Annotated in this window: 55 protein-coding genes (2 of these 55 running past the window's edge); 17 read left to right on the top strand and 38 right to left on the bottom strand. The window is 73.2% G+C overall.

The window, feature by feature from the left end; genetic code table 11:
• From IE258_RS18500 to narI, 5 genes are all read left to right on the top strand, one after another.
• Positions 1–137, top strand: the 3' portion of a protein-coding gene (locus IE258_RS18500) for an SAM-dependent methyltransferase (RefSeq protein ID WP_189744818.1). 673 nt of this gene lie to the left of the window's left edge; the window shows 137 of its 810 coding nt (coding positions 674–810); its start codon lies off the left edge, out of view; the stop codon is at positions 135–137.
• A 150-nt stretch (positions 138–287) separates the two neighbouring features.
• The gene (locus IE258_RS18495; RefSeq protein WP_189744816.1) at positions 288–3,983 is read left to right on the top strand and encodes a nitrate reductase subunit alpha; all 3,696 of its coding nucleotides are present in this window, start codon (positions 288–290) and stop codon (positions 3,981–3,983) included.
• Entirely contained in the window at positions 3,983–5,578 is a 1,596-nt protein-coding gene (gene narH, locus IE258_RS18490) for a nitrate reductase subunit beta (protein WP_189744813.1), read from the top strand. The genes IE258_RS18495 and narH overlap by 1 nt, the downstream gene beginning before the upstream one ends.
• Before the next feature lie 4 nt (positions 5,579–5,582).
• Positions 5,583–6,077, top strand: a complete 495-nt coding sequence (gene narJ, locus IE258_RS18485; protein WP_127894393.1) for a nitrate reductase molybdenum cofactor assembly chaperone — start codon at positions 5,583–5,585, stop codon at positions 6,075–6,077.
• Positions 6,074–6,796 carry a respiratory nitrate reductase subunit gamma gene (narI, locus tag IE258_RS18480; protein WP_189744811.1) on the top strand — a complete coding sequence of 241 codons (723 nt, stop codon included), beginning with the start codon at positions 6,074–6,076 and terminating at the stop codon, positions 6,794–6,796. Before narJ ends, narI begins: the two co-directional genes overlap by 4 nt.
• A gap of 9 nt (positions 6,797–6,805) precedes the next feature.
• Here the strand turns inward: narI and IE258_RS18475 are convergent, their stop codons facing one another.
• Both IE258_RS18475 and IE258_RS18470 read right to left on the bottom strand, forming a co-directional pair.
• On the bottom strand, positions 6,806–7,618 hold the full coding sequence (locus IE258_RS18475; RefSeq protein ID WP_189744809.1) for a hypothetical protein: 813 nt from the start codon (positions 7,616–7,618) through the stop codon (positions 6,806–6,808).
• Positions 7,615–8,100 carry a SigE family RNA polymerase sigma factor gene (locus IE258_RS18470; RefSeq protein WP_159325676.1) on the bottom strand — a complete coding sequence of 162 codons (486 nt, stop codon included), beginning with the start codon at positions 8,098–8,100 and terminating at the stop codon, positions 7,615–7,617. Before IE258_RS18470 ends, IE258_RS18475 begins: the two co-directional genes overlap by 4 nt.
• Positions 8,101–8,294: 194 nt before the next feature.
• On the opposite strand from IE258_RS18470, the gene IE258_RS18465 reads away from it, so the two are divergent.
• Entirely contained in the window at positions 8,295–9,473 is a 1,179-nt protein-coding gene (locus tag IE258_RS18465) for a hypothetical protein (protein WP_189744805.1), read from the top strand.
• A 74-nt stretch (positions 9,474–9,547) separates the two neighbouring features.
• Here IE258_RS18465 and IE258_RS18460 read toward each other — a convergent pair whose 3' ends face one another.
• The 6 genes from IE258_RS18460 to IE258_RS18435 all read right to left on the bottom strand — a co-directional run bounded on the left by IE258_RS18460 (position 9,548) and on the right by IE258_RS18435 (position 17,152).
• Positions 9,548–9,973, bottom strand: a complete 426-nt coding sequence (locus IE258_RS18460; RefSeq protein WP_189744803.1) for an OsmC family protein — start codon at positions 9,971–9,973, stop codon at positions 9,548–9,550.
• 86 nt (positions 9,974–10,059) lie between these two features.
• Entirely contained in the window at positions 10,060–11,868 is a 1,809-nt protein-coding gene (locus IE258_RS18455; protein WP_189744801.1) for a vWA domain-containing protein, read from the bottom strand.
• A complete protein-coding gene (locus IE258_RS18450; protein WP_189744799.1) occupies positions 11,865–12,926 on the bottom strand; it encodes an ATP-binding protein in 1,062 nt (353 codons plus the stop codon). Before IE258_RS18450 ends, IE258_RS18455 begins: the two co-directional genes overlap by 4 nt.
• Positions 12,927–13,007: 81 nt before the next feature.
• Positions 13,008–14,408, bottom strand: coding sequence for an amino acid permease (locus IE258_RS18445; RefSeq protein ID WP_189744797.1), 1,401 nt, complete (start codon positions 14,406–14,408; stop codon positions 13,008–13,010).
• 81 nt (positions 14,409–14,489) lie between these two features.
• Complete coding sequence (locus IE258_RS18440) at positions 14,490–16,643, bottom strand: phage holin family protein (protein WP_189744795.1); 2,154 nt, start codon at positions 16,641–16,643, stop codon at positions 14,490–14,492.
• A gap of 107 nt (positions 16,644–16,750) precedes the next feature.
• Positions 16,751–17,152, bottom strand: a complete 402-nt coding sequence (locus IE258_RS18435) for a hypothetical protein (protein ID WP_159325879.1) — start codon at positions 17,150–17,152, stop codon at positions 16,751–16,753.
• A gap of 94 nt (positions 17,153–17,246) precedes the next feature.
• Here IE258_RS18435 and IE258_RS18430 point away from each other — a divergent pair, with 94 nt between their 5' ends.
• Both IE258_RS18430 and IE258_RS18425 read left to right on the top strand, forming a co-directional pair.
• Positions 17,247–18,020, top strand: a complete 774-nt coding sequence (locus IE258_RS18430; RefSeq protein ID WP_161381381.1) for an MBL fold metallo-hydrolase — start codon at positions 17,247–17,249, stop codon at positions 18,018–18,020.
• The gene (locus IE258_RS18425; protein WP_127896778.1) at positions 18,017–18,643 is read left to right on the top strand and encodes a DedA family protein; all 627 of its coding nucleotides are present in this window, start codon (positions 18,017–18,019) and stop codon (positions 18,641–18,643) included. The genes IE258_RS18430 and IE258_RS18425 overlap by 4 nt, the downstream gene beginning before the upstream one ends.
• Before the next feature lie 36 nt (positions 18,644–18,679).
• Here IE258_RS18425 and IE258_RS18420 read toward each other — a convergent pair whose 3' ends face one another.
• From IE258_RS18420 to IE258_RS18390, 7 genes are all read right to left on the bottom strand, one after another.
• Entirely contained in the window at positions 18,680–19,711 is a 1,032-nt protein-coding gene (locus tag IE258_RS18420) for an MBL fold metallo-hydrolase (RefSeq protein ID WP_189744793.1), read from the bottom strand.
• The gene (locus tag IE258_RS18415; RefSeq protein ID WP_229892235.1) at positions 19,708–21,024 is read right to left on the bottom strand and encodes an aminotransferase class I/II-fold pyridoxal phosphate-dependent enzyme; all 1,317 of its coding nucleotides are present in this window, start codon (positions 21,022–21,024) and stop codon (positions 19,708–19,710) included. The genes IE258_RS18420 and IE258_RS18415 overlap by 4 nt, the downstream gene beginning before the upstream one ends.
• 773 nt (positions 21,025–21,797) lie before the next feature.
• Complete coding sequence (locus IE258_RS18410) at positions 21,798–22,802, bottom strand: hypothetical protein (protein WP_189744791.1); 1,005 nt, start codon at positions 22,800–22,802, stop codon at positions 21,798–21,800.
• Between the two features lie 139 nt (positions 22,803–22,941).
• Entirely contained in the window at positions 22,942–23,742 is an 801-nt protein-coding gene (locus tag IE258_RS18405) for an RNA polymerase sigma factor SigF (RefSeq protein ID WP_189744789.1), read from the bottom strand.
• Positions 23,743–24,034: 292 nt separating this feature from the next.
• Positions 24,035–24,451: a VOC family protein gene (locus IE258_RS18400; protein ID WP_159325665.1), complete on the bottom strand. Its 417-nt coding sequence runs from the start codon at positions 24,449–24,451 to the stop codon at positions 24,035–24,037.
• A gap of 5 nt (positions 24,452–24,456) precedes the next feature.
• Positions 24,457–24,954, bottom strand: a complete 498-nt coding sequence (locus tag IE258_RS18395; RefSeq protein ID WP_229892227.1) for a helix-turn-helix transcriptional regulator — start codon at positions 24,952–24,954, stop codon at positions 24,457–24,459.
• A gap of 124 nt (positions 24,955–25,078) precedes the next feature.
• Positions 25,079–27,469 (bottom strand): ATP-binding cassette domain-containing protein, encoded by a 2,391-nt coding sequence (locus IE258_RS18390; protein WP_189744785.1) that lies wholly within the window; start codon positions 27,467–27,469, stop codon positions 25,079–25,081.
• Positions 27,470–27,698: 229 nt separating this feature from the next.
• Here IE258_RS18390 and IE258_RS18385 point away from each other — a divergent pair, with 229 nt between their 5' ends.
• Together IE258_RS18385 and IE258_RS18380 are read left to right on the top strand one after the other, a co-directional pair.
• The gene (locus IE258_RS18385) at positions 27,699–28,097 is read left to right on the top strand and encodes a DUF2795 domain-containing protein (protein ID WP_189744783.1); all 399 of its coding nucleotides are present in this window, start codon (positions 27,699–27,701) and stop codon (positions 28,095–28,097) included.
• 20 nt (positions 28,098–28,117) lie between these two features.
• Positions 28,118–28,660 (top strand): type 1 glutamine amidotransferase domain-containing protein, encoded by a 543-nt coding sequence (locus IE258_RS18380; RefSeq protein ID WP_189744781.1) that lies wholly within the window; start codon positions 28,118–28,120, stop codon positions 28,658–28,660.
• Between the two features lie 93 nt (positions 28,661–28,753).
• On the opposite strand, the gene IE258_RS18375 is transcribed toward IE258_RS18380, so the two are convergent.
• Entirely contained in the window at positions 28,754–29,032 is a 279-nt protein-coding gene (locus IE258_RS18375; RefSeq protein ID WP_087806056.1) for a DUF6158 family protein, read from the bottom strand.
• A 62-nt stretch (positions 29,033–29,094) separates the two neighbouring features.
• Between IE258_RS18375 and IE258_RS18370 the strand changes: the two genes are divergently transcribed.
• The gene (locus IE258_RS18370) at positions 29,095–30,216 is read left to right on the top strand and encodes a baeRF2 domain-containing protein (protein ID WP_189744780.1); all 1,122 of its coding nucleotides are present in this window, start codon (positions 29,095–29,097) and stop codon (positions 30,214–30,216) included.
• 30 nt (positions 30,217–30,246) lie between these two features.
• Here the strand turns inward: IE258_RS18370 and IE258_RS18365 are convergent, their stop codons facing one another.
• Complete coding sequence (locus IE258_RS18365) at positions 30,247–31,866, bottom strand: ABC-F family ATP-binding cassette domain-containing protein (protein ID WP_159325659.1); 1,620 nt, start codon at positions 31,864–31,866, stop codon at positions 30,247–30,249.
• 134 nt (positions 31,867–32,000) lie between these two features.
• On the opposite strand from IE258_RS18365, the gene IE258_RS18360 reads away from it, so the two are divergent.
• From IE258_RS18360 to IE258_RS18350, 3 genes are all read left to right on the top strand, one after another.
• Positions 32,001–33,506 (top strand): bifunctional phosphatase PAP2/diacylglycerol kinase family protein, encoded by a 1,506-nt coding sequence (locus tag IE258_RS18360; RefSeq protein ID WP_189744777.1) that lies wholly within the window; start codon positions 32,001–32,003, stop codon positions 33,504–33,506.
• Between the two features lie 160 nt (positions 33,507–33,666).
• Entirely contained in the window at positions 33,667–34,488 is an 822-nt protein-coding gene (locus tag IE258_RS18355; protein ID WP_189744775.1) for a class I SAM-dependent methyltransferase, read from the top strand.
• A 54-nt stretch (positions 34,489–34,542) separates the two neighbouring features.
• Positions 34,543–34,713, top strand: a complete 171-nt coding sequence (locus IE258_RS18350) for a hydrophobic protein (RefSeq protein ID WP_127894908.1) — start codon at positions 34,543–34,545, stop codon at positions 34,711–34,713.
• A 53-nt stretch (positions 34,714–34,766) separates the two neighbouring features.
• On the opposite strand, the gene IE258_RS18345 is transcribed toward IE258_RS18350, so the two are convergent.
• From IE258_RS18345 to IE258_RS18285, 13 genes are all read right to left on the bottom strand, one after another.
• Entirely contained in the window at positions 34,767–35,072 is a 306-nt protein-coding gene (locus tag IE258_RS18345; protein WP_189744773.1) for a gas vesicle protein K, read from the bottom strand.
• 4 nt (positions 35,073–35,076) lie between these two features.
• Positions 35,077–35,259, bottom strand: coding sequence for a gas vesicle protein (locus tag IE258_RS18340; protein ID WP_003972471.1), 183 nt, complete (start codon positions 35,257–35,259; stop codon positions 35,077–35,079).
• Positions 35,256–36,050: a GvpL/GvpF family gas vesicle protein gene (locus IE258_RS18335; protein WP_189744771.1), complete on the bottom strand. Its 795-nt coding sequence runs from the start codon at positions 36,048–36,050 to the stop codon at positions 35,256–35,258. The genes IE258_RS18340 and IE258_RS18335 overlap by 4 nt, the downstream gene beginning before the upstream one ends.
• Positions 36,047–36,373 (bottom strand): gas vesicle protein, encoded by a 327-nt coding sequence (locus IE258_RS18330; RefSeq protein WP_073730590.1) that lies wholly within the window; start codon positions 36,371–36,373, stop codon positions 36,047–36,049. The genes IE258_RS18335 and IE258_RS18330 overlap by 4 nt, the downstream gene beginning before the upstream one ends.
• Positions 36,370–37,470 carry an SRPBCC family protein gene (locus tag IE258_RS18325; protein ID WP_189744769.1) on the bottom strand — a complete coding sequence of 367 codons (1,101 nt, stop codon included), beginning with the start codon at positions 37,468–37,470 and terminating at the stop codon, positions 36,370–36,372. The genes IE258_RS18330 and IE258_RS18325 overlap by 4 nt, the downstream gene beginning before the upstream one ends.
• The gene (locus IE258_RS18320) at positions 37,467–38,198 is read right to left on the bottom strand and encodes a DNA primase (protein WP_189744766.1); all 732 of its coding nucleotides are present in this window, start codon (positions 38,196–38,198) and stop codon (positions 37,467–37,469) included. Before IE258_RS18320 ends, IE258_RS18325 begins: the two co-directional genes overlap by 4 nt.
• On the bottom strand, positions 38,195–38,458 hold the full coding sequence (locus tag IE258_RS18315) for a gas vesicle protein GvpG (RefSeq protein WP_189744764.1): 264 nt from the start codon (positions 38,456–38,458) through the stop codon (positions 38,195–38,197). Before IE258_RS18315 ends, IE258_RS18320 begins: the two co-directional genes overlap by 4 nt.
• A gap of 4 nt (positions 38,459–38,462) precedes the next feature.
• Entirely contained in the window at positions 38,463–39,236 is a 774-nt protein-coding gene (locus tag IE258_RS18310; protein ID WP_189744762.1) for a GvpL/GvpF family gas vesicle protein, read from the bottom strand.
• Entirely contained in the window at positions 39,233–39,670 is a 438-nt protein-coding gene (locus IE258_RS18305; protein WP_030178468.1) for a gas vesicle structural protein GvpA, read from the bottom strand. Before IE258_RS18305 ends, IE258_RS18310 begins: the two co-directional genes overlap by 4 nt.
• Positions 39,671–39,708: 38 nt before the next feature.
• The gene (locus IE258_RS18300; RefSeq protein WP_189744760.1) at positions 39,709–40,074 is read right to left on the bottom strand and encodes a gas vesicle protein GvpO; all 366 of its coding nucleotides are present in this window, start codon (positions 40,072–40,074) and stop codon (positions 39,709–39,711) included.
• A 65-nt stretch (positions 40,075–40,139) separates the two neighbouring features.
• A complete protein-coding gene (gene ligD, locus IE258_RS18295) occupies positions 40,140–41,087 on the bottom strand; it encodes a non-homologous end-joining DNA ligase (RefSeq protein WP_229892194.1) in 948 nt (315 codons plus the stop codon).
• Positions 41,084–42,931: a transketolase gene (locus tag IE258_RS18290; RefSeq protein WP_189744758.1), complete on the bottom strand. Its 1,848-nt coding sequence runs from the start codon at positions 42,929–42,931 to the stop codon at positions 41,084–41,086. Before IE258_RS18290 ends, ligD begins: the two co-directional genes overlap by 4 nt.
• A complete protein-coding gene (locus IE258_RS18285) occupies positions 42,928–44,802 on the bottom strand; it encodes an NAD(P)/FAD-dependent oxidoreductase (protein WP_189744756.1) in 1,875 nt (624 codons plus the stop codon). Before IE258_RS18285 ends, IE258_RS18290 begins: the two co-directional genes overlap by 4 nt.
• A gap of 181 nt (positions 44,803–44,983) precedes the next feature.
• Between IE258_RS18285 and IE258_RS18280 the strand changes: the two genes are divergently transcribed.
• A complete protein-coding gene (locus IE258_RS18280) occupies positions 44,984–45,946 on the top strand; it encodes an LLM class F420-dependent oxidoreductase (protein WP_189744754.1) in 963 nt (320 codons plus the stop codon).
• A gap of 99 nt (positions 45,947–46,045) precedes the next feature.
• Here the strand turns inward: IE258_RS18280 and IE258_RS18275 are convergent, their stop codons facing one another.
• A complete protein-coding gene (locus IE258_RS18275; protein WP_189744752.1) occupies positions 46,046–46,576 on the bottom strand; it encodes a phage holin family protein in 531 nt (176 codons plus the stop codon).
• A gap of 96 nt (positions 46,577–46,672) precedes the next feature.
• On the opposite strand from IE258_RS18275, the gene IE258_RS18270 reads away from it, so the two are divergent.
• Entirely contained in the window at positions 46,673–47,020 is a 348-nt protein-coding gene (locus IE258_RS18270) for a VOC family protein (protein ID WP_189744750.1), read from the top strand.
• A gap of 42 nt (positions 47,021–47,062) precedes the next feature.
• Here the strand turns inward: IE258_RS18270 and IE258_RS18265 are convergent, their stop codons facing one another.
• Positions 47,063–49,024: a DUF5107 domain-containing protein gene (locus IE258_RS18265; RefSeq protein WP_189744748.1), complete on the bottom strand. Its 1,962-nt coding sequence runs from the start codon at positions 49,022–49,024 to the stop codon at positions 47,063–47,065.
• Between the two features lie 181 nt (positions 49,025–49,205).
• Between IE258_RS18265 and IE258_RS18260 the strand changes: the two genes are divergently transcribed.
• Positions 49,206–49,553 carry a DUF6204 family protein gene (locus tag IE258_RS18260; protein ID WP_127894673.1) on the top strand — a complete coding sequence of 116 codons (348 nt, stop codon included), beginning with the start codon at positions 49,206–49,208 and terminating at the stop codon, positions 49,551–49,553.
• Here the strand turns inward: IE258_RS18260 and IE258_RS18255 are convergent.
• The 6 genes from IE258_RS18255 to IE258_RS18230 all read right to left on the bottom strand — a co-directional run.
• Positions 49,525–50,115 carry a GNAT family N-acetyltransferase gene (locus IE258_RS18255; protein ID WP_189744746.1) on the bottom strand — a complete coding sequence of 197 codons (591 nt, stop codon included), beginning with the start codon at positions 50,113–50,115 and terminating at the stop codon, positions 49,525–49,527. The two genes, IE258_RS18260 and IE258_RS18255, sit on opposite strands and share 29 nt — an antisense overlap.
• 9 nt (positions 50,116–50,124) lie before the next feature.
• The gene (locus IE258_RS18250) at positions 50,125–51,066 is read right to left on the bottom strand and encodes a S66 peptidase family protein (RefSeq protein WP_189744744.1); all 942 of its coding nucleotides are present in this window, start codon (positions 51,064–51,066) and stop codon (positions 50,125–50,127) included.
• A complete protein-coding gene (locus tag IE258_RS18245) occupies positions 51,063–53,030 on the bottom strand; it encodes a S9 family peptidase (protein WP_189744742.1) in 1,968 nt (655 codons plus the stop codon). The genes IE258_RS18250 and IE258_RS18245 overlap by 4 nt, the downstream gene beginning before the upstream one ends.
• A gap of 42 nt (positions 53,031–53,072) precedes the next feature.
• Complete coding sequence (locus IE258_RS18240) at positions 53,073–54,398, bottom strand: M20/M25/M40 family metallo-hydrolase (protein ID WP_189744740.1); 1,326 nt, start codon at positions 54,396–54,398, stop codon at positions 53,073–53,075.
• Entirely contained in the window at positions 54,391–55,224 is an 834-nt protein-coding gene (locus tag IE258_RS18235; RefSeq protein WP_127894669.1) for a M55 family metallopeptidase, read from the bottom strand. The genes IE258_RS18240 and IE258_RS18235 overlap by 8 nt, the downstream gene beginning before the upstream one ends.
• A gap of 95 nt (positions 55,225–55,319) precedes the next feature.
• A protein-coding gene (locus IE258_RS18230) for an NUDIX domain-containing protein (protein ID WP_308434190.1) crosses the window boundary here: on the bottom strand, positions 55,320–55,411 show its end. It continues 388 nt past the right edge of the window; the window shows 92 of its 480 coding nt (coding positions 389–480); its start codon lies beyond the right edge, outside the window; it ends in the stop codon at positions 55,320–55,322.

Raw genomic sequence — 55,411 nt, 5'->3', positions numbered from 1 at the left:
CGCGCTTCTTCGACGGCCTGGAGCTGCTGGGCCCCGGCATCATCCCGGTCACCGGCTGGCGTCCGGAGCCGGAGGACGTGGCGGCCCAGACGGAGGGCATCGTGCCGGTGTACGCGGGGGTGGCGCGCAAGCCCTGACCCCGGCGTCCGGGCGGCCGACACCCGCCCACCTCCCGTCGCCCCCTGACCCGTACGGGCGCCGCGAACGGGTGCGCTCCCGCGCCCGGCCCTAGGTTCGGGAACCAGGGCCTGGCGACCACCCGGCACCGGGTGAGCAAGGGAGCGCACGTGACCGACACGCGGACACCGCCCACCGAGCCGGGCGCGGCGCTGCTGCGCGCGGGACGGTTCTTCCGGCCGGGCACCGCCGCACCCGACCTGCACAGCGTCGGGCTGGTCGGCGGGCGGGAGTCGGACGCCTTCTACCGGGACCGCTGGAGCCACGACAAGGTCGTGACGTCGACGCACGGCGTGAACTGCACCGGTTCGTGCCGGTGGAACGTGTTCGTCAAGGACGGCATCATCACCTGGGAGACCCAGGCCACGGACTATCCGTCGGTCGGCCCGGACCGCCCCGAGTACGAGCCGCGCGGCTGCCCCCGGGGCGCCGCCTTCTCCTGGTACACCTACTCCCCCACCCGGGTGCGCTACCCGTACGTGCGCGGGGTGCTCCTGGAGATGTACCGGGAGGCGAAGGCGCGGCTGACGGACCCCGTGCTGGCGTGGGCCGACATCCAGGGCAACCCGGAGCGCCGCACGCGCTACCAGCGGGCGCGCGGCAAGGGCGGCCTGGTCCGGGCGAGCTGGGACGAGGCGGTCGAGATGATCGCGGCCGCGCACGTGCACACGATCCGCACCCACGGCCCCGACCGCATCGCGGGCTTCTCACCCATCCCCGCGATGTCGATGGTGTCGCACGCGGCGGGCGCCCGCTTCCACTCGCTGATCGGCGCCCCGATGCTGTCGTTCTACGACTGGTACGCCGACCTGCCCGTGGCGTCCCCGCAGGTCTTCGGCGACCAGACGGACGTGCCGGAGTCGGGCGACTGGTGGGACGCGGCGTACCTGATCATGTGGGGCACGAACGTGCCGGTGACCCGCACGCCGGACGCGCACTGGATGGCGGAGGCCCGCTACCGGGGGCAGAAGGTGGTCGTGGTCTCGCCCGACTACGCCGACAACACCAAGTTCGCCGACCAGTGGCTGCATCCGCACCCCGGGACGGACGCGGCGCTGGCGATGGCGATGGGCCATGTGGTGCTCAAGGAGTTCTTCGTCGACCGGACGACCCCGTTCTTCGACGACTACGTGCGCCGCTTCACCGACCTGCCGTTCCTGGTGACGCTGACCGAACGGGACGGCGCGTACGTCCCGGACAAGTTCCTGCGCGCCGCCGACCTGGGGCAGGGCGGTGACGACGCCCGCTGGAAGACGGTCGTGCTGGACGAGGCGACGGGCCGCGCGGTGGTCCCGAACGGCTCGCTGGGCTTCCGCTGGAACGAGGCCGACCAGGGGAAGTGGAACCTGGACCTGGGCGACGTACACCCCCGGCTCAGCCTGCACGGCCACGAGATGGCCTCGGGCGTGGAAGTACTCCTGGCCCGCTTCGACACCGAGGGCGGCACACACGGGCAGGGACGCGGCGACGTCCTGCGCCGCGGGGTGCCGGCGACGCGCCTCGGCGGGGCGACCGGGCCGCTGGTGACGACGGTGTTCGACCTGATGCTGGCCCAGTACGGCGTGGGCCGGCCGGACCTGCCGGGTGACTGGCCGGCGTCGTACGAGGACGCCGACGCGCCCGCCACCCCGGCCTGGCAGGAGACCCACACCTCGGTCCCGGCGGCGGCCTGCGTCCGCATCGCCCGGGAGTTCGCGCGCACCGCCGAACGCTCCAAGGGCCGCTGCATGATCCTGATGGGCGCGGGCACCAACCACTGGTTCCACTCCGAGACGATCTACCGCGGCTTCCTGGCCCTGCTCCAGCTCACCGGCTGCCAGGGCCGCAACGGCGGCGGCTGGGCGCACTACGTGGGTCAGGAGAAGTGCCGTCCGGTGACCGGCTGGGCGTCGCTGGCCGCCGCGTCGGACTGGTCGCGCCCGCCGCGCCAGGCGATCGGCACCGGGTACTGGTACCTGCACACCGACCAGTGGCGCTACGACCGCTTCCGCGCCGACGTCCTCGCCTCGCCGCTGGGCGAGGGGCGGCTGGCCGGGATGGCCGGCGCGGACTGCCTCGCCCTGTCGGCGCGGACGGGCTGGATGCCCTCGTACCCGACCTTCGACCGCAACCCGCTGGAGCTGGGCGAGACCTTCGGTGACCCGGTGGCGAACGCAGTGGCGGAACTGCAGGCGGGGACGCTCAAGTTCGCGGGCGAGGACCCGGACGCCTCCGAGAACTGGCCGCGGATCGTGACCCTGTGGCGGGCCAACCTGCTCGGCTCGTCCGGCAAGGGCGCCGAGTACTTCACCAAGCACCTGCTGGGCACCCAGTCCTCGCTGCGCGCCGAGGAGGCCGCGCCCGGCGAGCGGCCCCGGGACGTGGTCTGGCACGAGGAGGCGCCCGAGGGGAAGGTCGACCTGCTGCTGTCGCTGGACTTCCGGCACACCTCGTCCACGCTGCTGTCCGACGTGGTGCTGCCCGCCGCGACCTGGTACGAGAAGCACGACCTGTCCAGCACGGACATGCACCCCTACGTGCACGCCTTCTCCCCGGCGGTGAACCCGCCCTGGCAGGCGCGCACCGACTTCGACACCTTCAAGCTCCTCGCGGAGAAGCTGAGCGAGCTGGCCGAGGACCATCTCGGGGTCCGCAAGGACCTGGTGGCGGCCCCGCTCCAGCACGACACCCCCGGCGAGATCGCCCAGCCGGGCGGTGTCGTACGGGACTGGCGGCGCGGGGAGTGCGAACCGGAGCCGGGGAAGACCATGCCGAACCTCGTCGTCGTGGAGCGCGACTACACGGCGATCGGAGCGAAGTTCGCGGCGCTGGGACCGCTGGTGGAGGCCAAGGGGCTGCCCGCCAAGGGCATCACCCTGAAGCCGGACGAGGAGGTGGCGCGGCTGCGGGACCTCAACGGCACGGTGCGCGGCGGCCCGGCCGACGGTCGGCCGGCGCTGGACACGGCGGTGAAGGCGGCCAACACCATCCTGTCCTTGTCCGGCACCACCAACGGCCGCCTGGCCACCCAGGGCTTCCACACCCTGGAGGCGAAGACCGGGCAGGAGATGGCCCACCTGGCCGCCGAGCACGAGGGCAAGCGCGTCACCTACGCCGACACCCAGGCGGCGCCCGTGCCGGTGATCACCTCGCCGGAGTGGTCCGGGAGCGAGGCGGGCGGGCGGCGCTACACGGCGTTCACGCTCAACACCGAGCACCTCAAGCCCTGGCACACCCTCACCGGGCGCCAGCACTTCTTCGTCGACCACGACTGGATGCACGAGCTGGGCGAGGCACTGCCCGTGTACCGGCCACCGCTGGACATGCACCGGCTGTTCGGCGAACCGCGGCTCGGCCCCGACGGGCACCGCGAGGTGACGGTCCGGTACCTCACCCCGCACAACAAGTGGTCCATCCACTCCGAGTACCAGGACAACCTGTTCATGCTGGCACTGTCCCGGGGCGGTCAGACCATCTGGATGTCCGCCGAGGACGCGGCGGCGATCGGGGTCGCCGACGACGACTGGATCGAGGCGGTCAACCGCAACGGCGTGGTCGTGGCCCGCGCGATCGTCTCGCACCGCATGCCGCCCGGCACGGTCTTCATGCACCACGCCCAGGAACGCACGGTCAACGTCCCGCTCACGGAGACGACCGGGAAACGCGGCGGCGTCCACAACTCGCTCACCCGGCTCCTCCTCAAACCGACCCATCTCATCGGCGGCTACGCCCAGTTGTCCTGGGCGTTCAACTATCTGGGCCCGACGGGCAACCAGCGCGACGAGGTGACCGTGATCCGCCGCCGCTCCCAGGAGGTCGAGTACTGATGCGCCCGATGGCCCAGGTCGCGATGGTCATGAACCTCGACAAGTGCATCGGCTGCCACACCTGTTCGGTCACCTGCAAACAGGCGTGGACCAACCGGCGGGGCATGGAGTACGTCTGGTTCAACAACGTCGAGACCCGCCCCGGACAGGGCTACCCGCGCCGCTACGAGGACCAGGAGAAGTGGCAGGGCGGCTGGGAACTGAACCGGCGAGGCGCGCTGAAACTGAAGGCGGGCGGCCGGTTCAGGAAGCTCGCCGGGATCTTCTCCAACCCCCGGCTTCCGGAGATCAAGGACTACTACGAGCCCTGGACGTACGACTACAAGAACCTCACCGACGCCCCGCTCGGCACCGACTATCCCGTCGCCCGGCCGATCTCCCAGCTCGACGGCAAGCCCATGAAGATCGGCTGGTCCTCGAACTGGGACGACAGCCTGGGCGGCGCCCCCGCCTACGGCGACCTGGACCCGATGGTGGAGCGCACCCGCCAACAGGCTTCGGAGAAGGTGCGGTTCGCGTACGAAGAGACGTTCATGTTCTACCTGCCACGCATCTGCGAGCACTGCCTGAACCCGTCGTGCGTGGCGTCGTGCCCGTCGGGGGCGATGTACAAGCGCTCGGAGGACGGCATCGTCCTGGTCGACCAGGACCGCTGCCGGGGCTGGCGGATGTGCGTGACCGGCTGCCCGTACAAGAAGGTGTACTTCAACCACCGCACCGGCAAGGCGGAGAAGTGCACCTTCTGCTACCCGCGCATCGAGGTGGGCCAGCCCACCGTCTGCTCGGAGACCTGCGTGGGGCGGCTCAGGTATCTCGGGGTGGTCCTGTACGACGCCGACAAGGTGACCGCGGCCGCCGAGACGCCGAACGAACGCGATTTGTACGAGGCGCAGTTGGGTGTCCTCCTCGATCCGGAGGACCCCGGGGTGCGGCGGGCCGCCGAGGAGGCGGGGATCCCGTTCGACTGGATCGAGGCGGCCCGGCGCTCCCCCGTGCACGCGCTGGTCAGCAAGTACAGGGTCGCGCTGCCGCTGCATCCGGAGTACCGCACCATGCCGATGGTCTGGTACATCCCGCCGCTGTCGCCGGTCGTGGACGCGCTGACGGAGACCGGGCACGACGGCGAGGACGCGGACAACCTGTTCGGCGCGATCGACACGCTGCGCATCCCGCTGGAGTACCTGGCCGAGCTGTTCACGGCCGGTGACACGGGGCCGGTGCGGGCGTCGCTGGAGAAGCTGGCGGCGATGCGGGCCCACATGCGGTCGGTCAACCTCGGCGAGGACCCGGACCCGGCCGTCTGCGCGGGCGTCGGCATGCGCCCCGAGGAGGTCGAGGAAATGTACCGGCTGCTGGCGATCGCCAAGTACGAGGAGCGGTACGTGATCCCGACGGCGGCCGTGGGGGACGCGCACCGGCTGGAGGCGTCCGCCCTGCCGGACACGTGCAGCCTGGACACCGACGGCGGCCCCGGCATGGGCGGCGACGGGCCGTTCGGCCAGGACTCGGGACGCAAACGGCTGCCGCTGGTGCCGGTGGAGAACTTCCACATCCTGCGCAGGCGGCAGACCGCGGACGACGAGAGGGAGGTCTGATCCGATGCCCGGCTTCGAGGTGCTCTACCAGGCGGCGGCGCTCTGTCTGACGTATCCCGACGACGACTTCCGCGCCAGACTGCCCCTGCTGCGCGAGGCGGCGCCGCAGCTGCGCGGTTTCACCGACCACGCGGCGGCGACCGGGCAGGGCGAACTCCAGGCGCACTACGTGGAGGTCTTCGACTTCAGGAACCGGCACAGCCTGTACCTGAGCTGGTGGACCGACGGCGACACCCGCAACCGCGGGATGTCCCTGGTCCGCTTCAAGGAGCTGTACCGCGCGCACGGCCTGGAGTTCACCGGCGAGGAGCTGCCGGACTTCCTGCCGGCGGTCCTCGAGTTCGTGTCCCGCACCGGGGACATGACCATGCTCACCGAGCACCGCGACGCCCTCGACCAGCTGCGCTCCCGGCTCACCGCCTTCGGCACGCCCTACGCCTGCGTCCTGGACGCCGTGTGCGCCACCCTGCCGCCCGCACCCACCGGAGCCCGCCGATGAACGTCTTCCTGTGGGGCGTGCTGCCCTACGCCGCCTTCGCGCTGCTGATCGCGGGCCTGGTCTGGCGGCACCGCTACGACCGCTTCGGCTGGACGACCCGCTCCTCGCAGGTATACGAGTCGAAGCTGCTGAACATCGCGTCGCCGGTCTTCCACTACGGCATCCTGTTCGTGCTGGCCGGTCATCTGATCGGCCTGTTCATCCCGGCGTCCTGGACGCAGTCGATCGGCATCAGCGAGCACGCGTACCACCTGTTCTCGCTCTACGGCGGCACGGTGTCCGGGGTCCTCGCGGTCGCCGGGATCGGCATCCTGATCTACCGGCGCCGCACCAACGCGCCGGTCTTCCGGGCCACCACGGCCAACGACAAGCTCATGTACGTCTTCCTGCTCGGCGCCCTGCTCCTGGGCATGATCGCCAAACTCTCCGACACCTCCGGCAACGGCTACGACTACCGGAGCACCATCGCCCCGTGGGCGCGCAGCCTGTTCACCCTGAATCCGAAGACGGAGCTGATGGAGGGCGTCCCGGTGCTGTACCACGTGCACGCGGTGGTCGGGATGGTGCTGATCGCCCTGGTGCCCTACACGCGTCTGGTGCACATGTTCAGCGCGCCCCTGCAGTACCTGACCCGGCCGTACGTGGTCTACCGGTCGCGCGACCCCAGGCAGCTGGGGCCGCGCCCGGACCGGCGGGGCTGGGAGCGTGCGGGTTCCTGACCCGCCCGGCTACCTGTCCGCGACCACTTCCGGTCGCAGCATCAGGGCGCGGAGCTGCTCACGGCTCAGGGGCGTGGTCGGCAGCAGGGGGCCGAGCTGTCCGTGGCCGCGGTGACCGGCGCTGTCGCGGACGAACAGGGCCCGGCCGTCGGGGAGTACGAGCCGGCCGGTGAGTTCCTCGCCCCACTCAGGGCCGTCCGCGTTCCGCTCCCGAGGCTGCCGCCAGATGGTGAGCACCCGGCCGCCGGTCAGTTCCTCGCGCACGCAGTCGGTGCGCGGGGGCTCGGTCCCGCTCGGCGCACAGAGGTCGTGGGCGGGGTCCAACCCGTCGGGGAACTTGGCCTCCAGGTACTTCCGGTCGTGCAGGGCGACCCCGAGGTATCCGACGCCGTCCCCACGGCGGACGGCGTACCAGCCGTCCATCGCGCCGTGGGACTCCGCGCCGGTGGCGGCGTCCAGATCCGCGTCCTTCAGCAGCACGGCCAGGGAGATCTCCTCGACCTCTCCGGCACCGGCCGGCAGCAGCCCCGCGATCCGCTGCGCCCGCCCCGAACCACCGGTCAGCTCGGTGTGCGTCGGAGCGGAGGCGGAAGGGGAGGCGCTGGCGGACGCCGTGTCCGCCCCGCCCGAGGGCACGGCGGACACGGTGAACAGCGCGCCGGCCATGACGGCCAGCGCCCCGCCGGCCACCGCCGCGCGGCGCCTGCGGCGCACCCCGGCCGCCTCGGCGAACACCGCCGCCGCGTCGAACGAGGGACCGCCGGCCCCCTCGGCGGCCCGGGCGAGCAGGTCGCGCACCTCGTCGTCCCTGGCGTCGCTCATACGAACTCCTTCCCCACCTGGGCGCGGAGAGCCGCCAGCCCGCGGGCCGTGTGGCTCTTCACCGTGTTCTCCCGCATTCCGAGCACCGCGGCGGTCGCCTCGACGCTCTGGTCCTCCCAGTAGCGCAGCACCAGCACGGCCCGCTGCCGCGGTGTGATGCGGGCCAGCGCCTCCCGCACCACCATCCCGGTCTCCGAGTCGCTCTCGGGAGCGGCGCGTTCGGGCATCTCCCCGTACGCGTGCTCGCGCCGCCAGAACCGGCGTCTGCCCTCGATGAAGGTGTTGAACAGCGTCTTGCGGGCGTACGCCTCGACGTTGTCCAGCTTCTGCAGGCGCCGCCAGCCGAGCACCACCTTGACCAAGGTCGTCTGCACCAGGTCCTCCGCCTCGTGGCGGTTGCCGCACATCAGGTAGGCGCTCCTGAAGAGCGCCAGGCGTCTGTCCCGGACGAAGTCGTGCAGCGCGTCCTCACCGTGATCCACCCCACCCCCCTTTCCCCACCCGCCCGCGCGGACGGTCTCACCGTTCAAGTGCGGTGGCCCGCCCTCCCGGTTGCGGCCCGCCCGGCCGAATCCGGGGTCGGAAAAGGCGGCGGACTCCGCAACGTCCCGCCTGCGCCACCGCATTGAGAAGGAGTACGGACGTCCGACACGAGAACACAGCGGGAGAGCCCACCATGAGTGGAATACGCGTACGAACGAGAACCGCCGTCACGGTCCTGGCCCTGGCCGCGGTCACCGTACCGGCCGCCACGGCGCACGCCGGTGCCCGGTGGTCCGCCGCGGACCTGACGGGCGTGGGCCACGCGGCGCTCACCGGCGTCACCAGGGTGGACGGCGACACCACCTGGGCCTACGGGGTCAAGGTCCGCCAGGAGGGCAAGGTCCAGCCCAGGACGCCGCTGCTGCTGGCCCGCGACGACGACGAGATGTCCTGGCGGGAGATCCCGATGCCGGCGTTCGCCGATCGCGCCAACCAGATCAGCTCGATCGACGCCGTGTCCCAGGAGGACGCCTGGGCGGTCGGTCTGTACGAGGAGTCGCGCGGGGCCTTCCTCACCCAGCACTGGGACGGCACCGAGTGGCGGGTGGTCGACGCGCCGGCGCCGGAGGGGATCCGGCTCGCCGGTGCGGGACTGCTGGACGTGTCGGCACGGACCTCCGACGACGTGTGGGCGGTCGGCTGGCTCATCGTCGTCGACAGCGAGGTGCCCAACCCGGACAAGCCCGGGGGGACGATCCAGGAGACGCACGCCGAGGCGATGCTCCAGCACTGGGACGGCGAGGCGTGGCATCTCGTGCCCGTACCGGACGCCGCCTCGCTGTGGACGTACTCCGTCACCGCCCTCGCCGACGACGACGTGTGGGTCTCCGGCTACACCTCCGACGACCGGCCCGCGATGCTGCACTACGACGGCTCGTCCTGGTCCCGCGTACCGGTCCCCTACGACGGGGTCAACGGCGAACTGACGGACCTGGAGGCCAGCGGGCCGAACGACGTGTGGGCGGCGGGCCGGAAGCTGGTCGACGACGAGGATCCGGGGCACGCGCTGCTCGCGCACTGGGACGGCCGCTCCTGGAAGCAGGTGCCGACCCCCGCCGACGCCGGCCGCGTGAACGACCTCACCCTCGCACCCGCCGGTGTGGCGGTCGCCGGGGAACAGCCGGACGGCACACCGTACGTGATGCGGCTGCGCCACGGCCGGTGGTCCCGGCCGTCCGTGCCGCCGGGCGGTACGGACGGCGGCCGGTACCTGACCTCGGTGGCCTGGACCCCGCGGGGCGTCACCGCCGTCGGCTACGAGGAGGGGGAGACGGGCCTTCCCAGCCCGTTGCTGCTGACCGGCGGGCGCTGACTCCCGGTCGCACCGGGCCGCCCGCGCCCTCCGGCACGGGACGTGAACGTGCGGGAGGGCGCAGGGCGTCGAGGTCAGGCCAGCTTGGCCGACAGGGTGATCGTCGTGCCGGTCAGGGCCTGGCTGACCGGGCAGTTCTTCTTGGCGTCCTCGGCGGCGGCGACGAACGCGTCGTTGTCGAGGCCGGGGACGGTGCCCTCCACGGTGAGGTGGATGCCCTTGATGCCCTCGCCGGGCTGGAAGGTGACGTCGGCGGAGGTGGTGAGCTTGGTGGGCGGGGTGCCGGCGCCGGCCAGGCCGTGCGACAGCGCCATGGAGAAGCAGCTGGAGTGGGCGGCGGCGATCAGCTCCTCCGGGCTGGTCTTGCCGTTCGCCTGCTCGGCGCGCGACGGCCACGACACCGGCTGCTCGCCGATGCCGGACGAGTCGAAGGTGACGACACCGCTGCCCTCGAGCAGGTTGCCTTCCCAGACGGTGTGTGCGGAGCGCGTGGTTGCCACGGCGGGTCCTCTCGAATTCTCTTGCTGTAGCTGGGCGGTGGGAGCCCGTCGGCCGGGTTCCCACCCCCATCCGATCACACTCCGGCTCAGCTCACCCGGAAGACCGGCCCCCGGGCGGTGAACGGCAGCCGCGCACCCTGGGGAATCAGGTAGGCGTGCTCGCGCCGTACCCGCAGGACGTCGCACCAGCCGTCGGTGATGACGAGGACCGGCGCGGTGGGCGGGAAGTCGTCGGCGCGCAGCAGCAGGTCGACGCCGGGCTGGAGGACGGTGCCGCCCCGGCCGTGCACCCGCACCCTGCCGGCGATGTCCGTCACCGGGAGGTACCCGGCGTCGTGCGGCGCGGCGTCGCAGAACACGACGCGGGCGGCGGGCACGTCGCGGGCCTCGGCGTAGGAGGCGATGGCGCCGAGCGCCTTGCCCAGCAGGGTGCGGTCCATGGAGCCGGAGGTGTCCAGGACGACGCCGAAGGTGCAGCGGGCGATCTCCTCGGGCGGGAAGTAGCGTCCGGCGCGCGGGATGTCGGGGGTGGCGGCCTGGCGCCGGGAGGGACGGGCGTAGGACCGTACGGGCTCGGGGCGGGGCACGTACTCGTCGAACCAGCGGGCGAGCCGGGCGTCCCAGGGCAGCGGCGGGTGGCTGAGGGCGCGGATCTCCTGGACCAGGCCGCCGGGCAGGAAGCCGCGCCCCTGCTGCTGGTGCAGGTCGAAGCCCTGGGCCAGGCCGCGGCGGTAGAAGCCGTCGAGGTCGACGTGGTCGCGGGGTGGGCCGAGCGGGCCGCCGAGGACGTCGCCAACCCCTTTGCCGCGCGGGGTGGACAGGCGGCGCAGGCGGCGCAGGTCGACGGCGATGCGGTCGTAGACCTCCTCGGCGGAGAGCCCGGCCAGCTGCGGGTCGTGCAACAGGCCCTCGGGCATGGTGCCGACCTGCATCTCGACGAGCCAGCCGTTGATGACGTAGTCGCAGGCCACGTTGAAGAGGTACGGGTCGCGGGTGCCGCAGCGGTCGCCGTGGCGCAGGGCGGCGTGCAGCATCTCGTGGGCGAGGATGAAGCGCCATTCCTCGTCGTCGTAGCGGCGCAGCGGGTTGACGTAGATCTCCCCCGCCTCGGCGTTGACGGCGGCGACGGAGATGCCGTGGGCGCGGGCCAGTTCGGCGTCGGCGACGAGGGTGATGCCGGAGGCGATGCCGCCGAGCAGCGGGTAGGAGGAGACGAACCAGCTCAGGGCCCGCTGCCAGGGCTGCAGCCGGGTGGGGCCGCCGAGCATGTCGTCGCGGCGGCCGCCCGCGAGGTCGAGGGCGGTGGACATGGTGCGGGTCAGGGCGTGGGCGAAGGCCAGTTGCCAGTCGGGGACCTGGAGGTTCCAGCCGTCCCAGGGGACGAGCAGTTGGTCGGGGTCGCCGCCCGCGGTGCCGCAGTGCTCGTAGGCGGCGGGGATGCCGCCCTCGCGGCGCCAGGCGGCGGCGATGCGCTCCTCGTCGCCGTCGGGGTACGTCGGCGGCAGGTGGTCCGGGGTGCGGCCGACCGGGAAGGTCTGCAGGAAGCGGTTGACGACGGTGCAGCGGGCGGCGAGGTCGTAGCGGTCGGGCTGGACGCGCTCGCCGTTGGCGGCGGGCACGTGACCGAAGCCGAGGTGGATCAGGGCGTGGGCGATGGCCCAGGCCCAGTCGGCGGGTTCGGCGTGGCGGGTGGGGTGCAGGTGGACCCGGCCGTTGGAGCTGACGCGGACAAGGCCCTGCCGGGGCGCGACCTCGCACTCCTCCTCCCGGCACAGCTTGACCTCCATGGCCGCGAGCGCCGGGTTGGCCCACACCAGCTGCACGCCCTTGGCGCAGTCCTCGGCGGCCGGGTCCTTCTTCTTCTGCCGCTGCTTCTGCTTGCGGGTGCGGCTCACCGGCGGGCCTCCACCAGCCGGGGCATGTCGCGGGCGGCCTCGACGAGGAACCAGGCGGGCAGAAGCGGGTTGCCGTCGGCGTCGGAGGCGATGACGCTCTGGGCGACCTCGACGGAGATCTCGGCGAGCTGCACGAGCAGCGACTTGGCGCGGTAGGCGGTCTGGCGGCCGTTCGCCGACATGTGCTCCTTGCTCGCGGGCAGTTCCTTGACCAGGCGGCCGCGGAAGGACTCGGCGAGGTAGTAGAGCAGGTCGCGGTCCTGGAGGCGGCTGGGCCAGCGGGCCTCGCCCTTGAGAATCGCCTCGATGCCGAACCGGCTGCGGACGATCTTGACGTAGCCGCAGAAGGCGGTCGCGTGGGCCGGGGTGAGGGTGCCGTGGGCGAGGACCTTGAGGGTCTCCTCGTCGAGGTCCTGGCCGAAGGAGTGCAGGGCGTCGGAGAGCATGTGCCAGGAGCGCGGGGTGGAGAACGGCTCCTCGGTCTTGGGCGGCTTGGACCACAGGTGGTCGGGGCGGTCGGTGAGGTGGTCGGTGATCCACGGGTGGATGCCGTTCTCACCGGCCCAGACCAGCCAGTCCTTGGCAGAGGCGTCCAGGTGGACGTGGGTGAGGCGGTTGACCAGCGCGGAGGCGATGGGGCGGGCCAGTGCGTTGTCGGTGGCGCGGTTCCCGGCGCCGATGACGATGGAGCCCTTGGGGAGTTCGTAGTTCCCGATGCGGCGGTCGAGGATCAGCGAGTAGAACGCCTTCTGCACGTCCGGGGTGGCCGCGTTCAGCTCGTCCAGGAAGAGGCAGTACGGCTCGTCGCGGGCGATGGCCTCGGGCGGGCAGAACACCGACCGGCCGTCCCGGATCTGCGGGACGCCGATCAGGTCCTCCGGCGCCAGCTGGGTGCCGAGCAGGCTCACGCACTCCAGGCCCAGCGAGTCGGCGAAGTTCCTCACCAGGGAGGACTTGCCGATGCCGGGTGCGCCCCACAGGAACACCGGCCGCACGGTGGCGAGGCCGAGCAGCAGTTCCGGGAGGCGGGCGGGAGTGACGGTGACGGCTGCCTGCACGCAGGGGCTCCTTGGCGGGAGAGGGGGGTCGGGAGGTGACCGGCCCAGTGTGCGTGCCCGCCGGGGTGCCGCGCAGCCGAATTACGGGGCGTCGGACGTCTCCGCGCGCCGCCTGCGGGCCGCCATCACCGCGTACACGAGCACACCCGCGAAGAGGAACAGCACGCCCTGGTAGACCGCCGCGTAGCCGGCGCCCGCGACCAGCCACAGGGAGAAGGCCGCCGCGACCGCCGCGACCACGCCGTCCCGCACCAGTCGCGCCCGGTCGACCTTCTCGCCCTGTCCGGAGACCAGGTGGAAGATCTGGGCGGCCGTGGCCAGCAGGTACGGCACGGTGGCGGTGAAGGTGGTGACGAGGACGAGGACCTCGAAGACCTTCGCCGAGCCCGACGTGTAGTTGTAGACGGTGAGCAGGGAGGCGAGGACGACGGTGACGCCGACGCCCACCGTGGGCACCCCGCGGCGCTTGCGCGCGAACGCGGCCGGGAAGAGGCCGTCCCTGGCCGCCGCGTACGGGGTCTGGGCACTGAGCAGGGTCCAGCCGTTGAGGCAGCCGGTCATCGAGACCAGGGCGGCCAGTGCGACGGCCCAGCCGCCCCAGGCGCCGCCGAACATGGCGTTCACGGCGTCCGAGAAGGGGGCGTCCGAGGTGACCAGGCGGTCGTGGGCGACGGTGCCGAAGACCGAGAGGGTGCCGAGCAGGTAGACGAGGGCGGCGCCCGCGGTGCCGATGACGGTGGCGCGGCCGACCGTGCGGCGGGGGTCCTTGACCTCGCCGGCGCTGACGGCGGCGGACTCCACACCGAGGTAGGAGAAGAGCAGGATCGCTGCGGCGGCGGAGACCGCGCCGATGCCGCCGGAGCCGCTCGCGTTGAACGGGCCGAGGTTGTCGGCGTCGAAGAAGAACAGCCCGCCGACGGCGACGAGCAGCAGCGGCGCGAACTTCAGCACGGTGGAGACCAGCTGGACCGCGCCGACCCAGCGGGTGCCGGCGAAGTTGGCGAGGGCGGGCAGCCACTGGATGACGAGGGCGGCCAGGCACGCGGTCCAGCGGTGGTCGTTCACCGGGATCAGGACGTCGAGGTAGCCGACGGCGGCGACGGCGAGGGCCGCGTTGGACACCCAGGTGGTGATCCAGTACGCCCAGGCGGCGAGGAACCCGGCGAAGTCGCCGAAGGCGCCGCGGGCGTAGACGTAGGGGCCGCCGGTGCGCGGGTCGCGGGCGGCGAGACGGCCGAAGACCAGGGCGAGCGCGATGGCGCCGACGGTCAGGACGCCGAAGGCGAGCAGGCTGATGGTGCCGAAGGGCGCGACGGAGGCCGGGAGCAGGAAGATGCCGCCGCCGATGATGTTGCCCATGACCAGGGCGGTGGCGACGGGGAGCCCGAAGCGGCGGGCGTGCCGGGTGCTGTCGGATGCGGGGGCCGCGGGGGTTGCCTGCGGTTCCGGAGCCGGTGGGGGGACGGTCCCGGTGACGTGCATGGGGTGGTGCGCCTCTCATGGAACGGGGCCCGGGATCGCCGGACGCGCCCATGGTCGGGCACGGTCCGGCACCGCTCCAAATCAGGCGCTTTTGTCCTGTACGAACCCGTCCACGACGGGAAAAGGTGTGCCCTCCGCGGCGTTCGACCGCGAATCGTCCACCGGGTCCACGGGTACCTGCGGGCCGTTCGACTCGCGCAGCCAGCGGCGCAGCACCCGGTGGACGTGTTCGGCGCCGACGATCTCCGCGGCCTCGTCGACGGGCGCGGACAGCACGACCGGCGACAGCAGGAACGCGCGTGACTGGGCACCGCCGAGGCCGCCGTGCGAGCCGATCTGCTCCTCGAAGGCGAGGACCTCGCCGTCGACCGGGTCGTGGAAGGAGTTGACCATGATGTCGGCGGTGTGCGGGAAGGAGTGCGTACGGCGGACGGCGTCGGCGGCGCCGGGGCCGAAGGGAGCGAGCGGCCCGGGGTCCCGGTCGAGCCGGTCCAGGGGCACCTCGGCGCCGCGCGCGCCGAGCACGACACCGCCGTGCTTCTCGCTGCGCACCAGCAGGAAGCCGATGCCGGGGTGGTTGGCGAGGGTGGGCAGCAGGGCGGGGTGGCGGGCGTCGATCTCCTCGCGGGTCATCCGGTGCGGCACATCCGGGAAGGAGACCAGGCCCAGGTTGCCGGAGGCCAGCACGATCGGCTCGGAGCGGCGCCCGGTGGGGGTGTCGGCGGGCCGCTGCTGCTCGGCGCCCTCCTCCACGGGTCGGTGCAGGGCGGCTCGTACGGTGTTGCGCGCCTCGGCGCCGCTGCGGGTGCGCCGGGCGCTGCGCGGCACGGGCAGCCCGCAGCCGGCCCGCACCAGATCGGCGAGGGTCAGGCCGTAGCGGGCGCGGAAGGTCTCGCCGGGGCTCTGGCCGTGGTCGGACAGGAGCACGATCCGGTACGAGCGGGGGGCGTGCTCGGCGACCTTCTCGATCAGGGCGAGGGACCGGTCGAGCCGCTGGAGGACCTTGGCGGCGTCCCGGCCGCCCGGCCCGGAGTGGTGGGCGACCTCGTCGTAGGCCACCAGGTCGGCGTAGACGGCGGTGCGGCCGGCCAGCATGTCGCCCATGACCGCGGCGACGACGACGTCGCGTTCGACGACGGTCGCGAAGGCGCGCACGAAGGGGTAGAGGCCGCCGCGGGAGACGCGCGGGCGGACCTTGTGGACGCGGGCGCGGGTGGACTGGCCGATCTCCCGGCACACCTCGGCGACGAAGGACATCGCGGTGCGCACGGCGTTGGCGGGGTCGGAGAAGTAGGCGAAGTAGCCGGATCTGGAGCGGGTCTCGCGGCTGCGGCGGCGGGTGGCTATGGACAGCACGAGGGCCTGTTCGTCGGCGCCGCCGCCGAACAGGTTGCCGCGGCTGGCGCCGTCGAGGCTGAGCAGTCCGCCGTCGCCGGTGCGCCGCACGGCGCGGTACTGGAGTTCGGCGGCGCTGGTCGGGCGGTTGCAGACCATGACCTCGCCGCTGTCCTTCTCGTACCAGCGGAAGGCGGGGACGTCGTGGTTGCTGCCGTGCAGGATGCCGAGCTGGCTGGCGCCGGTCTGGCTGGACCAGTCGGTGCGCCACTCGGCGAGCCGGTGGGTCGCCGAGGCGCCGTCGCGGCCGAGCCAGCGGGCGACGGTGGGCATGGCGCCGCGGTCGACGGCGTCGAGCAGGACGTCGTGGCCGACGCCGTCCAGTTGCAGGAAGACGGTGCCGGGCCCGGCCGGGCAGGGCGGTCCCGATCTGCGGCGGCGGTCGGCGAGGCGGTAGAGGCGGCGCCGGTAGGCGTCGTCGTCGCGCACCGCCAGGGCGCCGCCGGTGGCGGAGGCGACGGCGGACATGACGGCGGCCACCACGACCGCCGTCTCGGGGGCGACGCCGCCGCGTCCGGCCGGGTTGACGTCGATCGCGAGGAGCAGCAGCCCGCCGTTGAGGAAGAAGACCAGCAGGCCGAGGACGAGGGCCGGCACCAGGAGCAGCAGGCGGACCATGAGCGGCCAGACCAGGGCGGACAGCAGACCGAAGGCACCGGCGCCGACCGCGGCGGTCATGGCGATGTCGGTGGCGCTGTCCCCGTCGGGCGACTGGAGCCGGAAGTCGGGCAGGATGCCGGCGAGCACGAGCATGGTGAGCGTGGACACGGCCCACACCGTGACACTCCGCCCGACCTGACTGGCGACCCGGCGCCAACGCCCTGCACCCACGCTCCGCACACCTCACGTCCCGGCCCGTCGTCCGTGCGGGCCTTCCCCACCCTGCCACAACGCTCCGGAGTGCCCGTTTGTCCCCCCGGGTCCGGTTCACACCCGCGCGACGGCGCTCAGCGGCCGTCGTACCCGGCGGTCGGCATCGACAGCCTGCGGTGCACGCACGCTTTCATCCGGGCGTCGTAGGACGGTTCGGCGTGGCCGACGGTCTCGACCCGTACGCCGCGCCGCGCGCACTCCGCGGCGAAGTCGTCGACGGAGGACAGCGCGCTCTCCAGCACCCGGCGGCTGGGTGCCACGAACAGGTCCCGTCCGGGGCGCACTCCGTCCCACAGGGCGTCGTGGTCGTGCCGCAGACCGCGCACCAGCAGCTGTCTGGCGACGACGTAGCCGTGCTCCGCGGCCCAGTGGGCGCACATGGCGTGCTGGCTGCGGGAGTCGACCAGGAAGGGGTCGTCGTCCAGCTGTTCCAATGGCGTCAGACTCGCGATCGCCGTCACCCGCACCGGCCCCATGGTGTCCCCCCTCACCTCCCGTCACCTCCCGTTTTCGCCGCCGACCCTACTCCTGGACGTAGGCTTCGGGGAGTCGCGCGAAGGAGGCAAAGGAGTGCCGGTGGAGCTCACGTGGTGGGGTCACGCCACCTGCACGGTCGAGGATTCGCGCATCCGCGTGCTCACCGACCCCCTGTTCGTCCGCCGGCTCGCCCACCTGCGCCGCAGGCGGGGCGCGGTGCCGCCGCCCGAGGCGTGGCGCGCGGACGTGGCGCTGGTGTCCCATCTGCACGCCGACCACCTGCATGTGCCGTCGCTCGCGCGGCTCGCGCCGGGCACGCGCCTGCTCGTGCCCCGGGGCGCACGACGGGCGGTGCCCGGGCTGCGCCGGCTCCGGCACCTGGAGCTGACCGAGGTGGCGCCGGGTGACGAGACGACCGTCGGTGACCTGCGGATACGGGCGGTCCCCGCACGGCACGACGGGCGGCGGCTGCCGGTCGGACGGCACCGCGCCCCCGCGCTCGGCTATGTCGTCGAGGGCGAGGCGCGGACGTACTTCGCCGGGGACACCGGTCTGTTCGACGGCATGGAGCAGGAGGTCGGGCCGGTCGACGTGGCGCTGCTGCCGGTGGGCGGCTGGGGCCCCTACCTGGGTGCGGAGCACCTGGACGCGGGGCGGGCGGCCGAGGCACTGGCCCGGCTGGCGCCGCGCACGGCGGTGCCGGTGCACTACGGCACGTACTGGCCGATCGGGATGGACGCCGTGCGCCCCCACGAGTTCCACACGCCCGGCGAGGAGTTCGTGCGCCTGTCGGAGCTGCGCGCTCCGGGGGTGGCGGTGCACCTGCTGGGGCACGGCGAGAGTGTGCGGGTGGAGGTCGCGCGGTGAGCTGGCTGGCGGCCGCGACGCTGGACATACCGACGGAGCCGACGCAGCAGGCGCTCGGCTATCCGTCGCTGTTCCTGCTGGTGCTGATCGGGGCGCTGGTGCCGGTGGTGCCCACGGGGGCGCTGGTGAGTTCGGCGGCGGTGGTGGCGATGCACCAGACGCTGCCGTTCGCCATGCTGATGGTGTTCGCGACGGCGTCGCTGGCCGCGTTCTGCGGGGACATGGCGCTGTACTGGCTGGGCCGGCGCGGGGTGGGTTCGAAGAACGGCTCGCGCTGGCTGGAGGCGATCCGGTCACGGGCGCCCGAGGACCGGCTGGAGCAGGCGCAGGAGAAGCTCGCCGAGCACGACGTCGCGGTGCTGGTGCTCTCCCGCCTGGTGCCGGCCGGCCGGATCCCGGTGATGCTGGCCTGTCTGCTGGCCGAGTGGCCGCTGCGCCGCTTCGCCCGGGGCAACCTGCCTGCCTGTCTGGCCTGGGCGGTGACGTACCAGCTGATCGGGATCCTCAGCGGCGCCCTGTTCAGCAAGCCCTGGGAGGGCGTGGCCGCGGCGATCGCACTGACCGTGCTGGTCAGCGTGGCGCCGGGAGTGTGGCGGCGGTTCCGGGGCCCGGCGAAGGCGTAGGCGTCCGGTGGTCAGCGGGGACGGGTGCGGGGAGCGTCACTCCAGCACGCGGGAGGCGCCGATCGGGAGGTCCCACAGGCGTTCACGGGGCAGGCCCGCCCGCTGCCAGGCGGCGCGTACACGGGTGAGGGGTTCCAGTACCGGCTCCGCGGAGAGCACGAACGTGCCCCAGTGCATCGGCGCCATGTGGCGCGCGCCGACGTCCTGGGCGGCCCGTACCGCCTCCTCCGGGTCGCAGTGCACGTCGCTGAGCCACCAGCGGGGGTCGTAGGCGCCGATGGGGAGCAGCGCGAGGTCGATGCCGGGGTAGCGGCGGCCGATGCGGCTGAACCAGTGGCCGTATCCCGTGTCGCCGGCGAAGTAGACGCGCCGGGCGTCGGCGTCGGTGAGGACCCAGCCGCCCCACAGGGTGCGGCAGGTGTCGGTCAGGGTGCGCTTGGACCAGTGGTGGGCCGGCACGAAGTCGAACCGCACCCCGCCCACCTCGGTCGCCTCCCACCAGTCCAGTTCGGTGACCCGGGTGAAGCGGCGGCGGTGGAACCAGCGGCCGAGACCGGCGGGCACGAGGACGGGGGTGTCGCGCGGGAGCCTGCGCAGCGTGGGCGCGTCCAGGTGGTCGTAGTGGTTGTGGCTGATGACGACGGCGTCGACGCGGGGCAGGGCACTCCACGCGACGCCGACCCGCGTGACCCGCGGCGGAGTGCCGAGGATCCGGCGGGACCAGACCGGGTCGGTGAGCACGGTGAGGCCGCCGATCCGCACCACCCAGCTGGCGTGTCCTGCCCAGGTCACGGCGACGGTGCGCGCGTCCACGCGGGGCAGCGGGCCGGGGGCGTAGGGCAGCCGCGGGACGTCGGCCAGTCCGGCGGGGCCGGGTCTGACCGCACCCTCGCGGGCGAAGCGGGCGAATGCCTTCAGACCGGGCAGGGGTGCGGTCAGCCGGTCGTGGAAGGTCCGCGGCCACACCCGGCGTTCGGCCGGCGGCCGGGGCTCGGCGAGCGGCGGATGGGCGGCGGCGTCCTTGGCGGAGGCGGGGGTGCTCGTGGTCGACCGGGGCTGCTGCGTCATCGAGGGGGCTCCCATCGCTGAGCGTCGCGGAGACCGTCGAAGACCGACTTCAGACCGGTCAACGCGCGTTGCACGTGTGGCAGTTCCAACGGGTCCGAGGACAGGAGGCATTCCGCCCGCCGCTCGTCGGTGCCCGCGTCGAGCAGGGGGCCGGTGGCGAGCCGGACCCGCAGCGCGGACAGTTCGTCGCCGAAGCGGTGGCCGCCGGGGGCGGGCATGCCGAGCCGGGCGGTCAGGTAGTCCTCCAGTTCCTGCGCGTCGCCGACGCCCTCGGCGCCGAGCGCGTCGCGCAGTGGGCCGAGGTCGGCGTACAGGTGGCGGCCCGCCTGCGGGGGCCGGGCGGTGGCGCCCGCGGCGACGACGGCCGCGTGCGCGGCGGCGGCCACGCGCGCGTGCAGGCGCACGGCGGCCGCCCGGTGGGCGGTGACCGGCTCGGGTTCGTCGAGCGCGTACCCGGCCGCGGCGGCGACGGGGGCCGCGACGCGGGCGCCGAGCGCGGTGAGCACGTCGAGTACGCGCGCGTGCAGGCCGCTCCCGGCGGCGGAGGCGGGGAAGCGGGCGACGGCGGCCGGCCAGGCCGGCGGCAGCAGCGCGCCCGCCAGGTCGGTGACGACGGTGACCCGTTCGGGCAGCATCTCGGCGGGGCTGAGGACGACGGTGGCGTGCGCGTCGTGCAGGGTGTCGCGCCAGGTCTCGTCGCTGACCAGGTGCAGTCCCTCGGCCGCCGCGGCCTCGACGGTCTCGTGCAGCAGCTCGGGCGGCGCGACGGTGCCGGTCGGGTCGTCGGCGACGGACAGCACGAGCAGCCGGGGATCGCCGCCCTCGGCGCGGACCCGGCGGACGGTCTCCAGCAGGGCGTACGGATCGGGCACGCCGCCGGACTCGGCCGGTGTCGGGACGTGGAAGACGGGTCTGCCCAGCAGCCGTGCGTACGGTGCCCACCAGGCGGCGCAGGGACGGGGCACCAGCACGTCGCCGTCCAGCGCGGCGGTCAGCGCGAGCAGGAGGGCGCCCGCGCCGGGGGCGGCGGCCAGGTGGGCGGGCTCGGTGGTCAGGCCGCGCCGGTCCCAGTAGCCGCTCGCGGCGTCCAGGAGGGCGGCGCCGCCGCCGGCCGGTTCCCCGCGTGCGCGGCCCGCGGCGGCGGCGAGTACGGCGGACAGTTCGGGCAGCACCGGCAGCCCGTCGTCGGGGAAGTGCGGGCCGTAACGGACGGGACCGTGGCCCACGGGTTCGTGCCCCGCGGCGGCACCGCCGCCGGTGCCGTGGCCTGCGGGTCCTGTGACTGCCAGACCCCCGGGGTCCGTGCGCCGCATACGTACCTCCGCGCGGTCCGTGCCGGTCGGTGTCTCGGTGCCGGTCGGTGTCTCGGTGCCGTCCGGTGTCTTGGTGCCGTCCGGCGTCTCCGTGCCGGTCGGCTGCTCCGTGCCGGTCGGTTCCTCCGTTTCGGTCGGCTTCTCCGCGCCTTCCGGTGTCTCCGTGCCGGTCGGTTCCTCCGCGCCGGTCGGCTTCTCCGCACCGTCCGGTGTCTCCGCGCCGGTCGGTTCCTCCGTGCCGGTCGGCTTCTCCGCACCGTCCGGCGTCTCCGTGCCGGTCGGTTCCTCCGTGCCGGTCGGTTCCTCCATGCCGGTCGGTTCCTCCGCGCCGGTCGGCTTCTCCGCACCGTCCGGTGTCTCCGCGCCGGTCGGTTCCTCCGTGTCGGTCGGCTTCTCCGCGCCGGTCGGCTTCTCCGTCGCCGCTCCCCCGCTCCGTCGTCGCTTCCTGCCCTTCCCGGCCCCCCGCTCCGTCGTCATTACCTTGCCCGTCTCGTCCCCCGGCTCCCTCGCCGATACCTTGCCCGTTCCGGTCTCCCCATTCCCTCGCCGTTCCTCGTCCGTCCCGTTCCCGTTCCCCGTCTCCGTCGCCGTTCCGTTTCTTCCGTCGGGCCGTGCTCCGGCCCCACTCGCACCGGGACCCACCAGGACGGGTCCCGTCTCACCTTCGGTGCCCTGCCGGGGCGCCGCTCGTTGATCCCAGTACCCACCGTGCCGCCTCGTCATGGCCGGCGGCTCCGGTCGCGCGTGTCACAGCGGACCGGCGCCACGCGGGGTCAGCGCTCGCCGTTCTCCCCGCGCAGGCGCAGCCGGAGCCGGTGCGCTGCCGCACCGCACGCGCCCGCGATCAGGAGGCCGCCGGCGACCAGCGCGGGCACCGAGTCGCCGAAGGTCCCCCCGGTACCGGCCTGGACCCCGTGCTCGGCCGTCCCACCGGTGCAGGACGTGCCCCGTGCGGCGGGCTCACCTCGCGGGGCGGGGGTTTCGGGGCAGGCGGGCTTGGTCGGGGCGCAGGGGGTGCCGTGCGTCGAGGTCCCGGCGCGCGGGGCGGCGGTTTCGCGGCACGCCGGCTGGGCGGCGCCCGTGCCCGCACCCGCACCGCTCTCCTCCGGCACGCTCATGGTCGCGCTCCAGGGGTCGCCGTCCTCGCCCCCCGAGGCGTCCGGGCAGGCGCCGTCGACGGTCCAGTCCTCGGCGACCCCGGCGGCGCCCTCCGTCCCGGCGCCCTCCGTCCCGGCGCCCTCCGTACCGGCCCAGTCCTCGGTCTCCGCCGAGCCCTCGGTGCCCTCGGTGCCCGCGGCGCCCTGGGTGTCCGTCGAGTTCTTCGTGCTCTGCGCACCCGGCTCGGCCGCGAAGTCCCCGGCGGCGGCTATGCGGGCGGTGCCCCGGTAGGCAGGCCCGGAGCCCGTCCCCCCGTCGTCCGCGACCTTGCGCAACTCGACGGTGCCCTTCTCGAAGGCCGCCGAGGTGGCGTCGAGGCTCGCGGGCGCGGCCGCCCCGCCGGTCGGGCCGCACGAGACCGAGACGGTGACGGTGTCACCGGGTGCCGCCCGCACCGGGCTGACGTGTGCGGCGGCCTGGCCGGCGGACGGCGGGACGGCCTCCTCGGCGGTCGGCGGAGGCACGGCTGCCGGGTCGTCGGCGGACGGCGGGGCGACGGGCTCCCCCACGTCGGCGGGGGGCGGCGGGACACCCGGGTCGGCCGCGCCGGCCCCCGCGGAGATGCCGAGGGCGGCACTGGCCAGCACGGCGACGGACAGGGCGCGGGCGGTGCGGCGCATGGGACGAGCTCCTTCGAGCGACGGCTTGCGGGGCACTGCACTCGCGCCCCTCGGCCATCACAGCCCGCCCGGCGGGGGGACGCCCGTCACCGTGCTCCGTTCGCGCGAAGGAGGCGTCCGGGCGGGTGAGCCCGAGGTTTCACGCTCCCGGACCCGGGTCCCGCAGCACCTGCTCCCGCACCCGGTCGCAGCAGCGGGTGATCAGGCGGGAGACGTGCATCTGGGAGATGCCGAGCTGCTCGGCGATGCGGCTCTGGGTCATGTCGTCGAAGAAGCGCATGTAGAGGATGGCGCGCTCGCGCGGGGGCAGGGCAGCCAGCCGGTCCTTGACGGCCTCACGGTCGACGACCGTGTCGAGGGCCGGGTCGGGGGCGCCGAGCGCGTCGCCCAGCGAGTAGCCGTCCTCGCTGCCGGGGAGTTCGGCGTCCAGGGACAGGGCCGTGAAGCTCTCCAGGGCCTCGAGGCCCACCCGGACGTCCTCCTCGCTCAGGTCGGCGCGCTCGGCGATCTCGGCGACGGTGGGCCTGCGGCCCGGGATGGTCTGGGACAGGTCCTGGCCGGCGAAGCGCACGCGGTTGCGCAGTTCCTGCACCCGGCGCGGCACGTGGAGGGTCCACATGTGGTCGCGGAAGTGGCGCTTGATCTCGCCGGTGATGGTCGGCACGGCGTAGCTCTCGAAGGCGTTGCCGCGCTCGGGGTCGTAGCGGTCGACGGCCTTGACCAGGCCGAGGGCGGCGACCTGGCGCAGGTCCTCGAAGCTCTCACCGCGGCTGCGGAACCGTCCCGCCAGCCGTTCGGCCATGGGCAGCCATGCCTCGACGATCCGGTCGCGGAGCGCGTCGCGCTCGGGACCGTCGGGAAGGGTGACGAGCCGGCGGAAGTCGTCGGCGGTGTCGGGGGCGTCGTCGTGCGGGTGCTTCACACTGGCGTGGATCGGCATGGTGTGTCGCAACTCCCTCGGAGCGCGGGGTCCTGTCGTCACGCCGGACTGCCAGTCCGGTCGGTGCGGTCCGCCCGCAGGCGGCCGGGGTTGCGGCAACCCCGGGCCCGTGGGTGCGGGCGGAACCGGTGCGACGACACGGCCCTTGGGTCGGGCGGTCACCGTGGGAGGGCGTCCGGCACCGGACGGACGCATCCGTGGCGGCGTCGCGCCGCTCCCACGGACGTGCCTCCTGTCCGAAGCACTGACCTTGCGCCTGCCCCCTGTCCCCCGCTGCAAACCCCCTGGTTTCTCAGCCCTTGCGCGGCTGCTTGAAGCGCACCATGTTGCCGGCCGGGTCACGGAAGGCGCAGTCGCGGACGCCGTAGGGCTGGTCGACCGGTTCCTGGAGGACCTCGGCGCCCGCGGCACGCAGGTGCTCGAAGACGGCGTCGACGTCGTCGGTGGCGAGGATGACGCCGCGCAGGTGGCCCTTGGCCAGCAGGTCGGCCATCGCCTGCCGGTCGGCGGCCGAGGCGTTGGGGTCCGCCAGCGGGGGTTCGAGGACGATGTCCACGTCGGGCTGGGCCGGGGAGCCGAGGGTCACCCAGCGCATGTCCTCGTACCCGACGTCGCCCCGGACCTCCATGCCGAGCAGGTCCCGGTAGAAGGCGAGCGCCCGGTCGTGGTCGTCGACGGCTATGAAGCACTGCGAGAGGTTGATGTCCATGCGCCTCACGCTACGGTCGGCGGCGCGGGCGTCGCTTCTCCGTTCCTGACCGGCTCACCCGTCGCGAACGGCTTGTTCCTGACCGGCTCACCCGTCGCGAACGGCTTGTTCCTGACCGGCTCACCGGTCGTGAACGGCTCGTTCCTGGCCTGCTCGCCGTTCCTGACCGGCCGGGTGTAGACCTTGGCGACGCAGGCCGGGAGTGCGGCGCCGTCGGTGTGGTCGCGCTCCCGGTAGGCGCTCGGGCTCTCGCCGACCAGTTCGGTGAACCGCGAGCTGAACGACCCCAGCGAGGTACAGCCGACGGCGAAGCAGACCTCGGTGACGCTCATGTCGCCGCGCCGCAGCAGCGCCATGGCGCGCTCGATGCGTCGTGTCATCAGGTAGCTGTACGGCGTCTCCCCGTAGGCGGCGCGGAAGCTGCGGGAGAAGTGGCCCGCCGACATGAGGGCGACGCGGGCCAGCGCCGGCACGTCGAGCGGCTCCGCGTACTCGCGGTCCATCAGGTCGCGGGCCCGGCGCAGCCGGGCCAGATCCTCCAGCGTCGTCACCCGACCACGATCCCACAGCGCCGGACACCGCCGGTAGCCGTGCCGGCGGTGTCCGGCTCTGTGGGCGTCGCCACCGTCAGGCGCCGACGTAGGCGGCGAGGTGCTCGCCGGTGAGGGTGGAGCGGTCGGCGACGAGGTCGGCGGGGGTGCCCTCGAAGACGATCCGGCCGCCGTCGTGACCGGCGCCGGGGCCGAGGTCGATGATCCAGTCGGCGTGTGCCATGACGGCCTGGTGGTGCTCGATGACGATGACCGACTTCCCGGTGTCGACGAGGCGGTCGAGCAGGCCGAGCAGCTGCTCGACGTCGGCGAGGTGGAGCCCCGTGGTGGGCTCGTCGAGGACGTACACGCCGCCCTTCTCGCCCATGTGGGTGGCCAGCTTGAGCCGCTGCCGCTCGCCGCCGGACAGGGTGGTCAGCGGCTGGCCGAGGGTGAGGTAGCCGAGGCCGACGTCGGAGAGCCGCTGGAGGATCTTGTGGGCGGCCGGGGTGCGTGCCTCGCCGGCGCCGAAGAACTCCTCGGCCCGGTCCACCGACATCGCGAGCACCTCGCTGATGTCCCGGCCGCCGAAGCGGTACTCCAGCACGGCGGGCTGGAACCGCTTGCCCTCGCAGTCCTCGCAGGGGGTGGCGACGCCGGCCATCATGGCCAGGTCGGTGTAGATGACACCGGCGCCGTTGCAGGTGGGGCAGGCGCCCTCGGAGTTGGCGCTGAACAGGGCCGGCTTCACGCCGTTGGCCTTGGCGAAGGCCTTGCGGATCGGGTCGAGCAGTCCGGTGTACGTCGCGGGGTTGCTGCGCCGCGAGCCCTTGATGGGGCTCTGGTCGACCGATACGACGTCGGCGCCGGCCGGGACCGAGCCGTGGATAAGGGAGCTCTTGCCGGAGCCGGCCACGCCGGTGACCACGCAGAGCACGCCGAGCGGGACGTCCACGTCGACGCCCTGGAGGTTGTGCGTCCGCGCGTCGCGGATCTCCAGGGCCCCGGTGGCCTTGCGGACCGACTCCTTGAGTGCGGCGCGGTCGTCGAGGTGGCGGCCGGTGACGGTGTCGGAGGCCCGCAGTTCCGCCACGGTGCCCTCGAAGCAGACGGTGCCGCCCTGCGTGCCGGCGCCGGGGCCGAGGTCCACCACGTGGTCGGCGACGGCGATCGCCTCCGGCTTGTGCTCGACGACGAGGACCGTGTTGCCCTTGTCCCGCAGCCGCAGCAGCAGGTCGTTCATGCGCTGGATGTCGTGGGGATGCAGTCCGACGGTGGGCTCGTCGAAGACGTACGTGGTGTCGGTGAGCGAGGAGCCGAGGTGGCGGATCATCTTGACGCGCTGTGCCTCGCCGCCGGACAGGGTGCCCGCGGGCCGGTCGAGGGAGAGGTAGCCGAGGCCGATCTCGACGAAGGAGTCGAGGGTGTCCCGCAGCGCGGTGAGCAGCGGCGCCACCGAGGGCTCGGCCAGCTCCCGGACCCAGTCGGCCAGGTCCCGGATCTCCATCGCGCAGGCGTCGGCGATGCTGATCTTGCCGATCCTCGACGAGCGGGCGCCCTCGCTGAGCCGGGTGCCCTCGCACTCGGGACAGGTGGTGAAGGCGACGGCCCGCTCCACGAAGGCCCTGATGTGCGGCTGCATCGCCTCCTTGTCCTTGGAGAGGAAGGACTTCTGGATCTTCGGGATGAGCCCTTCGTAGGTGAGGTTGACGCCGTTGACCTTCACCTTGACCGGTTCGCCGTAGAGGAAGTCCCGCAGCTCCCGGTCGGTGTAGTCGCGGATCGGCTTGTCCGGGTCGACGAAGCCGGACTGGGCGTACACCTGCACGGTCCACTGGCTGTCCGACTTCCAGCCGGGAATGGTGAAGGCGCCCTCGGCGAGCGACTTGGAGTCGTCGTAGAGCTGGGTGAGGTCGATGTCGGAGACGGTGCCGCGGCCCTCGCAGTTCGTGCACATGCCGCCGGTGCGCTGGAAGGTCGCCTTCACCGCCTTCTTGTTGCCCCGCTCGACGGTGATCGCGCCGCTGGCCCGCACCGAGGCGGTGTTGAAGGAGTACGCGCTGGGCGGGCCGATGTGCGGATCGCCGAGGCGGCTGAAGAGGATCCGCAGCATCGCGTTGACGTCGGTGGCGGTGCCGACGGTGGAGCGGGGGTCGGCGCCCATCCGCTGCTGGTCCACGATGATGGCGGTGGTGAGGCCGTCCAGGACGTCCACCTCGGGGCGGGCCAGCGTGGGCATGAAGCCCTGGACGAACGCGCTGTAGGTCTCGTTGATCAGCCGCTGGGACTCGGCGGCGATCGTGTTGAACACCAACGAGCTCTTGCCCGAGCCGGAGACTCCGGTGAACACGGTCAGCCGGCGCTTGGGGATGTCGATGCTGACGTCCTTGAGGTTGTTCTCGCGGGCGCCGTGTACACGGATCAGGTCGTGACTGTCGGCGGCGTGCGACCCGGGTTGCTGCGTGCCCGGCCTCTTGGCGCTGCTCATCGTGTCTCCATCTGTCGGGGGCTCGGTGAAGGTGACGCCCTCAGTGCCTCGGTGGTCACACGCTAGAGGGGGCACGGCGGCCCGCGCTTCTCGATTACTGATCCGCTACGGATCCGCCGGAAATCGGAGCGGACCCGTCCGGATGAATCCGTGTCGGCCCGCGGTGTCCGGGTACGCGGTCGGCACCCCCTTAAGGATTCGGCATCCCCTTAAGGATCTGGAGGGAGACATGCAGCGAGGCAGCGACCGGATGAGCGTCCACCGCGACGACGAGATGAAGCATGAACTGCAGGGTCTGCTCAGGTCCGGGCACCCCACCCGCAGCGAGGAGTGGAACGACCCGGAACCTGCCGCCGAGGACGATCCGGACGTCATGTACGGACCCGTCACCCCGGGCCGCGGACCGACGTACCTGGAGGCCCTGCGGCTCGAGCTGGCCCGGAACCTGACCCGGGGCAGCTTCCCCGCGGGACCGCGGGAACTGACCCGCACACTGCGCCGCGGCAACGCACCGGACGCCCTCGTCGAGGAGCTGGACCGGCTGCCGCACAAGGCGCGCTACGACAACGTCCAGGAGCTGGCGGTGGCCCTCACCGAGGGCGGCCGGTCCGGTCCGGCCGGTACGTGAAGGAAGGGAGCCCGAACTCCATGCGCATCGCATTTCTCACCGCGCCCGAGGGCGTGGAGCAGGTCGAGCTGACCGAGCCGTGGAAGGCGGCGAAGGACGCGGGTCACGACCCCGTTTTGGTCTCCACGCAGTCCGGCGAGATCCAGGGCTTCAACCATCTCGACAAGGCGGACACTTTCCCCGTCGACGAGGTGGTCGGCAACGCCTCCGCCGACTCGTTCGGTGGTCTCGTCCTGCCCGGTGGGGTGGCCAACCCCGACTTCCTGCGGACGGACGAGAAGGCCGTGGCCTTCGTCAAGGACTTCTTCACGCAGGGCCGCCCGGTGGCCGCCATCTGCCACGCGCCCTGGACGCTGGTGGAGGCGGACGTCGTGCGCGGCCGCACCATGACCTCGTGGCCCAGTCTGCGGACCGACCTGCGCAACGCGGGCGCCACCTGGGTCGACGAACAGGTCAAGGTCTGCGACGCGGGCAACAACACCCTGGTCACCAGCCGCAAGCCGGACGACCTGAAGGCGTTCTGCGAGACGTACCTCGCGGAGTTCGCCAAGGCGGGCGACTAGGAACACGTAGGCGGCGGCCAGGAACACGTGAGGCGGGCCACCGGTGGCGGACCACCGGTGGCCCGCCGCCACGCCCGGCCGCCACCGTCACCGTCAGCCACCGGGCGCGGCGGCCTGGCCGCAGCCGCGTTCCCTGGCGCCCTCCCGGGTGCGGCCCGCGGCCACCGGGCGGCGGGGGTTGCGGCGCAGCCACTCCCCCTCCAGCCCGGCCATGCGGTCGTTGTGGGCCCGCAGCGCGTCGTTCGACCCGTACAGCAGGGTGTCGTGGCGCGTGCGGTGGATGGTCTCCAGTTCTTTCATCAGCTGCTGGTCGTCCAGGCGGCCCGGGTCCACTCCGGTCATGGTGTCGTCCCGCGTGTCGTGTTCGTTCATGCGTCCCGGGTACCCGCCCCGGAGCACTACCACCCCCGAGCGGCACCCGGGAGGGCAGCCACATGGATCTCGCGTTTCTGCACCCCCTCTACGAGCACCAGGGACCCTGGGCCTCCGTCTACGTCGACCTCTCCCGCCACACGGAGGACACTCCCCACGAGCGGGAGCTGACGGCTGCCGCGGTGGCCCGGCAGCTGGCGGAGCAGGGCGCGGACGACGCCACCTGCCAGGCGGTGCGGGAGGCGGTGGACGAGTTGCGGCACGCCACCGATCCGCACGGGCGGGCCCTGTTCGCGTGTGCCGGGCAGGTGGTCCTCGATCCGCCGCTGGCCCGGCCCCCGTACGGCGGGACCACCGCCGACTGGGCCCCGCTGCCGCACGTCACGCCGCTGCTGGACCTGGCCGGCGAGGACCCGGTGTGCGTGGTGGCGTACATCGACCGCAAGGGCGCGGACTTCGAGCTGCGCAGCGCGCTGGGCAGCTCGGACGCGGGCGGCGTGACCGGCAGGCAGTGGCCGGTGCACCGCACGAGCAGCGTGGACTGGTCGGAGCGCCACTTCCAGCTCCGGGTGGAGAACACCTGGGAGCACAACGCGGCGGAGATCGCGGACGCGCTCGCCGTGTGCCAGGAGGAGACGGGCGCCGACCTGCTGATCCTGGTGGGTGACGACCGGGAGCGGCGCTCGGTGCACGAGCGGCTGCCGAGCCGCCTTCAGGAGCGCATCGCCGAGGCCTCGCGCGGCGCCGGCAGCAGGCTGCTGGACGACGAGGTGGAAGGGCTGCGCGAGGACCACGTCCGGGCCCGCGCCCGGGAGGACCTGGACCGGTTCCTGGCCGCCCGGTCGCCGGACGAGGAGGGCCGGGCCGGCGCGGCGGAGGGCGTGCCCGCGCTGGTGGAGGCCGCCAGGGAGCACCGCATCGACGAGCTGCTGGTCATCCCGGACGCCCCCGACACCCACCGCGAGGTCTGGATCGGCGAGGACGCCGACCAGGTGGCGGTGCGCCGTACGGAGCTGAAGACGCTCGGCGAGCAGAACTCCTGGTCGGCCCGCGCGGACGACGCCCTGCTGCGCTCGGCGGTGATGACCGGCGCCCCCGCGATCTCGGTGACGCCGGTGCTGCCGCCGGAGACCGCTCGGAAGGTACCGGTGGGCGGCCTGGGGGCGCTGCTGCGCTGGAAGTGATCGCCCGGGGTCTCCTCCGGAGCCCGGACGTCAGCGGGCCCGCTCCACCCGGCGTTCGTCCCAGACCGGCTGGGCCGTCTCGCGCACCCGTCCGTCGCTGCCGAAGACCAGGTACCGGTCGAAGGAGCGGGCGAACCAGCGGTCGTGGGTGACCGCGAGGACCGTGCCCTCGAAGCCCTCCAGGCCCTCCTGGAGGGCTTCCGCCGACTCCAGGTCCAGGTTGTCGGTGGGCTCGTCGAGGAGCAGGGCGGTGACGCCCTGCAGTTCGAGCAGCAGGATCTGGAAGCGGGCCTGCTGGCCGCCGGAGAGCCGGTCGAAGGCCCGCTCGGCCTGCTGGGTCAGCTCGTAGCGGCGCAGTCGGGACATGGCGGCGCCCCGGTCCTGGGCGTGCTCGGTCCACAGGATGTCCAGGAGGGTGCGGCCCAGCAGCTCGGGGTGGGCGTGGGTCTGCGCGAAGTGGCCGGGCACCACACGCGCCCCGAGCTTCCAGTCCCCGGTGTGCGCCACGTCGTCGCCGGCCAGCAGCCGCAGGAAGTGCGACTTGCCGGAGCCGTTGGAGCCGAGGACGGCGACCCGTTCGCCGTAGAAGACCTCCAGGTCGAAGGGTTTCATCAGGCCGGTGAGTTCGAGTTGCCCGCAGGTGACGGCGCGCACGCCGGTGCGACCGCCCTTCAGGCGCATCCTGATGTCCTGCTCGCGCGGCGGCTCGGGCGGCGGCCCGGCCTCCTCGAACTTGCGCAGCCGGGTCTGGGCGGCGCGGTAGCGGGACGCCAGGTCCGCGCTGTTCTCGGCGGCCTGACGCAGCGTCAGGACGAGCTTCTTCAGCTGGGCGTGCTTCTCGTCCCAGCGGCGGCGCAGTTCCTCGAAGCGGGCAAAGCGTTCCCGGCGGGCCTCGTGGAAGGTGGCGAAGCCGCCGCCGTGCACCCAGGCGTCCGCGCCGGCGGGGCCGGGCTCCACGGAGACGATCTTCTGCGCGGCGCGGGCGAGCAGCTCCCGGTCGTGCGAGACGAACAGCACGGTCTTGCGGGTCTCGGCGAGCCGCTCCTCCAGCCAGCGCTTGCCGGGCACGTCGAGGTAGTTGTCCGGCTCGTCGAGCAGCAGCACCTCGTCGGTGCCACGCAGCAGGGCCTCCAGGACGAGGCGCTTCTGCTCGCCGCCGGACAGCGTGCTCACCTGCCGCCACTGGGCCTTCTCGTAGGGCACCCCGAGCGCGGCGGTGGTGCAGATGTCCCACAGCGTCTCGGCCTCGTACCCGCGCGCCTCGGCCCAGTCGGCGAGTGCCTGCGCGTAGGTCAACTGGGCGGCCTCGTCGTCGACCGTCATGATCGCGTGCTCGGCGGCGTCGACGGCGCGCGCGGCCTCGCGGATCCGGGGCTGCGCCACGGACACCAGCAGGTCGCGCACGGTCGTCTCGTCCCGTACGGAGCCGACGAACTGGCGCATGACACCGAGGCCGCCGGTGACGGTGACGGAGCCGCCGTGCGACTTGAGCTCGCCGGCCAGCAGACGCAGCAGGGTGGTCTTGCCCGCCCCGTTGGGCCCGACGAGGGCCACGACGGCACCCTCCCCCACGCGGAAGGAGACGTCGCCGAGGAGTGCCCTCCCGTCGGGGAGGTAGTACTCCAGGTGCGCGGCTTCGAGGTGACCCATGACACCGGATTCTGCGGCTCCGGCCGCGCCCCCGGCAAACCCTTTTCGTCCGCCGCGTCCGCGCCCTCGGTACGTGAGGCGGGACACGGGCGGGGCACCGGCAGGAAACGCCGTCCGCAGGGTAGGCGGGACCCATGAGCCCCGACGTAGACCTCACCGCCGCCACGCCCGGCCCGCACCCCTTCCGCAACGGCTTCCTGCGGCTGGACCAGCGGGTGTTCGAGGCCGTCGCCGCCCGCACCTGGCCCGGCGCCGACCCTCTGCTGCCCCGGTTGAGCCGCAGCGCCAACCACGGGGTGCTGTGGTTCGCCGCGGCCGCCGCCCTGGCCGCGTCGCGCACACCGAGGGCGCGCCGTGCGGCGGCCCGGGGGATCGCCTCGCTGGGCCTGGCCTCGCTGACGATCAACACCCTCGGCAAGCGCTCGGTGCGCCGGCCCCGCCCGGTACTGGACCCGGTGCCGCTGGTCCGGCAGCTGAAGCGGCAGCCGATCACGACGTCCTTCCCGTCGGGACACGCGGCCTCGGCGGCCGCGTTCGCGACCGGGGTCGCGCTGGAGTCCCCGGCGTGGGGTGCGGCGGTCGCCCCGGTGGCCGCCGCGGTCGCCCTGTCCCGGGTCTACACCGGCGTCCACTTCCCGAGCGACGTCCTGGCCGGTGCCGCGCTCGGGGCGGGGGCCGCGTTCGCCGTACGGGGCATGGTGCCGACCCGGGCCCAGCACACCCCGCCGGCCCGGCCGCGTGCCGAGGTGCCCGCGCTGCCGGCGGGCGAGGGACTGGTCATGGTCGCCAACGTCGGCTCGGGCACCTCGGACCGGGTGCGGGCGCTGTGCGACGCGCTGCCCGACGCGGAGGTCGTGGAGTGCGAGCCGGCGGACGTCCGGGCGGAGCTGGAGAAGGCGGCCGGCCACGCCCGGGCGCTCGGCGTGTGCGGCGGCGACGGCACCGTGAACGCCGCCGCCGAGATCGCGCTCCGCCACGACCTGCCGCTGGCGGTCCTGCCCGGCGGCACGCTCAACCACTTCGCCTACGACCTGGGCGTGGAGGACGTACGGGACCTGTGCGGGGCGCTGGAGCGGGGCGAGGGGGTGCGGGTGGACGTGGGCCGGTTCGCCTCCGGCGGGCGGCGCGGCGTCTTCCTGAACACCTTCAGCCTCGGCGTGTACCCGGAGCTGGTCAACGAGCGGGAGCGCTGGTCGCCCCGGATCGGGGGCTGGCCGGCCGGGGTGCTGGCGGCCGTGCGGGTGCTGCGCGCCGACCGGCACCCGCTGGAGGCCGAGGTGCGCGGTCGCAGGCGCCCGCTGTGGATGCTGTTCGCGGGCAACGGCACGTACCACCGCCGGGGACTCGCCTCGGGGCGCCGACTGGACATGGCGGACGGGCAGTTGGACGTACGGGTGGTGCACGGCGGGCGCCGGCCGGCCCTGCGGCTGCTGTCCGCGGCGCTCGCGGGACCGCTGACCCGCTCGCCCGCGCACGCGGCGGTGCAGGTTCCCCGGCTGCGCCTGTCGGGTGTCGCGCCCGGCACGCTGATGGCGTTCGACGGTGAGCTGACCGAGACGGAGGGCGACCTGACGCTGGAGAAGCTGCCCGAGGCGCTCACGGTGTACCGGCCGCTGCCCGGTGGCGGGCTGCTCTCCTGAAGACCGCTCCCGCCGGAGCGCTCGATCCCGCCCGTCCCGGCTCGATGACGACACGACGACCGACGACGTGACGCCCCGTCAGTCCACATGGCAAAACACATATCTCACCATGCGGCTGGCGGGCGTACCGTGATCGCACTGTCGGGAGAGGGGATCCACCATGCCGAAGCCGCACGAGACCGCCGTCTACACGCACGGGCACCACGAGTCGGTGCTGCGCTCGCACACCTGGCGCACCGCCGAGAACTCCGCCGCCTACCTGCTCGGATCCCTGCGGCCCCACATGCGGATCCTGGACGTCGGCTGCGGGCCGGGCACCATCACCGCCGACCTGGCGGAGCTGGTTCCGGACGGCCACGTCACCGGCGTGGACCGGTCGCCGGAGATCGTGGAGCGGGCCCGGGCCACGGCCGCCGGGCGCGGGCTCGGCAACACCGACTTCGCGGTCGCGGACGTGCACGCGCTGGACTACCCGGACGACACCTTCTGCGTGGTCCACGCCCACCAGGTGCTCCAGCACGTGGGCGACCCGGTGGGGGCGCTGCGCGAGATGAGGCGGGTCGCGAAGCCGAACGGGATCATCGCCGTCCGCGACTCCGACTACGGCGCCATGACCTGGTACCCGGCGTCCCCGGGCATGGACGACTGGCTGGACCTGTACCACCGGGTGGCCCGCGCCAACGGGGGCGAGCCGGACGCCGGACGCCGGTTGAAGTCCTGGGCACTGCGGGCGGGGTTCACGGACATCACGGCGACCTCGGCCACCTGGACCTTCGCCACGCCCGAGGAGCGGGACTGGTGGAGCGGCCTGTGGGCGGACCGCACCCTCGCGTCGGCGTACGCGGAGCGCGCCACCGAGGGCGGCCATGCGACGCCCGAGCGGCTGCGCGCGGTCTCGGCGGCCTGGCGGGACTGGGGAAATCACCCGGAAAGCTGGTTCAGCGTCCTGCACGGAGAGATTCTGTGCCGAAAGGAAGCCTGACCGACGCCTGTCCGGTGGAATTCGGGAAACCAGTACGACAGGAGGTTCAACATTATGGTTCCGCTTCTGCTCGTACTGCTTCTCGCGATCGTCCTTTTCGGTGTCGGGTTCGCGGTGAAGGTTCTCTGGTGGATCGCTCTGGCGGTTCTGGTCCTGTGGGTGATCGGTTTCCTGGCCCGCGGGACGACGGCCGGTGGCGGCAGGGGCCGCTGGTACCGGTGGTGAACGACTGGTGACGACGAACAACAGGTGAAGAGGCCGCGCCGCCCCGGGAGTGCTCACTCCCGGGGCAGCAGCGGTCCCAGCGGCCCGAGGTCCAGGTTCAGGTCCTCGGGCCGCAGTCCGTAGCGGTCCCGCAGTTCGGTCATGCGGTCGTCGAGGAGCATCAGGGTGAGGCCGATCCGCTCCTCCTGGTCCTCGCTCAGGTCGCCCTCGTCGACGCGGCGCAGCGCCTGGCGCTCCATGAGCTGGCGCAACAGCTCGACGACCGTCAGCACCAGCTTGATCAGGTCGCGCTCGACGGTGTCGGGTTCGAGGTCGAGGCGGCGCCCGGGGGTCTCGGCGGGCTCGGGGTGTTCACTCACGTCATCAGTCCCCGAACGGTGAGGGAACGTTGCGGTTGACCGAGCTGATCAGCGCGTTCAGGTCGATGCGGACCAGGTCGACGTCCGCGATGCGCAACGTGACGTCGCCGGTGATGACCACTCCGCCGGCCAGCAGCCGGTCCAGCAGGTCCACCAGGGCGATCTCCCGGCGCTCCACGACGGTCACGAGCCCTCCCCCTCTCCTTCTCCGGCGAAGGAATAGGCCGCCCACGGACCGGTGAGTTCCACGCGAATTCCGGGGGCGTCGTCCTTCGTGCGGTCCACCATTTCGACGAATTCCTCGGATGCGTCCCTGGCCACCAGATAGGCGGCATTCAGAACGTTCCGTCCGGCGGCACCGGAAAGGCGGGGGTTCTGCGGGGCGTGCAGGCGTGCGCCGTCGGCCCGGTCGGACAGCCTCGTGTGCAGCCCGGTGGCGAACTCCTCGGCCCTGCTCCACAGGTCGTCGTTGGCCCGGGTCTGCCGGCGCCGCTGCCGCAGGTAGTCCCGGCCCGATACGGGCTTGGGTGCGGCCGGTGCCGAAGCGGCCGGCCGCTCGGGCTCCGCCTGCTGCGCCGGATCCGCCTCGACGTACACCTTCACACCCCACTCCACCCGGCCGTCCAGCCGGTCGAGCGTGCGCCGGAAGGCCGCCTCGCGCTCCTCCAGCATGACGCGTACGCCGCTGTCGTCGCGGAAGACAGTGGCGAGCCGCAGCGGCAGCGGGGTGGTGACGGCGGTGAGCGCGTCGACCACCTGCTGGTGGGCGCGGGCGGTGGCGGTCAGCCAGTCCAGGTCCTCCAGGTGCGCGCGCAGCGCCTCCTCGGCGAAGTCCGCCTGGGGCACATGGCTGACGACGGCGACCAGGTCACCGTGCGGCAGCAGCCGGGGCGGGTCGCCCGCCACCCCGGCGAGCTGGGACTGGAGGGCCGCGCCGAAGGGCCGGCAGACGGCGTAGACGTAGCGCAGTCCGGTCACGGCGCCTCCCTCGGTACGCGGCCCGGGTCCAGCTCACGCAGGCGTTCGCGGAGCGCCGCGTTCTCCCGGGTGAGCTCGTCGTGCCGGGCGCGCGAGGACAGTGCGGGGTCGCTCTCCCACCAGTCGATGCCCATCTCCTTGGCCTTGTCGACGGAGGCGACGACGAGCCGCAGCTTGATGGTCAGCAACTCGATGTCGAGCAGGTTGATCTTGATGTCGCCCGCGATCACGACTCCCTTGTCGAGCACCCGTTCCAGGATGTCGGCGAGGTTGGCGCTCTGTCCCTGGCCGTAGGGATCGGGCAGCCGGCTGGGGGTGGTCATCGACGGCTCCCGCCCTCAGCGTCCTCGTACTCGTACTCGTCACCGGACGCGTACTCGTCCTCCCCCGCTTCCTTGTCCTGCTCGGCCTCCTCGGCCTCCTCGTACTCGCCCTCCGGTTCCTCCTCGTACTCGCCCTCACCCTCGGGCTCTTCCTCGTAGGCGTCCTCGGGCTGCTCCTCGTACTCGCCCTCGGGCTCCTCGTCGTCCCGGCGCTGCTCCTCCTCCGCGACCGCGTCCTCGTGGCTGCGGACCACCTCGCCGTCGCGGATCTCGCCGCGCCAGCCGTCGTCCGCCTCGCCCTTGAAGGTGATGTGACGGACGTAGTTCTTGAGGTCGAGCCGGGCCCGGCGGCCCTGTGCGCGCCAGATGTTGCCGGTCTTCTCGAACAGGCCCTTCGGGTAGTACTCGATGACCAGGACCACGCGGGTCAGGCTGTCGGCCAGCTCGTGGAAGCTGACGACGCCCTTGGTCGAGCCCTTGGCGCCCTCGGAGGTCCACGAGATCCGGTCGTCGGGCACCTGCTCGGTGGTCGTCGCCTTCCAGCTGCGGTTGGACCAGAAGACCTTCAGCTGCCAGTCCGAGGACGTGTCGTCGGCACGGTTCGCGCTCTTGACGCCCTTGGCGAAGGTGCTGAAGTCCTGGTACTGGGTCCACTGGTCGTAGGCGGTGCGCAGCGGTACGCCGACGTCGACGTACTCGATGATGACGGTCGGCTTCTGACCGCCGCCGCCCTTCTTGCGGCCCTGGCCGCCGGTGAGGTTCTTGAAGGCGCCGACCACGTTGTCCTTCACCTTGCCCGCGCCGACCTCGAAGGCGGCCCGCATCGGGCCCTTGCCCTCGGCGAGCTTGCGTCCGCCGTCGAGGGCGAGCTTGGCGAATCCGGGGCTGTTGCCCTCGGCGATGTCGTTGAGCTTGCCGGTGGTCTCGCCGAGCTTGGTGCCGACGCCGGTCAGCAGCCGGGTGGCCTGGGCGGCGAGGTAGTCCTGCACCTCGGCCTTGAGCCGGTCGGCCGCCTCGCTCTGCGCCACGTCGGCCAGCGGGTTCTTCTTGGCGGCCTTGCCCGCCGAGGAGGCCGCGGACCCCAGGGTGTCGCTCATCGCTCACCACCGCCCTTCGACTGCCGGGCAGTGGCACCGCGGGCGGCGCTCCTGGCCCCTGCCGTCTTCTTTCCGGCCGCCTTCTTGGCGGGCTGGGCACGCTTCGCCGCGGCCTTCTTCGCGGGGGCCTTGGCCGCGGCCTTCTTCGCGGGCGCCTTCCCGGGCGTCTTGCGTGCCTCGGGCGGTGCCTTCTTCGCGGGCCGCTCGCGCCGGGGCGCGCGCCGCTTCTCCGGCTCCTCCTGCTCCTCCTGCTCCGCGGTCTCCTCGGGCTCTTCGGCGTCCCGGTACTCCTCGGGCTCCTCGGGCTCCTCCCGCTCCCCGGTCGCCTCCTCGTACTCCGAGTCCTCCGAGGCCTCGGAGTCGCGCGACTCCCGGGAGTCGTCGGATCCGACGCCGGGTGCCCGGGACGCCACGCCGGAGAGCTGGTCACGCACCTCGGCGGTGCGCCCGTGCAGCCGGTCGGCGAGCGCGTCGATCTGCCGCTCGACCATGGCCCCGGAGGCCGCCTTGCCCACGCCCCTCAGGTCGGTACGGAGCTGGTCGCCGATCTCCTTGAACTGCGGGTTGTTCTGCAGTTGTCCGGAGACCAGTTCGGCGATGCCCTTCGGGGTGAGGTTCATCTTCTTGCCGGCCACCATGGTGCCCACGGCGACCGCCATTTTCAGCTTCTTCGTGCGTCCCAGCAGGTATCCGGCCCCTATGGCGAGGCCCAGTCCCACTCGATTCATGGTGCCGTCCCGTTGCCTAATCCCGCGCTCGTGCGCGTAGCGATCTCCAGCCGGTCCAGAAGCTCGTCCTCCTGTCGGTCGAACTCCTCCTCCGTGACCTCACCGGCCTCCAACTGCTCTTCCAGGCGGGCAAGTTCGGCCCTTACCGTGGCCGGGTCGTAGTAGATCCGCTCGGCCTCGTCCAGCACCTGTCTGATGGCCCAGGCGCTGCCGCGCACCGGTGCGAACGGCAGCAGCAGGACCTCCGAGATCAGTCCCATGTCGTCACCCCGCTCCGGCGTCCGCACCGCCGGCCGCCGTGCCCGCGGGCTCGGCCGGGCCGGGCTCGACGAAGCTGTACGGCGGCAGCGGGCCGTTCACGCGGACCTCCAGGTGCGGCATCCGGTCCCGGGCCCCCTCGACTGCGGCCAGGAACTGGTCGGCCGCCTCCCGTTTCACCAGGAACGAGACGTTCGCCAGCCAGCCGGTGGACTCGGGGCCCACGCTCACGGCGTCCGCGGCGGCCTCCAGGGCGCGCTCCAGCGCGGTGGCGTCCTCGGCCTCCTTGCCCTTGACCGCGGCGGCGACCATCTCGCCGAGCCGGATCTTCGTCTCGTAGGTCCCGCCACCCGCCTGCCTGTTGGACTCGGCGAGGGCGCGGATCTCGGGGTTCTCGGCCATCACGTGGTGCAGTACGGCCTCTTCGACGTGGTTGGCCTTGATGTTGTACTCGACCCGGCCGTCCAGCGCCCCCAGGCGTTCCGCGTAGTGCTCGGCGCGCTCGGCGAGGACTCCGGTGACCGCCTTGTCGTCGGGGGCGACGCTGCCGAAGCGCATGGGCAGCACACAGCCGTCCGCACCGATCTCGCTCAGCACGTTCTGGTGGGCGAGCAGCTCCCTGCGCTTGGGGCGCAGTCCCTCGGGCGCGTCACTGACGACGGCCGCCAGTTCGCCCTCCTTGAGGATCCGCACCTCGCGCGGCGGATCACCGACCCCGCCCGTGCCCTCGGGGAGCGCGGGATGCCTGGCGGCGGTGATGCCGTAGACGTACGTACTCACTCCTGCTCCTCCTTCCGGCGCGAGGGCGCGGCCTTGCGGGCGCGCGGACGCGATGAGGTCTCACGCTCGGAGCCGCCCTCGTCGCGGGCCTGCTTGAACGCGTCGGAGATGGTCTCGGCGGCGCCGGACAGCGCCCCCTTGGACTTGCCGCGGGCGCCGGACTCGGTCATCTCGCCGACCAGGTCGGGCAGCCCCGGGTCCTTGCGCGGCCCGGCCTCCAGGTCGAGCCGGTTGCATGCCTCGGCGAAGCGCAGATACGTGTCCACGCTGGCGACGACGACACGGACGTCGATCTTCAGGATCTCGATGCCGACCAGGGAGACTCGCACGAAGGCGTCGATGACGAGCCCCCTGTCCAGAACAAGCTCGAGCACGTCGTAAAGGCCGCTGCTGCCGCCTCCACCGCCGGTCTGTTGTGCCGGTACGACAGTCATGCCAGCTATTCCTCCGTCTTCTCTGTCTTGTCGACGGCCTAGCGGCCGCCGCGGGAGTCGGCCCGGCCGCGTTCGTAGCGCCGGACGCGCCGGTAGCCCGTGAGTTGTCCCTCGGGGTCCAGTTCCACCTGGTAGCTCGCCATCAGGCTCATGGTGTCGGGCACGCGTTCCAGTTCCAGGACCTCGACCTCCAGTGCCCAGCCCTCCTCCGTCTGCTCGAAGGACGACACGGACTCGGCGGTCATGCCGGTGAGCTCCGCGAGCTGGGCTCGCGCCTCGCGCAGAACCTCCATGGGCTTGGGACGCTTCGACTTCTGTGGTGTGTGCGACTCGTGTGATTCCTGTGACTCGCGTGAACCTCGTTGCGAGTCGCGGGATTCGGGCGTCTTCTTGGTGTTGGTCATGGCCACCTCGTCACTCGGGTGGCCGTATGTGTGTTCGCCAAACCTCGCCGAGTTGCGCGAACCGCTCAGCCGTGCAGAGCGTTCAGGCGCCGCCGGGCCGGGCCCAGGGCGCGGGGACGGTTCATGATTCCGGCCCAGGGCCGGGTACGGGCCTGCTCGACGGCGTCCGCGACGGTCCAGCGGCGGGCGTTCAGGGCGGGGTCGTCCAGCTGGTCCCAGGACATGGGCGTGGCCACGGGGGCGCCCGGGCGGGCGCGCACGGTGAAGGGGGCGACCGCGGTCTGCGCGTAGGCGTTGCGCTGGATGTCGAGGTAGAGGCGGTCGCCGCGGTCCTTCTTGCGGGCGGCGGTGGTGAGCCGGTCCGGGTGGGCGGCGGCCAGGACGTCGGCGACGGTTCGCGCGAACTCCCGTACATCGTCGAAGACTTGGCGACCGTCCAGCGGGACGACGATGTGCAGGCCGCGGGATCCGGTGGTCATCGGCGCCGAGGGCAGCCTCAGCTCGTCGAGCAGCTCGCGCAGCAGTCGGGCCGCCGCGCGCACCGCCTCGAAGTCGTCGCCGGCCGGGTCGAGGTCGAAGACCATGCGGTCCGGCCGGTCGAGCCGCCCGGTCCGGGACAGCCAGCGGTGCAGGGTGAGGGCGGCCTGGTCGGCGAGGTACACGAGGGTGGCGGAGTCGTCGCACACGGTGTGGCAGACGGTGCCGCCCTCCTTGCCGACCTCGACGCGTTCGATCCACTCCGGGTAGTGCTCCGGGGTGTTCTTCTGCATGAACCGCGGTCCGTCGGTCCCGTCCGGGTGCCGTTCCAGCATCAGCGGGCGGCCCCGCAGGTGCGGCAGCATGAACGGGGCGACGGCACGGTGGTAGTCGACGAGATCGCCCTTGGTGTACTCCTCGGCGCCGCCGTCGCCGGCCGGGAACAGCACCTTGCCCGGCCGGTGCACCTCCACCGTGTGCCGTCCGGCCCGCACGGTCCGGGGGCGGTCGCCGTCCCCGCCGCCGCCCGAGCTCACGGGACGATCGCCTGCTCCACGAGCATCCGGGCGGTCGCCTCGATGGACTCGGCGTCGATCCCCGCCGCGTGCATTTCCTCCGCCGGAGTCGCGGAGCCCGGCATCGTCGTGACCGCGAGCCGGACCAGCCGGGGCACGGGCCGGCCGTCCGTGAAGGCGTCCAGCACGGCGTCGCCGATGCCGCCCTCCCGGCGGTGGTCCTCCACGGTCACCAGGCAGCCGGTCTCCTCGGCGGCCGCGCGCAGGGTGGCCCGGTCGACGGGCTTGACCGAGTACAGGTCGATCACCCGGACCTGGATGCCGTCGGCTGCCAGGGCGTCGGCGGCGGCGAGCGCCTCGTGCAGGGTGACGCCGGCCGCGACGACGGTGAGCCGGTCGGCGTCGGAGGAGCGCAGCACCTTGCTGCCGCCGACGGGGAACTCCTCGTCGGGGCCGTAGATCACCTTGCTCTCGCCGCGCGAGGTGCGCAGGTACCTGATGCCCTCCAGCCCCGCCATCTCGGCGACCAGGCGCGCGGTCTGGTTGGCGTCGCACGGGTACAGCACGGTGGAGCCGTGGATGGCCCGCATCATGGCGAGGTCCTCCAGGCCCATCTGGCTGGGCCCGTCCTGGCCGATGGCGACGCCCGCGTGGGAGCCGACGAGGTTGATACCGGCGCCGCTGATCGAGGCCATGCGCACGAAGTCGTACGCGCGGGTCAGGAAGGCGGCGAAGGTGGTGGCGAACGGCACCCGGCCGCGCGCCGCCATGCCCACCGCGGCGGCCACCATCTGCTGCTCGGCGATGTAGCACTCGAAGTACCGCTCGGGGTGCTCCTTGGCGAAGAACTCCGCCCGCGTGGAGTCGCCGACCTCGCCGTCGAGGGCGACGACGTCGCCACGCGCGGTGCCGACCGCGGCGAGCGCCTCGCCGAAGGCGTTGCGGGTGGCGATCTCGTCGCCCTTGTCGTAGCGGGGCAGCTCGGTCTGTCCGGTGCCCGCCGAGTGCAGGGCCCGGGCGGCCTCGGGCTCGTGCACCCGCACGCCGATGTCGCGGGGGCCGCCGAGTTCGGCGATCGCCTCCTCGGCCTCGGGCAGCGGCTTGCCGTGCTGGCCCTCGCGGTCCTCCACGGCCTTGACGCCCTTGCCCTTGAGCGTGCGGGCGATGATCACGGTGGGCTGGCCCTTGGTGGACAGGGCCTCGCCGTAGGCGCGGTCGATGGCGTCGACGTCGTGACCGTCGATCTCGATGGTGTGCCATTCGAAGGCCCGGAAGCGGCGCGCGTACGCGTCGAGGTCGTGGCCGTGCCGGGTGGGCCCGCGCTGGCCGAGCCGGTTGACGTCGACGATCACGGTGAGGTTGTCGAGGTGCTCGTACCCGGCGTGCTCGGCGGCCTCCCACACCGACCCCTCGGCCATCTCGCTGTCGCCGCACAGCACCCACACGCGGTAGTCGGCGTGGTCGAGCCGCTTGCCGGCCAGCGCGATGCCGACACCCACGGGCAGCCCCTGTCCGAGCGAGCCGGTGGCCGTCTCGACCCACGGCAGCCGCTGCGGCGTGGGGTGCCCCTCCAGGCGGCTGCCCAGCTTGCGGAAGGTGAGCAGTTCCTCGTCGTCGATGGCACCGGCCGCCTTGAAGGCGGAGTAGAGCAGCGGCGAGGCGTGCCCCTTGGAGAGCACGAAGCGGTCGTTGCCTGGGTGGGCGGGGCGCTCGAAGTCGTAGCGGAGGTGGTTGGCCAGGAGTACGGCCATCAGGTCCGCGGCGGACATCGACGACGTCGGGTGCCCGGAGCCCGCGGCGGCGGACGCCCGTACGCTGTCGACGCGCAACTGCTGTCCGAGGTCGACGAGTTCACCGGTGTTCATGAGTCTCCTTCCGCGGCACGGCCGTCGGTGCGCTTGACGGGGCCGGGGGCGATGTCGGGTCCGGGGGGCGGTTGGTTCGCCGGGGGTTCGGGACCGGGGTCGGTGGGCGGGCCGGCGGACCGGCTGGGTCCGGACGGGGCGGTGGGCCGTTTCCCGGCGGAGCTGGCTCCGGAGGCGCGGGGCGCCTTGCCCGGTTTGCCCGAGCCTCCTCGGGCGGGGCGCGGCCCGGCGGCCTCGACGGCGCGGCGCGGCTTGCCGGACGCACGGGGCGAGCCGGACTGGCCCCCCTTCGCCCGCCCACCGTGCGACCGGCTCCCGGCGGGCTCACCGCCGGGCTGGTTCTTGGCGGGCTCGCCGCCGGGTTGTTCCTTCGCGGGCTCGCCGCCCGGCTGATTCTTCGCGAGTTCGCCGCCCGGCTGGCCCTTCGCGGGCTCGCTGCCCGGATGGTTCCTCGGGGGCTCGTCGCCCGGCTGGCCCTTCGCGGGCTCGCCGCCCGGCTGGGACCCCGCCTCCTCGCCGTCGGGGCGCTGCCCGGCGGGGCCGGTGTCCTTTCCGGGCCGCTTCGGGCTCCCCGGCACCCGCGCGACCTCGGGCGAGGACGACTCCAGCGGCACGGACCAGGACCGTACGAGACCCAGTTGCACGGCCTGCCGGGGCAGCACCGCGTCGAGCAGCCAGTCGGCGGCGACCCGCACGCGGTTGCCCGGCATCGCGGCGAGGTGGTAGCCGCGGGTGACCGCACCCGCCGCCGGGCCGGACATCGGCAGGCCGAGCGGGTTGGCGGCGGCCTTGGCGCCGCCGAGGTCCACGACGAACCCCATGTCACGGTGGCGGTAGGCCCGCCGCTCCCCGATGCCGAGCGACGCGGCGACGTTCTGGGCGCAGACCTTGCCGTGCCGCCAGGCGTGCTGCGCGGTCATCGGCGTGTACTGCCCCGGCTGGTTCAGGTCGGGCACGGCGGCCACGTCACCGCAGGCGAACAGCTCCGGCCGCCCCGGCACCTGGAGGTGGGGGTCGACGAGCAGCCGGCCGCGTTCCATGGGCAGCCCCAGGGACTCCACCAGCGGGTCGGGCCGCACACCCACGCACCACACCAGGGTGCGGGTGTCGACGGTGGACCCGTCGGTCAGCACGACCCCGTCGTGCGTGGCCTCCTTCACGGAGGTCCCCATCCGGACGTCGACGCCCCGCTGCCGCAGGACCCGCTCGGCGGTCCGGGAGAGCCGTTCGTCCATCTCCGGCATGACCCGGGGTGCCACGTCGAGCAGCATCCAGCGGGGCCGCATGCCGGTGCGCATCGGGTGCTTGCGGACCTGCGCGTCGGTGTACATCGCGCCGTGCGCGGCGACCTCGGTGCCGGTGTAGCCCGCGCCGACCACGACGAAGGTGCACCGCGCTGCGCACTCCGCCCGGTCGTCGGCGGCCGCCGCCAGCTCCACCTGCCGGGTCACGTGGTCGCGCAGGTAGAGCGCCTCCGGCAGCCCGCGGAAGCCGTGGGCGTGCTCGGCGACGCCGGGGATGGGCAGCAGCTTGTTGACGCTGCCCGCGGCGAGCACCAGCCGGTCGAAGGGCAGGGTGCCCTCCTCGCCCTCCGGGCCGGTGTAGTGCACGGTGTGCCCGTCGAGGTCGATGCCGTCGGCCTCGCCGAGCACCAGCCGTACGTGCGGCAGCGTGCCCGACAGGGAGACGCTGACCCGGCGCGGTTCCAGGATTCCGGCGGCGACCTGGGGCAGCAGGGGCAGGTAGAGGAAGTAGTCGGTCGGGTTGAGCAGGGTGATGTCGGCCTGGTGCCGGGTGAGCCGGGACAGGGTGCGGGCCGTCCGGTACCCGGCGAAGCCGGCACCGACGATCACGATGCGGGGTCGGCTCACGGTTCGCCTCCGGGCTGTCGCGTACCTCGTGAGCCTTCCGCGTCCCCTTGGCGGGGGCGCCCAAACGTCCGCGCCAAGGGGACGGCGTACGGGCGGGGAAGCCGCGGCACCCCGGTTTCCGGCCCCGGGGCCGGGTACCCGGCCCCGGACCCACCCGCTCCCTGTCCGGAGGCAACCCCTCATGCCCGAGTACGGCTATTTCCTCTCGTGCGAGCAGTACGGTCCCGCGGAGCTGATCGAGCAGGCCCGGATGGCCGAGCAGGCCGGTTTCCAGGCACTGTGGATCTCCGACCACTACCACCCCTGGAACGGCGAGCAGGGCCAGAGTCCGTTCGTGTGGTCGGTGATCGGCGCGCTGTCCGACGCCGTCTCCCTGCCGATCGAGACGGCGGTGACCTGCCCGACGGTGCGCATCCACCCGGCGGTGGTGGCGCAGGCCGCGGCGACCAGCGCGGTGATGACGGACGGCCGCTTCCGGCTGGGCGTCGGCACCGGCGAGGCGCTGAACGAGCACATCTTCGGCGACGCCTGGCCGGCCGCGCACGTACGCCTGGAGATGCTGGAGGAGGCCATCCTGATCATCCGGCGGCTGCTCACCGGCGAGGAGGTCAACCACCACGGCGCCCACTACACGGTGGAGAACGCCCGCCTGTACACGGTCCCCGACGAGCCGGTCCCCATCGACATCTCCGGCTTCGGCCCGGCGGCGACGAAGCTGGCGGCCCGGGTCGGCGACGGCTACATCACGATGATGCCGGACGCCTCGATGGTGGAGCAGTACCGCAAGGGCGGGGGCGGCGGCCACCTGGTCAGCGGCGGCACCAAGGTCTGCTACGACACCGACAGGGACGCGGCCGTACGCACCGTGCACCGGTTGTGGGCCAACGAGCAGCTGCCCGGCGAGCTGGGTCAGATGCTGCCGTCGCCGAAGCACTTCGAGCAGGCGCAGACCCTGGTCACCGAGGACATGGTCCGCGACAACCGGGTGTGCGGCGACGACGTGGACGAGCACGTGGCGGAGCTGAAGCAGTTCGCCGACGCCGGCTTCGACCGGGTCTACGTCAACCAGATCGGCCCGGACCTGCGCGGCTTCTTCGACCTCTACCGCACCAAGGTGCTGCCGCAGCTCCAGCAGAGCGCCTGAGGCGCACGACGGCCGGGGGCACGGCGGCACACAGGGGTACGCCCGCACGGAAGGCATCCGTGCGGGCGTACCCCTGTGCGGGGCGGGGCGCGGTGCGGGTCAGCCGCGCCCGCGCCTGTTCTCGGGGTCGACGTCGTCCTGACGGGGTGCGGCGGGCCCGGTGCCGCCCGGTGCGGGTGTGCCGGCGCCCGGGGCGCCGGTCGCGCCGCCCACACCACCGGGCGCGACGGGCGGCATCGGCGGGTAGGGCACGCCGAGTCCGCCCGGCGGGGCGGCGGGCGCGCCGCCGCCGGGAACGTGGTCGTGCCCGGCGCCGTGTGCCGCACCCGGCCGCGACGGGTGGGGCCGGGCCGCGCCCCGCAGCAGGTACGCCACGACGCCCAGGAGGGCGGCCGTGATCAGCGCGGCGGCCCAGCCCGGCAGGGCGACGGCGAGCGCCAGCCCCACGGCGAGCGCGACGGCGCCGCCCGCGTACAGGGCGGCGGTGCCGGACGCGGCGTACAACGCGGCCTTGCGGCGCTGCCTGCGGGTCTGTTCACGCAGTTCGTCGCGCACGGTCTCGCGTGCCACCTGCGCCAGTTCGTCGACCAGTTGCCTGTCCAGGTGTTCCAAGTGATCCATGCGTTCCATGCCTTGCGGGTACCCGGGGGCCCGGCTTCCATGGCCGGACGCCCGGACGGCCGGACGGGGAGTGGGCGGCCGGTCGTTCCAACTAGGCTCGTCCGTATGGACATTCTGGGAGCCACACTGCGCATCTACGTCGACGACCTGGACAAGGCGATCCCCTTCTACGAGGGTCTGGCCGGTGGCGAGGCCCTTCGTTTCGAACGCGGCGGTGTCGAGGTGGCCGCCATCGGCTGCTTCCTGCTGATGAGCGGGCCCGAGTCCCAGCTCGAGGTGTTGCGCAAGGTGTCCGCGACCGTCGCCGTGTCGGACGTCGTGGAGACCCATCGCGTCCTCAGCTCCCTGGGCGCCGACATCATCGCCGGCCCGGTCGCGACGCCCGGGGGCCGCAATCTGATCGCCCGGCATCCGGACGGGGTGATCTACGAGTACGTGGACCGGCAGCAGTAGCGCCCCCGCCCACACCCACGGACACCCCGAGGCCCGGCGGGCTCACTCCCCGCCCGGCCACATCCGGAAGTCGTAGCGGGCCGGCAGCGGTGCGTCGTCCAGCCTCGCCCACAGCAGGCCGATGCTGTCGGCGCCCTCCCTCAGGTCGGCGACCTCGAAGTTCTCGTCGAACACGGCCCGCGCCTCCTCGTGCCGGCCCTCCGCGGCCAGCAACTCGCCCTCGGCCAGCCGGAACCGGCCGCGGGCCCGGGTCGCGGCGTCCAGCCGCTCCCACACGGTCCGGGCGTCCGCGGTGCGTCCCACCGCGAGCAGCGCCCCGATCGCCTCCCGGCCGAGCGCGGCGGCGACGGCCGCCCATCCCTCGTCCCCTTCCGCCGCTCCGGTCCGGCGTGCGCACAGGTCGTCGAATGCCTCCGCGTACCGGTCGGCGGCGCGCTCGCGGTGGCCGTCCTCCTGGTCGGCGACGGCGAGGCAGCGCAGCAACGGCCAGCGGTCGACAGCGGACTTGAGCCCGCGCTCCCAACTGCGCACCGCCTGCGCCCGGTCGTCGCCGTGCCACTGGGCGACCCCGAGGTGGTACTCGGCGAGGGGGGTGGCGGCCGTGGTCTCCAGCATGTCCCGCCAGGGCCGGGCGACCAGCGTGCCGCCGGGCGGCTCGTGGTGTTCCGGTTCGGGCAGGGACCCGGCGCGCAGCAGGTGCAGCCAGGGCCGCTGCGGCGCGCCGAGGGTGTCCTCGTCGAAGGGTGTGCCGGGCAGCTTCCAGCCGGCCCGCAGCACTTCCAGCGCGCCCCAGCCCGACCCGGTGGCCAGGCGCTCGCCGGGCTCGGTGTCGGCGTACGGCCGCCAGGCGTCGTGGGCGGCGTCGACGTCGGCCCGCGGCAGGGCTGCCGCCAGCCGGTCCTCGGCCCGGCGCAGCACGGTGTGCCAGTCGCCGTCCGGCGAGGCGTCGAGCGGTCCGTACGCCTCCAGCCAGGACACCTCGCTCTCCGCCTCCAGCTTGACGTGTTCGAGCTGGGTGCGGGCGAGTCCGGCCTGGATCTCGCAGTAGCCGCCGGTGCCGGGTTCGGTGAGCCACTCCTGCCAGCGGCGTCCGCCGGGTCCGGTGCCCCACACGAACAGCTTGCGGCCGCGCAGCAGGTCGGTCGAGGTCTGCACGAGCCCGTGGCCGTCCGCGTCGAGCGCGGCGATCCAGCGTCGCCGGTCGTCCGGCACCTCGTAGAAGTAGTCGGCGGCGTAGGTGCTGTTCAGCGGGTAGGTCCGGTCGACCCCGTCGTACTCCGGGACGGGCACCCGGCGCAGCCTGCGCTCGTAGCCGAAGTGCCATGCCTCGTCGGCGGGGGCGAGGACGCGGCGGTCCTCGGGGACGGCGATGTTGGACCACCAGTAGGTGGGCACCGGGCGCTCGTGCGGGTTGCGGATGCGGGCGCCGACGTAGAGGAAGTCCGAGCCGTCCGGCAGCCACAGGTCGACCTGGAAGGGCAGGTCGCGCAGCCGCTCCCACTCCCACAGGCGCAGCATCTGGCCGCCGTCCGGGGCGGGGACGCGAGCGGCGTGCACGGGTGAGCAGGACAGGGTGGTGTGGCCGGTGGCGCCGATGTTCCATTCGATGCCGCCGGAGAACCAGGCGCCGTTGAGGGCGAAGTTGGCGGGCTGGAGGACGGGGTTGACGTAGAGGAGTTCGCGGTCGGTCGGCTTGTGGTGGAGGGAGGCGATGCGGCCGCCGAGGGCCGGCAGGACGGTGGCCCTCAGCCGGTCGTTCTCGATGACGAGGGCGTCCAGCCCGCTCGGTGCGCGCTTTCGGTCGTAGCCGTCGCGGACCTGGGCGGGCAGCAGGCTGCGCAGTGGTGCGTAGTCGACCTGGCGGGCCATGTCGCGCGGCAGGTCCGCCCGGTCCCGGTCGTCGATGCGGTGGGCCTCGTCCAGGGGACGCAGCGGCGGCAGGGGGTTGTCCGGCCCCAGCGGCGCGGCGGGCAGGGTCAGTACCTCGCGTCGGATCGTCGTCACGGTTGTCCATGGAAGCCGTTCCCCGCCACGGTGAACAGGGTCTCCGTGGACCGGGCCGGGGCGACGTGCCTCACGTTTAATCCGCTGGGACCCGTGAGGGCACGGGCGTAGGGTCGGGCGGTCGACGCGCGTACCAGGACGAAGCAGACGACGAAGATGAAGAGGACGAAGGAGAGCGGCCGTGAGTGAGCAGCACACCTACCGGGTGATCGTCCGGGGCACCTGGGAGGGGCTGACCGAGGAGGCGCGGGACCGGCTGCTCGCCGAGGCGGGCGAGCACGGGATGGCGAGCATGCGGTTCACCGAGGAGGGCTCGCTGTCGTACGAGCCCGCACCGCTGAAGCATTTCTCGATGCGCTACGTGGTGGTGTCGGACGCGGCGGACGGCGAGGAGATGGCGGGAGCGATCGCCGAGGACCGGGCGGAGGGCACGCTGCGCGGGCTCGGCTACGGGTTCGGCGACCTCAAGTCCACGGTGACGGACCTGGACACGATGAAGATCAACCGGAAGTCACGGTCTCGGCGGTGATCGCCCAGCGCTGGTGGTCCCGCCAGGCGCCGTCGATGTAGAGCATCCTCGGCGAGAAGCCCTCCAGGTGGAAGCCGCAGGCGCGGGCCAGCGCGATCGAGGCGGCGTTGCCCGGCTGGACGTTGATCTCCAGCCGGTGCAGCCGCATCGGCCCGAACGCATGGCGCACCACGAGGCCGAGACCTTCGCGCATCAGTCCGCGGCCCGCCGCGTGCGCGAAGGCGCCGTAGCCGAGCGCGCCGCTGCGGAACCCGCCCTCGACGATGTTGTTGATGTTCACGAACCCGGCGATGGAGCCGCCGTCCGGCACCGGGCGCCGAGCCCCGTCCGCCGCCTCCGCGCCCTTCTCGCACACCAGGAAGCCGGCCTTGGTGGGGTCTTCGATGAGCCGCCCCGCGTATGCCTCGTACGCCTGGGCGCTGTCCGGCGGGAAGAGCCAGGGGTGGTGCAGGTCCTTGCTCTGCCGGGCCCGGGCGGTGAACTCGGCACCGTCCGCGTAGGTGAAGTACCGGATGCCCACGCGCGGGCCCTCGGCGAGGTGGCGGGACGGGATGTGCGGCATGGGGGCAGCCTACGACGGCCGGTCCAGCGCCGGCCGGTCCAGCGTCAAGGTGCCCGCGTCCGCGTCGAGTTCCGCGGGTATGCCGAACGGGACGGTGAGCGCCCCCTCGCAGTGTCCGAACCCGAAGTTCTCGACGACCGGCACGCCGAGCCCGCCGAGCCGGTCGGCCAGCAGGGGCCGCAGCCGCTCGTAGGGCCCGCAGTCCGCCCACGACCCGAGCAGCAGGCCGCCGACGCCGTCGAGCCAGCCGGCCCGGAGCAACTGCGTGAGGTAGCGGTCGACGCGGTACGCCTCCTCCCCCACGTCCTCCAGGCACAGCAGTCCGCCGCGGGCGGAGGGCCGGGCGTGCGGCGTGCCCAGGTCGGCGGCGAGCAGGGCCAGGCAGCCGCCCAGGGTGACGCCGTGGGCCCGGCCGGGCACCAGCGCTGTGCCGCCCGAGGTGATCACCCGGACCGTCTCCGGCTCGAACAGGGTGGCCCGCAGGTGCTCCTGTGCCCGGGCGTTCTTGATGAAGTCGATCCCGGCCGCCATCGGCCCGTGCAGGGTGACCAGGCCGAGGCGGGCGGCGAACGCCTCGTGCAGTGCGGTGATGTCGCTGAAGCCCACGAACACCTTGGGACCGGCCGCGCGCATCGCCTCCCAGTCGAGCAGGTCGGCCATACGCTGGGCGCCGTACCCGCCGCGGGCGCACAGCACCGCGTCCACGGCCGGGTCGCACCAGGCGGCCTGGAGGTCGGCGGCCCGGTCGGCGTCGGTGCCCGCGAGGTAGTCGAAGGTGCCGTGCCGGTCCAGGACGTGGGGCGCCACGACCGGGTCGAGGTCCCAGCCGCGCAGCACGTCCAGGCCCGCCTGGAGCCGCTCCTCGGGCACCGGCCCGCTGGGCGCGACGACGGCCACCCGGGCACCGGGGGCGAGCCGGGCCGGCCGGACCAGCTCCGCCACCCGGCTCATCGGGTCAGCTCCAGGGTGGGGATGCCGGGCGGGGTCAGCCCGAAGACCTGGGCGTAGAGGGACAGCTCGGCCTCCAGGGCGCGCACCATGGTCTCCGCGCGGCGGAATCCGTGTCCCTCGCCCTCGAAGGCGAGGTAGGCGTGCGGCACGCCGCGGCCCGCCATGCGGTCGAGGAACCGCTCGCACTGCACGGGCGGGCAGATCACGTCGTCCAGTCCCTGGAGCAGCAGGAACGGGGCGGTGACGCTCTCGGCGTGCTCGGCGGGCGACCGCTCGGTGTAGCGGTCCGGGACCTCGGCGTACGGCCCGATCAGGCTCTCCAGGTACTGGGACTCGAAGTCGTGGGTCTCGCCGGTGCCCCAGCCGGTCAGGTCCAGGATCGGGTAGATGATCGTGCCGCAGGCGTAGACGTCGGTGGTGGCCAGCGACGCGGCGGAGGTCCAGCCGCCCGCGCTGCCGCCGCGCACGGCGAGCCGCTCCCGGTCGGCGGTGCCCTCCTCGGCGAGGGCCAGGGCGACGGCCGCGCAGTCCTCGACGTCGACGACGCCCCACTGTTCGCGCAGCCGGTTGCGGTACTCCCGGCCGTGCCCGCTGGACCCCCCGTAGTTGACCTCGGCGACGCCGATGCCGCGGGAGGTGAAGTAGGCGATCTCCAGGTCGAGGACGAGCGGGGATCGGCTGGTGGGACCGCCGTGCGCCCAGATGACGTACGGCGGCAGCTCTCCGTCGGGGGCGCGGCAGTCCGGGTGGTGCGGCGGGTAGAGGTGGGTGTGGATCTCGCGGCCGCCCGGGCCCGTGAACGTACGGATCCTCGGCCGCGGGTAGTACGCCGGGTCGGTGACGTCCTCGTGCGGGGCGCCGATCACCCGGGCGCGGCCGGTGCGGGCGTCCAGCTCGACGACCTCGTAGCCGCTGTGCGGGCTCGCGCCGACGCCGACGACCCGTTCCCCGTGCGCGGCGAGGGCGGGCGCGAACTCGGTCCAGGGGCCCGCGGCGTCGACGACGTCGCCGGTCTCGGGGTCGAGTATGCCGAGGACGGCGGCGCCGCGGCCGTGCAGGACCGCGACGAGGCCGCTGTCCAGGGGCGCGAACCAGCGCTGCCCGAGCTTCCACAGCGGCCCGCCGAACTCCTCCTCGCGGGCGCACAGCGGCAGCCCGTCGCGGTAGAGGTTCCACCAGCCGGTGCGATCGGAGGCGTACAGGAGGGTGCCGTCCGGGGCCCAGTCCGCCTGGGCGATCGACTCCTCGGGCCCCCCGGCGACGGTCCGGGCGTCCCGGAACGTGCCCTCGGGGCCGACCTCGGCGACGATCAGCTCGGTGCCGTCCCAGGGCATGCGCGGGTGGTCCCAGGCGAGCCAGGCGGCGCGGCCCCCGTCGGGCGAGAGGCGGGGCCCGGTGACGAAGCGGTGCCGCTCGGGGGCGAGTTCGCGGACCGCGCCCCGGTCGTCGGCCGCGGAGCCGTCCAGCGGCACCGCCACCGGGACGCGGCGCACGTCGGTGGGCCCCTCGCCGGTGAACTCCTCCAGGACGCACCACACCTCGCCGCGCTCGGGGCGCGGGTCCGGCTCGATCCAGCGCAGCCCGCCGCCCACCGGGGAGAGCGGGGTCAGCGGGCGCGGCTCGCCGCCGCCGGGCGTGAAGGCGTACAGCCGCTGGTCGGGGAAGTTCACGAAGACCACCAGCGGACCGGCGTCGGTCGTGACCGCTCCCCACGGCCGGCCGCCGTACTCGATGACGCGGCTGCGCACGTTCCACGGTGCGGGCAGCACCGGTTCCTCGGTGCCGTCGGCGTGCCGCCGCACCAGGGTGCGCCGCCCGCCCTCGGTGGGCCGGGGTGCGGTCCACCACACCTCGTCGCCGACGAAGCCGACGTCGTCGGGCCGTCCGTCGTGCGCGGCGGCGAGCGCCGCGTCGACGGGCGAGGGCCACGATCCGTACGAAAGAGTCGGCACTGACTCCCCCACTTCTCCTCCAGCTGCTTGCTCGTCCGGGCGGTGCCCGGGTCTTTACGCCGTGCGCAGGAAACGGTCGAGGACACGGACTCCGAAGTGCAGCGCCTCGACCGGGACCCGTTCGTCCACGCCGTGGAAGAGGGCCTGGTAGTCGAAGCCCTCGGGCAGCTTCAGCGGCGCGAAGCCGTATCCGGTGATGCCGAGCTGTGAGAACTGCTTGGCGTCGGTGCCGCCGGACATGCAGTACGGCACGACGTGCCCCTCGGGCGCGAACTCCTCCACGGCCGCACGCATCCGGGCGTACGTCGGCGAGTCCACCGGCGCCTGGAGGGCCACCTCGCGGTGGACGAACTCCCAGTCCACGTCCGGCCCGGTGAGCCGGTCGAGGGTGCTGCGGAACTCGTCCTCGCCGCCGTACAGGAACCGTCCGTCGACGTGGGCGACGGCCTCTCCCGGGATGACGTTGACCTTGTACCCGGCGTCCAGCATGGTCGGGTTGCTGCTGTTGCGGACGGTGGCCTCGACCAGTTTCCCGGCCTGGCCGAGCTTGTCCAGCAGGGCATCGACGTCGCTCAGGTCGGTCTCGATGCCGTAGACGGCGGCGATCTCGGTCAGGGCCGCGCGCACGGTCGGGGTCAGGCGCAGCGGCCACTCGTGGTCGCCGATGCGGGTGATCGCGGCGGCGAGCCGGGTGACCGCGTTCTGACGGTTCACCTTGGAGCCGTGCCCGGCCCGGCCGCGCGCGGTGAGCTTGAGCCAGCCCGTGCCCCGCTCACCGGCGGCGATGGGGTAGAACTGCCGCCCGGCCCCGTCGTGGAAGGTGAACGCCCCGGACTCGCTGACGCCCTCGGTGCAGCCCTCGAACAGGGCGGCGTGCCGGTCGGCGAGGAAGCCGGAGCCGTCCTCGGCGCTGGCCTCCTCGTCCGCGGTGAACGCGATCACCACGTCCCGCCGGGGGCGCACGCCCCGCCGGGCCCAGTCGCGGACGACGGCGAGGATCATCGCGTCCATGTTCTTCATGTCGACCGCGCCGCGCCCCCAGACGACGCCGTCGCGGATCTCCCCGGAGAACGGGTCGACGCTCCAGTCGCCGGCCTCGGCGGGCACCACGTCCAGGTGACCGTGGACCAGCAGCGCGTCGGCCGACGGATCGGTGCCCGCGATGCGGGCCACCACGTTGGTGCGGCCGGGGGTCCGCTCCAGCAGCGTGGGCTCGATCCCGGCCTCGGCGAGCCGCGCGGCGGCGTACTCGGCGGCCGGGCGCTCCTGGCAGTCGCCGCCGCCGCGGTTGGTGGTGTCGATCCGGATCAGCTCGGAGGTGAACCGGACGACCTCGTCCAGCGCCTCGGCGTCCGTGCCGGTCCCCGTGTGCTCAGCCATACTGCTCCTCCACCGCCGCCGAGACGATCGTCGTGACCGCCTTGAACGTCCGGATCGCCTCGAACATCGTGTCGTGGGTGTACGCCACCTTCCGCTCCCCGACCTGCGCCACACCGGGCACCACGGTCGCCGCGGCCGCCAGGTGCTCGGCGTCGAACTCCAGGGCGAGGGTGAAGGGACCGCCGGTCACCGGCTCGTGCCGCACCGCCAGCGCGGTGGCCTCCTTGGCCGCGTCCCGGATGTCAGCGGCGGTCCTGGCCGGTGTGCGGCACACGGCCGCGTACCGCGACACGTGGTCCTTGACCGCGACCTTGCGCGCCTCGGGCGCGTAGCCGAGCGCGTCCTCGCAGGCCACGTCGTCCCCGGTGACGAGCACCACGGGTACTCCGTACTCGGCGACCACGTGTGCGTTGAGCAGACCCTCACTGGCCCGTACGTCGTTCAGCCAGACGCCGGTGAGCTGGTTGGCGAGGTAGGTGTGCGCGAGGACACCTTCCATACCGGCGCCCGCGTGGTACCCGATGAACGCTATGCCGTCCACGTCGCCGTGCTGGACGCCCTCCACCATGGACAGCGCCTTGTGCCGCCCGGTGAGCATCTCCGTGCGCTCGTCGAGACGCTCCAGGAGGAGGTTGCGCATGCTCCAGTGCGCCTCGTTGACCAGCACCTCGTCGGCGCCGCCGTCGAAGAAGCCCAGCACGGCCGCGTTCACGTCCGAGGTGAACATCGACCGGCACCGCTCCCACTGCGGCGTCCCCGGCAGCACGTCGGCCGGCCAGGTGACGCCGGTGGCGCCTTCCATGTCGGCACTGATGAGGATCTTCATGGCTCGAACCGTACGCGGTGCCCGGCCACCTCTGCCAGGGCTGTGGATAACCATCGGTGGTCTAGACCTCTAGAGTGCCCTCGTACGGCCTACCATCAGCGCTTTCCCGGACGGTCGCGCCACGGGCCGTCCGGCACCAGGGCGTCGAGAATCGCCGGCAGCCCCGGCGGCTCGACCCGGTCGGGCA

This window comes from Streptomyces tendae (assembly GCF_014650435.1).
Taxonomy (GTDB): Bacteria; Actinomycetota; Actinomycetes; order Streptomycetales; family Streptomycetaceae; genus Streptomyces; species Streptomyces tendae.
The sequence above is the reverse complement of the archived record's forward strand: the minus strand, read 5'-3'. Positions and strand labels throughout refer to the sequence as shown.

What these genes read in the sequence shown, in the direction of transcription:
- IE258_RS18390 (WP_189744785.1), bottom strand. Translation starts at nt 27,469, where the DNA reads ATGAGCAGCGCCAAGAGGCCGGGCACGCAGCAACCCGGGTCGCACGCC.
- IE258_RS18405 (WP_189744789.1), bottom strand. Translation starts at nt 23,742, where the DNA reads ATGCCGATCCACGCCAGTGTGAAGCACCCGCACGACGACGCCCCCGAC.
- IE258_RS18420 (WP_189744793.1), bottom strand. Translation starts at nt 19,711, where the DNA reads ATGACGCAGCAGCCCCGGTCGACCACGAGCACCCCCGCCTCCGCCAAG.
- IE258_RS18375 (WP_087806056.1), bottom strand. Translation starts at nt 29,032, where the DNA reads ATGAACGAACACGACACGCGGGACGACACCATGACCGGAGTGGACCCG.
- IE258_RS18325 (WP_189744769.1), bottom strand. Translation starts at nt 37,470, where the DNA reads ATGAGCGACACCCTGGGGTCCGCGGCCTCCTCGGCGGGCAAGGCCGCC.
- IE258_RS18360 (WP_189744777.1), top strand. Translation starts at nt 32,001, where the DNA reads ATGAGCCCCGACGTAGACCTCACCGCCGCCACGCCCGGCCCGCACCCC.
- IE258_RS18380 (WP_189744781.1), top strand. Translation starts at nt 28,118, where the DNA reads ATGCGCATCGCATTTCTCACCGCGCCCGAGGGCGTGGAGCAGGTCGAG.
- IE258_RS18410 (WP_189744791.1), bottom strand. Translation starts at nt 22,802, where the DNA reads ATGCGCCGCACCGCCCGCGCCCTGTCCGTCGCCGTGCTGGCCAGTGCC.
- IE258_RS18240 (WP_189744740.1), bottom strand. Translation starts at nt 54,398, where the DNA reads ATGGCTGAGCACACGGGGACCGGCACGGACGCCGAGGCGCTGGACGAG.
- narH (WP_189744813.1), top strand. Translation starts at nt 3,983, where the DNA reads ATGCGCCCGATGGCCCAGGTCGCGATGGTCATGAACCTCGACAAGTGC.
- IE258_RS18330 (WP_073730590.1), bottom strand. Translation starts at nt 36,373, where the DNA reads ATGACCACCCCCAGCCGGCTGCCCGATCCCTACGGCCAGGGACAGAGC.
- narJ (WP_127894393.1), top strand. Translation starts at nt 5,583, where the DNA reads ATGCCCGGCTTCGAGGTGCTCTACCAGGCGGCGGCGCTCTGTCTGACG.
- IE258_RS18400 (WP_159325665.1), bottom strand. Translation starts at nt 24,451, where the DNA reads ATGGACATCAACCTCTCGCAGTGCTTCATAGCCGTCGACGACCACGAC.
- IE258_RS18315 (WP_189744764.1), bottom strand. Translation starts at nt 38,458, where the DNA reads ATGGGACTGATCTCGGAGGTCCTGCTGCTGCCGTTCGCACCGGTGCGC.
- IE258_RS18445 (WP_189744797.1), bottom strand. Translation starts at nt 14,408, where the DNA reads ATGCACGTCACCGGGACCGTCCCCCCACCGGCTCCGGAACCGCAGGCA.
- IE258_RS18415 (WP_229892235.1), bottom strand. Translation starts at nt 21,024, where the DNA reads ATGCGGCGCACGGACCCCGGGGGTCTGGCAGTCACAGGACCCGCAGGC.
- IE258_RS18270 (WP_189744750.1), top strand. Translation starts at nt 46,673, where the DNA reads ATGGACATTCTGGGAGCCACACTGCGCATCTACGTCGACGACCTGGAC.
- IE258_RS18395 (WP_229892227.1), bottom strand. Translation starts at nt 24,954, where the DNA reads ATGGACCGCGAGTACGCGGAGCCGCTCGACGTGCCGGCGCTGGCCCGC.
- IE258_RS18235 (WP_127894669.1), bottom strand. Translation starts at nt 55,224, where the DNA reads ATGAAGATCCTCATCAGTGCCGACATGGAAGGCGCCACCGGCGTCACC.
- IE258_RS18275 (WP_189744752.1), bottom strand. Translation starts at nt 46,576, where the DNA reads ATGGAACGCATGGATCACTTGGAACACCTGGACAGGCAACTGGTCGAC.
- IE258_RS18475 (WP_189744809.1), bottom strand. Translation starts at nt 7,618, where the DNA reads ATGAGCGACGCCAGGGACGACGAGGTGCGCGACCTGCTCGCCCGGGCC.
- IE258_RS18305 (WP_030178468.1), bottom strand. Translation starts at nt 39,670, where the DNA reads ATGACTGTCGTACCGGCACAACAGACCGGCGGTGGAGGCGGCAGCAGC.
- IE258_RS18465 (WP_189744805.1), top strand. Translation starts at nt 8,295, where the DNA reads ATGAGTGGAATACGCGTACGAACGAGAACCGCCGTCACGGTCCTGGCC.
- IE258_RS18435 (WP_159325879.1), bottom strand. Translation starts at nt 17,152, where the DNA reads ATGGGGCCGGTGCGGGTGACGGCGATCGCGAGTCTGACGCCATTGGAA.
- IE258_RS18370 (WP_189744780.1), top strand. Translation starts at nt 29,095, where the DNA reads ATGGATCTCGCGTTTCTGCACCCCCTCTACGAGCACCAGGGACCCTGG.
- IE258_RS18355 (WP_189744775.1), top strand. Translation starts at nt 33,667, where the DNA reads ATGCCGAAGCCGCACGAGACCGCCGTCTACACGCACGGGCACCACGAG.
- IE258_RS18250 (WP_189744744.1), bottom strand. Translation starts at nt 51,066, where the DNA reads ATGAGCCGGGTGGCGGAGCTGGTCCGGCCGGCCCGGCTCGCCCCCGGT.
- IE258_RS18320 (WP_189744766.1), bottom strand. Translation starts at nt 38,198, where the DNA reads ATGAATCGAGTGGGACTGGGCCTCGCCATAGGGGCCGGATACCTGCTG.
- IE258_RS18350 (WP_127894908.1), top strand. Translation starts at nt 34,543, where the DNA reads ATGGTTCCGCTTCTGCTCGTACTGCTTCTCGCGATCGTCCTTTTCGGT.
- IE258_RS18365 (WP_159325659.1), bottom strand. Translation starts at nt 31,866, where the DNA reads ATGGGTCACCTCGAAGCCGCGCACCTGGAGTACTACCTCCCCGACGGG.
- IE258_RS18255 (WP_189744746.1), bottom strand. Translation starts at nt 50,115, where the DNA reads ATGCCGCACATCCCGTCCCGCCACCTCGCCGAGGGCCCGCGCGTGGGC.
- IE258_RS18280 (WP_189744754.1), top strand. Translation starts at nt 44,984, where the DNA reads ATGCCCGAGTACGGCTATTTCCTCTCGTGCGAGCAGTACGGTCCCGCG.
- IE258_RS18300 (WP_189744760.1), bottom strand. Translation starts at nt 40,074, where the DNA reads ATGACCAACACCAAGAAGACGCCCGAATCCCGCGACTCGCAACGAGGT.
- IE258_RS18385 (WP_189744783.1), top strand. Translation starts at nt 27,699, where the DNA reads ATGCAGCGAGGCAGCGACCGGATGAGCGTCCACCGCGACGACGAGATG.
- IE258_RS18290 (WP_189744758.1), bottom strand. Translation starts at nt 42,931, where the DNA reads ATGAACACCGGTGAACTCGTCGACCTCGGACAGCAGTTGCGCGTCGAC.
- narI (WP_189744811.1), top strand. Translation starts at nt 6,074, where the DNA reads ATGAACGTCTTCCTGTGGGGCGTGCTGCCCTACGCCGCCTTCGCGCTG.